The 57,509-nt window shown below is 71.6% G+C and carries 47 protein-coding genes and 1 pseudogene (1 of these 48 running past the window's edge); 18 read left to right on the top strand and 30 right to left on the bottom strand.

The genetic code is table 11. The features are described from left to right. Window positions 1–2,200: the beginning of a polymorphic toxin-type HINT domain-containing protein gene (locus QK442_RS29805; protein ID WP_282697210.1), read on the bottom strand. Its footprint begins 4,886 nt before the window's first position; 2,200 of the gene's 7,086 nt are visible here — the first part of the coding sequence; the start codon lies at window positions 2,198–2,200; its stop codon lies beyond the left edge, outside the window. Between the two features lie 718 nt (window positions 2,201–2,918). Here QK442_RS29805 and QK442_RS29800 point away from each other — a divergent pair. Together QK442_RS29800 and QK442_RS29795 are read left to right on the top strand one after the other, a co-directional pair. Continuing rightward, complete coding sequence (locus QK442_RS29800) at window positions 2,919–6,371, top strand: VCBS repeat-containing protein (RefSeq protein WP_282697209.1); 3,453 nt, start codon at window positions 2,919–2,921, stop codon at window positions 6,369–6,371. A gap of 100 nt (window positions 6,372–6,471) precedes the next feature. After that, a complete protein-coding gene (locus QK442_RS29795; RefSeq protein ID WP_282697200.1) occupies window positions 6,472–6,741 on the top strand; it encodes a hypothetical protein in 270 nt (89 codons plus the stop codon). A 10-nt stretch (window positions 6,742–6,751) separates the two neighbouring features. Here the strand turns inward: QK442_RS29795 and QK442_RS29790 are convergent, their stop codons facing one another. Continuing rightward, the gene (locus tag QK442_RS29790; RefSeq protein WP_282697199.1) at window positions 6,752–7,387 is read right to left on the bottom strand and encodes an HAD hydrolase-like protein; all 636 of its coding nucleotides are present in this window, start codon (window positions 7,385–7,387) and stop codon (window positions 6,752–6,754) included. Between the two features lie 114 nt (window positions 7,388–7,501). Between QK442_RS29790 and QK442_RS29785 the strand changes: the two genes are divergently transcribed. From QK442_RS29785 to QK442_RS29775, 3 genes are read left to right on the top strand one after another with little or no spacing between them, the layout of a single operon-like run. Next, window positions 7,502–8,515 (top strand): iron ABC transporter permease, encoded by a 1,014-nt coding sequence (locus QK442_RS29785; protein WP_282697198.1) that lies wholly within the window; start codon window positions 7,502–7,504, stop codon window positions 8,513–8,515. Next, window positions 8,512–9,594, top strand: a complete 1,083-nt coding sequence (locus tag QK442_RS29780) for an iron chelate uptake ABC transporter family permease subunit (protein WP_282697197.1) — start codon at window positions 8,512–8,514, stop codon at window positions 9,592–9,594. Before QK442_RS29785 ends, QK442_RS29780 begins: the two co-directional genes overlap by 4 nt. Next, entirely contained in the window at window positions 9,591–10,445 is an 855-nt protein-coding gene (locus QK442_RS29775) for an ABC transporter ATP-binding protein (RefSeq protein ID WP_282697196.1), read from the top strand. The genes QK442_RS29780 and QK442_RS29775 overlap by 4 nt, the downstream gene beginning before the upstream one ends. An 8-nt stretch (window positions 10,446–10,453) precedes the next feature. Here the strand turns inward: QK442_RS29775 and QK442_RS29770 are convergent, their stop codons facing one another. After that, on the bottom strand, window positions 10,454–11,392 hold the full coding sequence (locus QK442_RS29770; protein ID WP_282697195.1) for a hypothetical protein: 939 nt from the start codon (window positions 11,390–11,392) through the stop codon (window positions 10,454–10,456). Window positions 11,393–11,467: 75 nt separating this feature from the next. On the opposite strand from QK442_RS29770, the gene QK442_RS29765 reads away from it, so the two are divergent. Further along, window positions 11,468–14,044, top strand: a complete 2,577-nt coding sequence (locus tag QK442_RS29765) for a helicase C-terminal domain-containing protein (RefSeq protein WP_282697194.1) — start codon at window positions 11,468–11,470, stop codon at window positions 14,042–14,044. 9 nt (window positions 14,045–14,053) lie between these two features. Here the strand turns inward: QK442_RS29765 and QK442_RS29760 are convergent, their stop codons facing one another. Then, a complete protein-coding gene (locus QK442_RS29760) occupies window positions 14,054–14,632 on the bottom strand; it encodes a Uma2 family endonuclease (RefSeq protein WP_282697193.1) in 579 nt (192 codons plus the stop codon). A gap of 135 nt (window positions 14,633–14,767) precedes the next feature. Here QK442_RS29760 and QK442_RS29755 point away from each other — a divergent pair, with 135 nt between their 5' ends. Beyond that, window positions 14,768–16,408 (top strand): DNA repair helicase XPB, encoded by a 1,641-nt coding sequence (locus tag QK442_RS29755; protein ID WP_282697192.1) that lies wholly within the window; start codon window positions 14,768–14,770, stop codon window positions 16,406–16,408. A gap of 5 nt (window positions 16,409–16,413) precedes the next feature. On the opposite strand, the gene QK442_RS29750 is transcribed toward QK442_RS29755, so the two are convergent. Both QK442_RS29750 and QK442_RS29745 read right to left on the bottom strand, forming a co-directional pair. Continuing rightward, a complete protein-coding gene (locus QK442_RS29750) occupies window positions 16,414–16,737 on the bottom strand; it encodes a hypothetical protein (RefSeq protein ID WP_282697191.1) in 324 nt (107 codons plus the stop codon). A 48-nt stretch (window positions 16,738–16,785) separates the two neighbouring features. Then, the gene (locus QK442_RS29745) at window positions 16,786–16,995 is read right to left on the bottom strand and encodes a hypothetical protein (protein ID WP_282697190.1); all 210 of its coding nucleotides are present in this window, start codon (window positions 16,993–16,995) and stop codon (window positions 16,786–16,788) included. Between the two features lie 272 nt (window positions 16,996–17,267). Between QK442_RS29745 and QK442_RS29740 the strand changes: the two genes are divergently transcribed. Further along, a complete protein-coding gene (locus QK442_RS29740; RefSeq protein ID WP_282697208.1) occupies window positions 17,268–19,316 on the top strand; it encodes a UvrD-helicase domain-containing protein in 2,049 nt (682 codons plus the stop codon). A gap of 4 nt (window positions 19,317–19,320) precedes the next feature. Here QK442_RS29740 and QK442_RS29735 read toward each other — a convergent pair whose 3' ends face one another. The 7 genes from QK442_RS29735 to QK442_RS29705 form a co-directional block, all read right to left on the bottom strand. Then, the gene (locus QK442_RS29735) at window positions 19,321–20,223 is read right to left on the bottom strand and encodes an aminoglycoside phosphotransferase family protein (protein ID WP_282697189.1); all 903 of its coding nucleotides are present in this window, start codon (window positions 20,221–20,223) and stop codon (window positions 19,321–19,323) included. 83 nt (window positions 20,224–20,306) lie between these two features. Further along, window positions 20,307–21,428, bottom strand: a complete 1,122-nt coding sequence (gene tgmC, locus QK442_RS29730) for an ATP-grasp peptide maturase system methyltransferase (RefSeq protein ID WP_282697188.1) — start codon at window positions 21,426–21,428, stop codon at window positions 20,307–20,309. After that, window positions 21,421–22,380: an ATP-grasp ribosomal peptide maturase gene (tgmB, locus tag QK442_RS29725; RefSeq protein WP_282697187.1), complete on the bottom strand. Its 960-nt coding sequence runs from the start codon at window positions 22,378–22,380 to the stop codon at window positions 21,421–21,423. Before tgmB ends, tgmC begins: the two co-directional genes overlap by 8 nt. 14 nt (window positions 22,381–22,394) lie before the next feature. After that, window positions 22,395–22,667 carry a putative ATP-grasp-modified RiPP gene (gene tgmA, locus QK442_RS29720; protein WP_282697186.1) on the bottom strand — a complete coding sequence of 91 codons (273 nt, stop codon included), beginning with the start codon at window positions 22,665–22,667 and terminating at the stop codon, window positions 22,395–22,397. Between the two features lie 187 nt (window positions 22,668–22,854). After that, complete coding sequence (locus QK442_RS29715) at window positions 22,855–23,223, bottom strand: hypothetical protein (protein WP_282697185.1); 369 nt, start codon at window positions 23,221–23,223, stop codon at window positions 22,855–22,857. After that, window positions 23,223–23,516, bottom strand: coding sequence for a hypothetical protein (locus QK442_RS29710; RefSeq protein WP_282697184.1), 294 nt, complete (start codon window positions 23,514–23,516; stop codon window positions 23,223–23,225). The genes QK442_RS29715 and QK442_RS29710 overlap by 1 nt, the downstream gene beginning before the upstream one ends. Further along, window positions 23,513–23,737, bottom strand: a complete 225-nt coding sequence (locus QK442_RS29705; RefSeq protein ID WP_282697183.1) for a hypothetical protein — start codon at window positions 23,735–23,737, stop codon at window positions 23,513–23,515. The genes QK442_RS29710 and QK442_RS29705 overlap by 4 nt, the downstream gene beginning before the upstream one ends. Before the next feature lie 141 nt (window positions 23,738–23,878). Here QK442_RS29705 and QK442_RS29700 point away from each other — a divergent pair, with 141 nt between their 5' ends. Together QK442_RS29700 and QK442_RS29695 are read left to right on the top strand one after the other, a co-directional pair. Then, window positions 23,879–24,727: a helix-turn-helix transcriptional regulator gene (locus QK442_RS29700; RefSeq protein WP_282697182.1), complete on the top strand. Its 849-nt coding sequence runs from the start codon at window positions 23,879–23,881 to the stop codon at window positions 24,725–24,727. After that, entirely contained in the window at window positions 24,702–24,914 is a 213-nt protein-coding gene (locus tag QK442_RS29695; protein WP_282697181.1) for a DUF397 domain-containing protein, read from the top strand. The genes QK442_RS29700 and QK442_RS29695 overlap by 26 nt, the downstream gene beginning before the upstream one ends. Before the next feature lie 182 nt (window positions 24,915–25,096). On the opposite strand, the gene QK442_RS29690 is transcribed toward QK442_RS29695, so the two are convergent. Continuing rightward, complete coding sequence (locus tag QK442_RS29690) at window positions 25,097–25,963, bottom strand: glycosyltransferase (protein WP_282697180.1); 867 nt, start codon at window positions 25,961–25,963, stop codon at window positions 25,097–25,099. Next, window positions 25,899–26,294, bottom strand: a complete 396-nt coding sequence (locus tag QK442_RS29685) for a hypothetical protein (protein ID WP_282697179.1) — start codon at window positions 26,292–26,294, stop codon at window positions 25,899–25,901. Before QK442_RS29685 ends, QK442_RS29690 begins: the two co-directional genes overlap by 65 nt. A 375-nt stretch (window positions 26,295–26,669) precedes the next feature. On the opposite strand from QK442_RS29685, the gene QK442_RS29680 reads away from it, so the two are divergent. Further along, window positions 26,670–27,458: a hypothetical protein gene (locus QK442_RS29680; protein ID WP_282697178.1), complete on the top strand. Its 789-nt coding sequence runs from the start codon at window positions 26,670–26,672 to the stop codon at window positions 27,456–27,458. A gap of 12 nt (window positions 27,459–27,470) precedes the next feature. Here the strand turns inward: QK442_RS29680 and QK442_RS29675 are convergent, their stop codons facing one another. From QK442_RS29675 to QK442_RS29640, 8 genes are all read right to left on the bottom strand, one after another. After that, window positions 27,471–28,004, bottom strand: a complete 534-nt coding sequence (locus tag QK442_RS29675; protein WP_282697177.1) for a metalloprotease family protein — start codon at window positions 28,002–28,004, stop codon at window positions 27,471–27,473. Beyond that, window positions 27,973–28,206 carry a hypothetical protein gene (locus QK442_RS29670; RefSeq protein WP_282697176.1) on the bottom strand — a complete coding sequence of 78 codons (234 nt, stop codon included), beginning with the start codon at window positions 28,204–28,206 and terminating at the stop codon, window positions 27,973–27,975. The genes QK442_RS29675 and QK442_RS29670 overlap by 32 nt, the downstream gene beginning before the upstream one ends. Next, a complete protein-coding gene (locus tag QK442_RS29665) occupies window positions 28,187–29,719 on the bottom strand; it encodes a hypothetical protein (RefSeq protein ID WP_282697175.1) in 1,533 nt (510 codons plus the stop codon). Before QK442_RS29665 ends, QK442_RS29670 begins: the two co-directional genes overlap by 20 nt. Next, window positions 29,716–30,432 (bottom strand): ABC transporter ATP-binding protein, encoded by a 717-nt coding sequence (locus tag QK442_RS29660; protein WP_282697174.1) that lies wholly within the window; start codon window positions 30,430–30,432, stop codon window positions 29,716–29,718. The genes QK442_RS29665 and QK442_RS29660 overlap by 4 nt, the downstream gene beginning before the upstream one ends. A 112-nt stretch (window positions 30,433–30,544) precedes the next feature. Then, complete coding sequence (locus tag QK442_RS29655; RefSeq protein ID WP_282697173.1) at window positions 30,545–31,294, bottom strand: helix-turn-helix transcriptional regulator; 750 nt, start codon at window positions 31,292–31,294, stop codon at window positions 30,545–30,547. A 238-nt stretch (window positions 31,295–31,532) separates the two neighbouring features. Continuing rightward, a complete protein-coding gene (locus tag QK442_RS29650; protein WP_282697172.1) occupies window positions 31,533–32,699 on the bottom strand; it encodes a CapA family protein in 1,167 nt (388 codons plus the stop codon). A 58-nt stretch (window positions 32,700–32,757) separates the two neighbouring features. Then, the gene (locus tag QK442_RS29645) at window positions 32,758–33,447 is read right to left on the bottom strand and encodes a copper homeostasis protein CutC (protein WP_282697171.1); all 690 of its coding nucleotides are present in this window, start codon (window positions 33,445–33,447) and stop codon (window positions 32,758–32,760) included. Window positions 33,448–33,509: 62 nt separating this feature from the next. Continuing rightward, window positions 33,510–34,481 (bottom strand): hypothetical protein, encoded by a 972-nt coding sequence (locus QK442_RS29640; RefSeq protein ID WP_282697170.1) that lies wholly within the window; start codon window positions 34,479–34,481, stop codon window positions 33,510–33,512. A 195-nt stretch (window positions 34,482–34,676) separates the two neighbouring features. On the opposite strand from QK442_RS29640, the gene QK442_RS29635 reads away from it, so the two are divergent. The 3 genes from QK442_RS29635 to QK442_RS29625 all read left to right on the top strand — a co-directional run bounded on the left by QK442_RS29635 (window position 34,677) and on the right by QK442_RS29625 (window position 38,110). Beyond that, window positions 34,677–34,958, top strand: a complete 282-nt coding sequence (locus QK442_RS29635) for a cation transporter (RefSeq protein WP_282697169.1) — start codon at window positions 34,677–34,679, stop codon at window positions 34,956–34,958. Between the two features lie 92 nt (window positions 34,959–35,050). After that, window positions 35,051–37,318, top strand: a complete 2,268-nt coding sequence (locus QK442_RS29630; RefSeq protein ID WP_282697168.1) for a heavy metal translocating P-type ATPase — start codon at window positions 35,051–35,053, stop codon at window positions 37,316–37,318. 495 nt (window positions 37,319–37,813) lie between these two features. Continuing rightward, window positions 37,814–38,110: a hypothetical protein gene (locus tag QK442_RS29625; RefSeq protein WP_282697167.1), complete on the top strand. Its 297-nt coding sequence runs from the start codon at window positions 37,814–37,816 to the stop codon at window positions 38,108–38,110. Here the strand turns inward: QK442_RS29625 and QK442_RS29620 are convergent. Next, window positions 38,107–38,739: a LysE family transporter gene (locus QK442_RS29620; RefSeq protein WP_282697166.1), complete on the bottom strand. Its 633-nt coding sequence runs from the start codon at window positions 38,737–38,739 to the stop codon at window positions 38,107–38,109. The two genes, QK442_RS29625 and QK442_RS29620, sit on opposite strands and share 4 nt — an antisense overlap. Continuing rightward, the gene (locus QK442_RS29615) at window positions 38,736–39,047 is read right to left on the bottom strand and encodes a DUF2087 domain-containing protein (RefSeq protein ID WP_282697165.1); all 312 of its coding nucleotides are present in this window, start codon (window positions 39,045–39,047) and stop codon (window positions 38,736–38,738) included. The genes QK442_RS29620 and QK442_RS29615 overlap by 4 nt, the downstream gene beginning before the upstream one ends. A 166-nt stretch (window positions 39,048–39,213) precedes the next feature. Here QK442_RS29615 and QK442_RS29610 point away from each other — a divergent pair, with 166 nt between their 5' ends. After that, complete coding sequence (locus QK442_RS29610; RefSeq protein ID WP_282697164.1) at window positions 39,214–39,867, top strand: hypothetical protein; 654 nt, start codon at window positions 39,214–39,216, stop codon at window positions 39,865–39,867. Between the two features lie 135 nt (window positions 39,868–40,002). Next, window positions 40,003–41,223 carry a Cmx/CmrA family chloramphenicol efflux MFS transporter gene (locus QK442_RS29605; RefSeq protein WP_282697163.1) on the top strand — a complete coding sequence of 407 codons (1,221 nt, stop codon included), beginning with the start codon at window positions 40,003–40,005 and terminating at the stop codon, window positions 41,221–41,223. Between the two features lie 134 nt (window positions 41,224–41,357). Here QK442_RS29605 and QK442_RS29600 read toward each other — a convergent pair whose 3' ends face one another. From QK442_RS29600 to QK442_RS29580, 5 genes and pseudogenes are all read right to left on the bottom strand, one after another. Then, complete coding sequence (locus QK442_RS29600) at window positions 41,358–41,651, bottom strand: hypothetical protein (RefSeq protein ID WP_282697162.1); 294 nt, start codon at window positions 41,649–41,651, stop codon at window positions 41,358–41,360. A 172-nt stretch (window positions 41,652–41,823) separates the two neighbouring features. Further along, entirely contained in the window at window positions 41,824–43,452 is a 1,629-nt protein-coding gene (locus QK442_RS29595; RefSeq protein WP_282697161.1) for a hypothetical protein, read from the bottom strand. Between the two features lie 503 nt (window positions 43,453–43,955). After that, window positions 43,956–44,489, bottom strand: a pseudogene (locus QK442_RS29590) (transposase); the annotation flags it as partial. A 402-nt stretch (window positions 44,490–44,891) separates the two neighbouring features. Beyond that, complete coding sequence (locus QK442_RS29585) at window positions 44,892–46,643, bottom strand: VCBS repeat-containing protein (protein ID WP_282697160.1); 1,752 nt, start codon at window positions 46,641–46,643, stop codon at window positions 44,892–44,894. A gap of 146 nt (window positions 46,644–46,789) precedes the next feature. Further along, window positions 46,790–50,227, bottom strand: a complete 3,438-nt coding sequence (locus QK442_RS29580) for a hypothetical protein (protein WP_282697159.1) — start codon at window positions 50,225–50,227, stop codon at window positions 46,790–46,792. Window positions 50,228–50,752: 525 nt separating this feature from the next. Between QK442_RS29580 and QK442_RS29575 the strand changes: the two genes are divergently transcribed. Together QK442_RS29575 and QK442_RS29570 are read left to right on the top strand one after the other, a co-directional pair. Further along, entirely contained in the window at window positions 50,753–57,136 is a 6,384-nt protein-coding gene (locus tag QK442_RS29575; protein ID WP_282697158.1) for an RHS repeat-associated core domain-containing protein, read from the top strand. A gap of 4 nt (window positions 57,137–57,140) precedes the next feature. Then, window positions 57,141–57,398 (top strand): hypothetical protein, encoded by a 258-nt coding sequence (locus QK442_RS29570; RefSeq protein WP_282697157.1) that lies wholly within the window; start codon window positions 57,141–57,143, stop codon window positions 57,396–57,398. The last annotated feature ends 111 nt before the right edge of the window (window positions 57,399–57,509 follow it).

Below are 57,509 nucleotides of genomic sequence, written 5' to 3'. Positions count from 1 at the left end.
CGCCGGCCTCGGTGACGACGGTGCCGATACGAGGCCGGGTGAAACCGGGGCGCTTGTCGCCGGGGCCGCTGGAGACGAGGTTGGGAAGCTGCTTGTCGAGGAGGTACTTCCGCAGGGCTTTGTCCGACCGCGGCTTCACGGTGTAGTGGCCGAAGCTGACGCCATCCTTGGACTGGAGGGTGCCGGTGGTGTCGCCGGGGCCGTACCCGGTGCGGGTGATGGAGTTCAGCCAGAGGCCGGGGGCGGTGTCGTACCAGTCCTCGGGGAAGGAGTGCTTCAGGGTGTAGCTGTCGACCTTGCCCAGGCCGGTCTGGCCGGCGCGAGCGGCGTTGGTGGTGACGGTCTTGAGACGGACCTGGGTCCAGAAGGACGGGAAGCCGGGGCAGAGATCGGAGCCGGAAGCGCAGTTGAGGGAGCCGGGGGTGTCCCACCAGGGCCGGTAGGCGGTGGGGTCACCGGGCTTGAAGTTGGCCGGGTTGCAGAGGGTGGTGGACTTGAGGCAGCGCTGGTCGACGCCGAAGACGACGGTCGCGGACGGCTTGGTCAGGTCGGTGGCGCGCAGGCCGTACTCGATGGTGGTGGGGTAGGCGGCGCGCTCGTAGGCCTCGGGGGTGGCTCGCTTGCCGCGGACGGCGTAGTGGTTCGTCTCCTGCTTCCAGCTGACGATCATGACGTTGCCGTGGACGTCCTCGACCTTGTCCAGGCCCCAGCGCCACGCCTGCTGCTTTCCGGTGCCGCAGCGGGAGGCGGCGAAGGTGGTGGCGTGGCAGGGCTCGCCGGGGTGGTTGCCGAAGACGGGGACGGTGGAGACGGAGTTGGTGTCGGCGTGGGTGCCGCCCACCTTGTTGAGGCCGAAGTGGTACTTCGTGCCGTCGGTGGTGGTCACCGTCCAGTACTCGCCGTTGTCGTCCCCGTTGGTGCCGCCGACGTGCCGCTGGACGCGGGTGCCGTCGTCGCGCTGGGGGCGGTAGGTCTCCGTACCGGTCTCCGGGGTGGAGGTGGGGACGCGGACGAGTTCGGTGGTGCTGCCGCCCAGGGACATGACCGCGTTGTAGGAGACCCAGCACAGGTCGCCGGTCTTGTCGGCCTTGGCGGTGTTGTTGGGGGTTCCGGCGGTGAGCGCGTGGGTGTCGTCCTTGCAGGAGCGGTAGCGGCGCTCGATGAAGCCGGGGCTGTAGTCCCAGCCTTCGCCGACCCAGGACGCCTGGGGCGAGGAGACGGCGGTCTTCCCGTCGACGGCCTGCGAGTTGTACGACAGGGTGACGTTCGGGGCGGGACCGGCCGGGGCGGGCGGCATGGCCATCGGGTAGGAGTAGGTGAAGCCGCCGGACGAGCCGCCCGCGGTCCACTTGCCGCTGGCTGCCAGCGGCGTGGCCTTGAAGGAACCGCCGGGTCCCGCGCCGGAGTCGACGGCACCGATGACGGCCTTGTCGCCTCCCGTCGCCACGGGGGTGGCGGTGGTCGCGGTGGTGTAGGCGGCCTGCACGATCCCGGAGCCGGACGTCGGGGCGGGGGCCGCGAGGAAGGCGGGGGTGGCCGTGCCGTCGGCGGCGGTGTCGACCGTGGCCGTCACGGTGTCGGTGACGGGGTCGTTGACGGTTTCGAGCTCCTCGTACTCCTGGCACGCCGGCTCAAGGGGGGTGGTGAGGTAGCACTCGGGGAACTGGACCAGGCGCAGGCGGGAGGCCCAGTCGGCGCCGTGGAGGTTCTTGAAACCGGAGTAGTCGATGCCCACGGAGAGCGGGACGGAGCCGGTGGAGGGGGCCTGGACGGCGACGAGTGCACCGACCTTGAGGACTTCTTCGATGCCCTGGACGATCTCGCTGCCGCGGTCGACGACGCTGAACTGCCATGTGCCGGTGGGGGCGGGGTGGCCGTCCGCCTGGCCGGCGAGGACCGGAAGGTTGGGGATCTGGGTGAGGCCGCCCTCCGCGGTGGCCGTCGCCGTCGTGGCGGCGGTGAACGAGGCGGGGCTGACGGCGGAGCCGAAGGTGAACGACTCGGTGTCGGCGGCCGGGACCGTCGTCGTACCGGCGGGTGCCTGCTGCTGGTCGGTGGGGATGTCGGCCTTGAGCGTGTCGAGGTCCTTCTTGAATGTCTCACCCCCGACGGGCTCGTCGAGCTCGATCTTCTCGAGTTCGAGGGGCTCGGCCTCAAGGATCTCCCGTCCGAGTTCGGCGTTCCCGGGGTCCGGTGGCATGGCCAGGGACTGGGCGGGCAGCAGTCCCACCAGCAGGGCTGCGCCGAGCGCGGGTACGACCGCGCGACGGACCCGGCGACGGGTATGACGATGACGAGCGAACAAGACGAGGTCCCCCCGGACCACTTGGAGCGGCAGCCGGAGACGGACCGCAGGCGATTGCACTTCAGATCGCGCAGATTCTGCGGGTACTTCGTAAAGAAACGCCAGCCGTGGTGAACGCAGCGTGATTATTGTCATGGAACGTAACGGTCCGGCTGCATATGGAATGCCTACAAGTGAACTCAACCGACATAGGAGCAGGTCAGCGCAGCAAGCGCACCAGACGCCCATGATCCGCGTATTCGGTGAGGAAAGACCCCATCCGAGCAGTCTTTTACGGCTTTTCCTTTGTTTTGCCGCCCTGTCGGCACCTGCGTTCCTCACCGGGGCGGTTCCCCGACCGAGGAGTCCTTCTTTCTCCGGCCGGAGCAGGCGGGCATGAGCGGATTCCGTCGTCGGATGACGCCAGGAGCTTGATGGGTCATCATCGGCTCGCCCAGCCATGCCTGCGCGGAAAGGTGTTCCGGCCCGGACCGCCCTCGTTCATGACGCCATGGCGGGCTTCGTGGTTTCAGCCGGTGCCGTCAGAGCCCGGATGCTGGGAAATGCTGGGAAGAGGGGTCCTCACCCGATGAGACAGTCATGGCAGCGGCCGACGGCCCGGCGCGTGAGCGCCATGGTGGTCGCGGCCGCGCTCGCCGCGGGCGGCATCACCTACGCCGGTTTCCACGCCGGCTCCGCCGACGAAGCGGCCCCCCTCCCGGCGGACGGGCGGAACGCCTCCGGCAAGGACAAGGACGAGCCGCGGACCGTCAGTCAGGCCTCCGCCGTCTCGCTCGCCCGCAAGAGCGGAAAGCCGGTCGAGGCCACGGAGCTGCGGACCGCCCGGTCGACCACCTGGGCCCGTCCCGACGGGCTGATGACGAAGAAGCTGTACGCGTCCCCGATCTGGGCCAAGGTCGGCGACGAATGGAAGAAGATCGACACCACGCTGAAGCGGACCGGCAAGGGCTGGACGCCCGCGGCCACGAACAATCCCGTGGTGTTCTCCGCCGGCAGCACCGGCAGCGGAGACCGGGCCTCGCGCGGAGGCGTACGACGGATCTCGCTCGTCAAGGGGCTGAAGGCCGAGACGGAGCCCGGCAGTCCGCTGGTCACGCTCACCGTCGGCGGTACGACGGAGATCCCCGAGACCCACGAGATCCAGCTCACCTGGCCCGGCCCCGTCCCCGCACCGGTCATCGACGGGTCGCGGGCCCTGTACCCGGAGATCTTCCCGGGCGCCGACCTGGTGCTGACGGCCGAGGACGACGGCTTCGCCCAGCTCCTCGTCCTGAAAAACCGTCAGGCAGCCTCCGATCCGCGGGTCGCGCAGCTGTCGTACGGGCTGTCCTCCCCCACGCTCACCTTCAGCCTGGACTCGGCCACCGGCATCGTGTCGGCCGAGGACCCCGACGGGCAGGAGGTCGCGCTCTCGCCCACCCCGCTGATGTGGGACAGCAGCGGCGCCCCGGCCGTCACCGACGGCGAACTCGGCGCCTCCTCGCAGCCGACCGCCCCGGAGTCCCTCGAAACGCCGACGGCCACGATCAGCGAGGAGCCGAGCCCCAGCGCGAGCACCGAGGCACTGGCCGACGACAACGTCGACCCCGAGGGCGAGGCCCTGCCCGACGCCACGGACGAGGCCGCCCCCGCTCTCACCGACCCGCCGCTTCCTCCCGTACCGGCCGAGCCGACGCCGGCGCCCTCGCAGACCGGGGACGCGGCCACGCTGAGCCTGCCGCTGCTCAACGGCCCCTCCCCCGAGTCCCGCGGCGACATCGTGGACGCCGACCTCGGCGACGGGACCTGGCTGCTCACCCCGAGCAGGGACTTCCTCGACGACCCGGCCACCGTCTATCCGGTCTTCATCGACCCCACGGTCAAGAAGCACACCCAGGACTGGACCACCGCCTACAGCCGCCACCCCAAGGCCACGTTCTTCAACGGCAAGGACTTCAACAAGGGCGGCACCCACGAGGCCCGGGTCGGCTTCGAGTCCGACACCTGGGGCACCTCCCGGTCGTACTTCAACATCGCGTACGACAAGAAGCTCCAGGGCGCCAAGATTCGGCAGGCCACCCTGCGGCTCCTGGAGACCTACTCCTGGTCCTGCAGCCCCCGCGGCATGTCCGTCCACGTCACCGGACCGATCAACGCGCGGACCAACTGGAAGAACGCACCCGCCCTGACCGACGCGAATCTGGCCGCGAAACCGGCGAGCTTCGCCCACGGCTACAAGACCGGCTGCAAGGACGACTACGAGACCTTCGACGTGCTGGCAGCCGCACAGAAGGCCGCCGACCAGGGCAGGAGCACGATCACCTTCGGTCTGCGGGCCCGTGACGAGAAGTCGCAGTACGCGTGGAAGAAGTTCCAGGCCGACGGCGACAACGCCCCCGTCCTGGAGATCACCTACAACCGGCCCCCCACCCCGCCGACCCACCACGACCTCGGGCCGGACTTCAAGTGCACCACCACCCCTCCGTACGTCCGGGTCGGCTCCTCCAGTCTCACCTTCACCGCCCGGTCCACCGACAGCGACGACAACCTCGCCTACCTCGACTTCGCCCTGTGGCCGACCAACAAGTGGTCCGTCACCGGTGACATGCTCAAGTCCACCGGCACCGTCTCCGTCGGTGCCGACACCGACGCCGCGACCCGCACCACGCCCGGTTTCTCCACCAGCGGCCTGGTGAACAACACCGTCTACTCCTGGTCGGTCCGGGCCGTCGACGCCGCGGGCAGCTCCTCCGCCTACACGCCCAAGGTGCCGTGCCGGTTCATCTGGGACAGCGCCGCCCCCAAGCCGCCCCGGGTCCGCTCCACCGACTTCCCCAACGCCGACGGCAACGAGAACACCTTCGGCAACGAGCCCGAGGACTCCAACTGGTCGAAGCTCAAGTTCGGCACCGCCGGCACCTTCACCTTCCAGGCCCTCGACAGCGACGTCATCCGCTTCGAGTACGGCTTCAACGCCAACAACTACCCCATCACCGTCTCCCGCACCGCCGGCGCCTCCACCTCCACCATCACCACCGTCTCCGGGGTCAAGCCCCCCGCGGCCGGACCCAACGTGCTGTACGCGCGCACCGTCGACGGAGCGGGGCACGTCTCCCAGCCCACCAAGTACTTCTTCTACGTCACCCCCCGCGACCAGGCCGACCCTCCCGGCGACGTCACCGGCGACACGCTGCCCGACCTGTTCGCCATCACCGGCAGCAAGAACCTGCGGCTGTACCCCTCCCAGGCCCTCCGCAGCGATCCGTCCAAGGGCACCGGCACCTTCGACTACTCCATGTCCGGCGCCTACCAGCTCAACCCCGCCAAGGACCCCAACGGCGGCGACGGCCTGCCCGTCTTCATCGCCCCGCCGGCCGGGCACTTCTCCGGCGCCCTGATCACCCACAACGGCGACTTCTACGGCGGCGACGGCTTCGAGGACCTCATCGTCCGCGTCGGCGGCAAACTGTGGATGTACCCGGGCGACGGGTACGGCGCCGTCAACGTCACCAAGCGCCGTGAGATCCTCCTCCCCGGCAACGCCCCCGCCCCCTCCTCCCTCAGCCAGATCAAGGCCACCGGCGACATCACCGGGGACAAGCTCCCCGACCTGCTCGCCACCACCGGCGACCAGCTGTGGGCCTTCATCGGCTACACCGGCGCCTCCTTCCAGGAGGCCCGTCTGATCAGCGGCGGCACCTGGGCCGACCGCGACATCGTCACCGTCGGGGACATCAGCGGGGACAACGTCCCCGACCTGCTCTTCCGCGGCCCCGTCGCCGACAAGGGACTCGTCCTGCGCAAGGGCAAGCCCTCCGGCGGAGGCGTCGACCTCGCCTCGTTCGCCTTCGCCTCCAGCTCCCTGACCGGCGAGGACACCATCTACGGCACCGGCGGATGGTCCGCGGCCCAGATGCCCTTCGTCATCGGGACCCCCGACGTCGACCGCGACTCCGGCACCACCCCGGACATCTGGGCCATGGCGGCCGACGGCACCCTCTACTTCTACAAGGGAGGGACCACCGCGCACGGCAGCCGTGTCGCCGCCAGCTGGGTCAACTGGACGGGCACGCTCGCCTTCGGCTGACCCCGTCGATCACCCCTGCAGTGGAGGGCGACCGCATCCGGCGGTCGCCCTCCGCCGTACCCGCCCTCGCCTGTGCGGGCCGGGGAACTACCCTGGCGGGATGCGCAGTGAAACCCGTACAGGACCGGTGGGCGATTCCGTGGACGATTCCGTGCCGGGGGACGGTCTCGTCAAGGCCGGTGTGGTCGTCTTCGCGGTCGGGGCGGTCGCGACGCTGGTCACGGTGGCTCCGCTGCTGCTCGGCACCGAGCCCTTTCCGACCGTCGCCTATCTGGTGTCGATGCTGATGGGCGTCGGGTTCGCGCTGGCCGGGGCCGGGGTGCTGCGGTCGGTCGCGGCCCAGCGGCGGCAGGCCCGGCGTACCGCTTAGGGCGCATCGCCTAGGAGAGGTACGTCTTCCACCAGGCGCGGAAGTCCGTCAGGTCCTTCAGGACCACGTCGGCGCCGGCTTCGCGGAGTTCCTCGGGGGAGCACGGGCCGGTGGCGACGGCGACCGAGACGGCGTCGGCGGCCTTCGCGCCGCGTACGTCGCCGGTGTGGTCGCCGACGTAGACCGAGGCGCCGTGGGCGCGCAGGGCCTCCGCCTTGGCCTCGGCGAAGAGGCGGCCGACGATGGCGTCCGGCTCGATGTCCAGGTGGGCGAAGTGGCGGTGGGCGTCCGGGCCGTTCTTGGCGGTGACGACGACGGTCCGGCCGCCCGCCTCGCGGACGGCGGCGAGGGCGTCGCGGGCGCCCGGCATGGGGACGGTCGGCGCGATGGCGTGCTCGGGGTAGAGGGCGCGGTAGCGGGCGGTCATCTCGGTGACGTGCTCCGCCGGGACCCAGTGGGCCATCTCCTGCTCCAGCGGCGGGCCGAGGCGGGTGACGACGAGGTCGGCGTCGATCGCGACGCCGTACCGCTCCGAGAACGCCTCGAAGGCGGCCTTGATGCCGGGGCGGGTGTCGAGGAGGGTCAGGTCGAGGTCGAAACCGACCGTGAGCGGGCCTGCGGAAACGTTCGTCGTCATGGGGGACATTGTGCCCAGGCGTTCGAAAGGGGTGGCCGCTTGGACGGCGCTCCGGTGCGACTGGTTAGCTGAGCCTTACCAAAGTTCCTCCTCGTCCGTTCTCCTCCTCGCCCGATGGTGCCCATGACAGCCGCTCTCCGTTCCCTACGGGCCAGACGGACCCTCGCGACCTCGGCGGCCGTCGTCGCCCTGCTCCTCGCGGTCCTCCTCAGCCTCGCCGTCGGCGCCCGGGCCATCGCCCCCGGCACCGTCCTCGACGCGCTCCTGCACGGGGCCACCGGGGACGACGCCGAGGTGGTACGACAGCTCCGCCTCCCCCGTACCGTCATCGGGCTCATCGTCGGCGCCTCCCTCGCGCTCGCCGGCACCGCCCTCCAGGGCATCACCCGCAACCCGATCGCCGACCCCGGCATCCTCGGCATCAGCCAGGGCTCCGCGGTCGCCGTCGTCCTCGCCATCGCCTTCCTCGGCGTGCACAGCCTCTCCGGCTACGTGTGGTTCGCCTTCCTCGGCGCCGCCCTCGCCTCCGTCGCCGTGTACGCGATCGCCTCCCGCGGCCGCGGCGGCGCCACGCCCGTGAAGCTGGCGCTCGGCGGCGCGGCGGTCAACGCGCTCCTGTTGTCGGTGACGACCGGCGTGCTCACCACGAAGGCGGCGGCGCTCGACGAGTTCCGGTTCTGGCAGATCGGCTCGCTCGACGGGCGCGACGCGGCCACGATCGGGCAGATCTGGCCGTTCGTGCTGGTCGGCCTCGCCCTCGTGCTGTCGGTGGCGCGCGGCCTCGACGCGCTCGCGCTCGGCGAGGACGTCGCCAGGGGGCTCGGGCAGAAGGTGGCGACCGTCCGGATCGTCGGCGGGCTCGGCGCGACCGTCCTCACCGGCGCGGCCGTCGCCGCCGCCGGCCCCATCGCCTTCGTCGGCCTCGCCGTCCCGCACCTCGCCCGCGCCGTCGTCGGCTCCGACCACCGGTGGGTGCTGCCGATGGCCGCGCTCCTCGGGCCCGTGATGGTGCTGGTCGCGGACGTCGCCGGGCGGATCGTCCTCCCGCCCGGCGAGGTGCCGGCCGGGGTCATGACGGCGCTCATCGGGGTGCCGTTCCTGGTGACCCTCGTGCGGCGGAAGGCGGTGCCGGCATGAGCCTCCTCCGGAGCCGGACCCCCGCCCCGGCCCGTACCGCCGTCCGGCCCGCCGGGTACGGGCTCGTCCGCACCGGGCCCGTCTCCTTCCTGGTGCACCGGCGGTCGGTGCTCGCCGCCGGGGTGCTGCTCCTGCTGCTCGCCGCGGTCTCGGTCGCGTACCTCTGCGTCGGCGAGCGGTTCGTCGCCCCCGGCGAGGTGCTGACGGTCCTGGGCGGCGGCGACTCCCCCGCCGCGTTCGTCGTCGAGGAGCTGCGCGCGCCGCGGCTCGTCACCGCGCTCGCCGTCGGCGCCGCCTTCGGGATCGCGGGCGCGCTCGTCCAGACCGTCGCCCGCAACCCGCTCGCCTCGCCCGACATCATCGGCATCAGCCAGGGCGCCGGGGCGCTCACCGTCGGCGCCATGACCTTCGGCCTCGCCTCGTACACGGTGCTGCCGTACCTGTCGATCGCGGGCGGGGTGCTGGCCGCCGCCCTCGTGTACGCCTTCGCCTGGCGCGGCGGGCTGCACGCCACCCGCTTCGTGCTCATCGGCATCGGCATCGCCATCGCGCTGCGGTCCCTCATCACCCTCTTCATGACCAAGGGCGACTACCTCGTCGCCCAGCAGGCGCAGATCTGGATGACCGGTTCGCTCAACGGGCGCGGCTGGGACGAGTCCGCGCCGGTCCGGTGGACGCTGCTGCTCGCGCTGCCCGCCGTGCTGTGGGCGGCCCGCGCCCAGCGGACCGTCTCCCTCGACGACGCCACGGCGACGGCGCTCGGCGTCCGGCTCGGGCGGGTGCGGCTCGGGCTCGTCGCGGTCGGCGTGGTCCTCGCCTCGGTGGCGACCGGGGTCGCCGGTCCTGTCGACTTCGTGGCGCTGCTCGCCCCGCAGATCGCCCGCCGGGTGACGCGTACGGCGCAGATCCCGCTGCTCTGCTCGGCGCTGCTCGGCGCGCTCGTCGTCACCGCCGCCGACCTGGCCGGGCGGCGGCTGTTCTCGCCGGTGGAACTGCCGGTGGGTGTCCTCACGGCGGCGGTCGGCGCCCCGTATCTGATCTGGCTCATCGTCCAGAGCCGCACGGGAGAGAAGGCATGAGCAGCAGACCGACACCGAGCGGAGCGATGACGAACGGACCGAGGACGAGCAGGCTGTCCGCGCGCGGGCTGACCCTCGCGTACGAGAACCGGGTCGTCGTCGAGGACCTGGACCTGGCGGTCCCGGACGGGCGCGTCACCGTCATCGTCGGCCCCAACGCCTGCGGCAAGTCGACCACCCTGCGGGCGCTCGGCCGGCTCCTCAGGCCGGTGCGGGGCGCCGTCCTGCTCGACGGGGAGGAGCTGGCGAAGCTCCCCACGAAGCGGATCGCCCGCTCGGTCGGCCTGCTGCCGCAGACGCCCGTCGCCCCCGAGGCGATCACGGTCGCGGACCTGGTGGCGCGGGGCCGGCAGCCGCACCAGGCGTGGTGGAAGCAGTGGTCGGAGGAGGACGAGCGGGCGGTGACGGAGGCCATGGCCCACACGGACGTCGCCGCCCTCGCCGACCGCTCCGTCGACGAGCTCTCCGGCGGGCAGCGGCAGCGCGTCTGGATCGCGATGGCCCTCGCGCAGGAGACGGACCTGCTGCTCCTCGACGAGCCCACCACCTATCTGGACATCGCGCACCAGGTGGAGGTCCTGGACCTGGTCCGCCGCCTCAACCGCTCCCGCGGCCGGACGGTGGTCCTCGTCCTGCACGACCTCAACCAGGCGGCCCGGTACGCCGACCACCTCGTCGCCATGAAGGCCGGCCGGGTCGTCGCCGAGGGCCCGCCGTCGGAGGTCGTCACGGAGGAGCTCGTCCGCGAGGTCTTCGGGCTTCCGTCGGTCGTCGTCCCGGATCCGGTGACCGGGTCTCCTCTGGTGATCCCGGGGGCGCCGTGGGAGGCGGAGGACGAGCCGGTGGCGTAGGCCGGGTCTCAGGGGCGGCGGGCGCGCCGGAGGAGGAAGAGGGCGGAGGCCACGGCGGCGGCCTTGAGGGTCCAGGGCCAGGCCTCGGTGACGGCCGCGCCCAGGGCGTCGCCGCCGGCGGGGAGCGGCGGGCCCCAGCGGCCCTCCGTACGGCCCCACAGCCAGACGGCGGCGGTCGCGGCGGCGAGGCCGGGCAGGACGAAGACGGTCGTCTTGATCTCGCCGGGGGTGAGGCGGCGGGAGCCGTACGCGAGGAGCCAGCCGGCGGCGAGCGCGAGGAGCCAGCCGAAGACGGCGCCGGCGAGGAGGAGGGCGGCGGCGAGCAGGAGGAAGGGGTGGGCGAGGAGCCGGGTCGGTGTTCCCTCCTCTTCCGGTGCCGCTTCCGCCGGGGACTTCTCGGTGGTACGGCGGAGGCGGCGGAGCAGGCGGAGGCCGCGGCGCGCGGGGGGCTCGGGCGGGCCCGGCTCCTCCGGTTCCTCGGGGTCGGGGGCCGGGGGGCGGAACAGCTCCGGGGCCTCGACGCCGCCGACGAAGCCGGGTGCGCCGAGGTCGTCGTCGTCCTTCCACCAGTCGTCCGTCTGGGACGGGGACGGCTCGGTGGCGCGGGGGCGGGGGACGGGTGCGGTGGCGGGCTCGGCCGGAGCGTCGGACCACCATGTGGTGCGGCGCCCGGGGGGATCGGCAGGGGGGTCGACGGGGGCCGGAGCGTCCGGCTTGGCGGAGGCCGCCGCGCGGCCGACCACCTCGTCCGGGGTGCCCAGGTCGCCGAGGATGCCGCGGACGGCGGAGGGGGACTCCTTGCCGTGGGTGGCGCGACGGCGGTCGATCTCGTCGCGGAGGCCCGCGACGAGGGCTCTGCGCTCGCCCGGCGGAAGGTGCTGCTGCTGGGCCAGGTCGCCGACCCGGCTCAGGTAGTCGAAGACCATCCGGTCGCTCTCGATGCCCACGCCGCCCCTCCACGTCCGGCCGAACGCCGTCCCGGTCCTGACGGTAGCGCCTGCGCAGCGGATAACGTGGGGCGGATGGGGATCGGCGAGCTGGACCGGGAGGCGCACGTGCCCGAGGGACGTCCGAGTGGGACCGCGGGGAGCCCGCGCACGCTGGCCGAGGCGCTGCGGGCGCGCGGGGACGACGGGCTCGCCGCGCTGCTGCGGGCCCGCCCCGATCTGCTGGGGCCGGTGCCGAACGACCTGACGCAGCTGGCCACCCGCGCCGGGACCCGGGCGTCGGTGGTACGGGCCCTGGAGCGGCTCGACCGGTTCGCGCTCCAGGTGGCGGAGGTGCTGGCGGTGGCGCCGGACCCGACGCCGTACCCGGCCCTGCTCGGCCTGTTCAGGGGCGACCACGAGGCACCGGACGCCGAGGCACCGGACGCCGAGGCGACGGAGATCGAGGAGGCGCTGCCCCGCGCGGTGGCGCTGCTGCGCGAGCAGGCGCTGGTGTGGGGCGACGACGACCGGCTGCGGCTGGTGCGGACGGCCCGCGAACTGCTCTCCCCGTCGCCGCAGCACCCCTCCCCCACCGGCCTCGGCCCGACCGTCGCGGAGGCGACGGCCGGGATGTCGCCGGGGCGGCTGCAGGAGATCGTGGCGGCGGCCGGGCTGCCGTCCACGCACGACCCGGTGTCGGCGGTCGCCGCGCTCACCGCGCTCTTCACCGACCGGAAGCGGATGGGGGCGCTGCTCGACACGGCGCCGCCGGAGGCCCTCGCGGTCCTCGACCGCCTGGTGTGGGGGCCGCCGTACGGCGAGGTGACGGCGAAGCCGACGCCGCCGGTGGGCTGGCTGCGCGACCGGGGGCTGCTGCTTCCGGTGTCGCCGCGGACGGTGGTGCTGCCCCGCGAGGCGGCGCTGCACCTGCGCGGCGGGCGGGCGCACCGGGCGCCGGAGCCGCGCGCGCCCGAGGTGGGGGTGGCCCGCGAGTACCGTCCCCAGGTTGTGGACGGCGCCGCCGCCGGGCAGGCGTACGCGGCGCTCGCCACCATCGAGGAACTGCTGAAGTCCTGGGACCACGGCGGCCCACCCGTGCTGCGGGCCGGCGGGCTCTCGGTGCGGGACCTGAGGCGGACGGCGACGGTCCTGGACGTGCCCGAGCCGGTGGCGGCCTTCTGGCTGGAGCTGGCGTACGGGGCGGGGCTGCTGGCCTCGGACGGCGAGGCGGACGAGCGGTACGCGCCGACGCCCGCGTACGACGACTGGCTCGACCAGCCGCCGGCCGAGCGCTGGGTACGCCTGGCCGCCGCCTGGCTCGCGGCGACCCGCACGCCGGGCCTGGTCGGCGGGCAGGACGCGAAGGGGCGGACGCTGTCGGCGCTCGGCCCCGACCTGGACCGCGCGGCGGCGCCGGAGGTACGCCGCCGGGTCCTCGGCCTGCTGGCGGCCCTCCCGCCGGGCGCGGCGGCCGACCCGGAGACCCTCCTGGCCCGGCTCCGCTGGGAGCGTCCGACGCGCGGCGGTGCGACGGGTCCGGCCACGGAAGCCCCCCGACCCGCCGCCGACCTGCGGGAACGCCTGGCCCGCTGGACGCTGGCCGACGCCGAACTCCTGGGGATCACCGGCCGGGGGGCGCTGTCCACGGCCGCGCGGGCCCTGCTCAACCTGCCGCTGACCGAGGCCGCCTCGCCGACGGCGGAAGGCGGCGGGGTGGAGCCGGAGGTGGCGGCGGAACACGCGGCGGAGCTCCTGGAGCCGCTGCTGCCCGAGCCCGTCGACCACGTGCTCCTCCAGGCCGACCTGACGGCCGTCGCACCGGGCCCGCTGCTGCGGCCGCTGGCCGACGCGCTCGCGGTCCTGGCGGACGTGGAGTCGAAGGGTGGCGCGACGGTCTACCGGTTCACGCCCGGCTCGGTGCGGCGCGCGCTCGACACCGGGCAGACCGCCGCCGACCTGCACGCCTTCCTCGCCGCGCACTCCCGTACACCGGTGCCGCAGCCGCTCGCGTACCTCGTCGACGACGTGGCGAGGAAGCACGGCCACCTGCGGGTCGGGGCGGCGTCGGCGTACGTCCGCTGCGACGACGACGCCCTGCTCGGCGAGATCCTCGCGGACCGCCGCTCGGCGCCCCTGGGCCTGCGCCGCCTCGCCCCGACGGTCCTTGCCGCGCGGACGGACCCGGCCGCGCTCCTCGAAGGACTCCGGTCGATGGGCTACGCCCCGGCCGCCGAGTCGGCGGAGGGCGACGTCCTGATCACCCGCCCCGACGCGCACCGCACCCCGCCCCGCACGCCCCCCGCCCCCGTCCCCGACGGCCCGCCGACCCCCGACACCACCCTCCTCGCGGCGGCGGTCCGGGCGATCCGCGCCGGCGACCGCGCGGCCACGGCCGTACGCAAGGAACCCGCCGCCCCCGTCACGGCGGGCGGCCTCCCCCGCACCTCCGCCGCCGAGACCCTGGCCACCGTCCAGGCCGCGGCCCTCACCGGCTCCGCCGTCTGGATCGGCTACGTCAACGCGGAGGGCACGGCGAGCCAGCGGGTCATCGCCCCGGTGCGGGTCGAGGGCGGTTTCGTGACCGGCTACGACCACACGGCCGACGAGGTCCGGACGTACCCGCTGCACCGGATCACGGGGGTGGCGGAACTGGCGGAGGACGAGGTCTGACGGACGCGCTCAGCGGCGGGAGGCCACCAGGGCACCGGGGTCGACCTTCAGCGGGAACGGCGCGTCGACCGCCGTCTCCCGCCCGGCCTCGGCGACGAACCGCTCCACGTAATGGCCGTCCCGCAGCTCGGAGACGACCAGCGCCGGCACGGGCTCCAGTTCGAGGCGCCACAGGTGCTCGATGCCGGCCTCCGCGTAGTACGGCGGCTTGAGCAACCGGTCGGTGCGGCGGCCGGAGGACGACGGGGAGACGATCTCGACGACGAGCAGGGCGGCTTCGGCGTCGTAGGTGATCGGATCCTCGGCTGCCGCAGCGGCCTCCACGACGACGATGTCCGGGATGAACAGCCCGTCGGGCAGCACGAGGTTGACCGCCTCAAGGACCTCTGCGGGCGCTCCCGCCGCCTGGACGGCGGTGTCAAGCAGATGCCACAGCCGGGACGACGCCCGCTGGTGCTTGGTTCCCGGAGCTGGTGACATCAAGAGCGCTTCCCCCATCAATTCACGACGTTCGCCACGGTCCTCCCCCAGTGCCAGAACCTCTTCTACCGTCCAGGGCCCGTAGTGGGGATCGTGTGCAACGCTCATCACGCCACCTCCTTCTCGGAAACCGGTCGCCTTCAGTGTGGCAGCCCGCTCCGACAACGGCCCGTATACGGCCCGTATCAGGCAGACTGGAGGTTTGGCCGTCGCGGGAACGGCCCGGGAAGGACCTGATCGCACGTGAATGGGCCGCTCATCGTCCAGAGCGACAAGACGCTTCTCCTGGAGGTCGACCACGAGCTCGCCGATGCCTGCCGGCGGGCGATCGCGCCGTTCGCGGAGCTGGAGCGGGCGCCCGAGCACATCCACACGTACCGGGTGACGCCGCTCGGCCTGTGGAACGCGCGGGCCGCCGGTCACGACGCAGAGCAGGTCGTGGACGCGCTCGTGGAGTACTCCCGCTACCCGGTGCCGCACGCGCTGCTCGTCGACATCGCCGAGACGATGGACCGCTACGGGCGGCTCACGCTCACCAAGCACCCGGCGCACGGGCTCGTCCTGACCACGACCGACCGGCCCGTCCTGGAGGAGATCCTGCGGTCGAAGCGGGTGCAGCCGCTGGTCGGGGTGCGGATCGACGCGGACACGGTCGCGGTGCACCCGTCCGAGCGCGGCCAGATCAAGCAGACGCTGTTGAAGCTGGGCTGGCCCGCCGAGGACCTCGCCGGGTACGTGGACGGCGAGGCGCACCCGATCGAGCTCGCCGAGGACGGCTGGAGCCTGCGGCCGTACCAGCAGCACGCCGTCGAGGGCTTCTGGCACGGCGGCTCCGGCGTCGTCGTGCTGCCCTGCGGCGCGGGGAAGACGCTGGTCGGCGCCGGGGCGATGGCGAAGGCGAAGGCGACGACGCTGATCCTCGTCACCAACACCGTCTCCGCCCGGCAGTGGAAGAACGAGCTGGTGCGGCGCACCTCGCTGACCGAGGACGAGATCGGCGAGTACAGCGGGACGAAGAAGGAGATCCGGCCCGTCACCATCGCCACGTACCAGGTGCTGACCACGAAGCGGAAGGGCGTCTACCCGCACCTGGAACTCTTCGACTCCCGGGACTGGGGCCTGATCGTCTACGACGAGGTGCACCTGCTGCCCGCGCCGGTCTTCAAGTTCACCGCCGACCTCCAGGCGCGGCGCCGCCTCGGCCTCACGGCGACGCTCGTGCGCGAGGACGGCAAGGAGGCGGACGTCTTCTCGCTCATCGGGCCGAAGCGGTTCGACGCGCCGTGGAAGGAGATCGAGGCCCAGGGGTACATCGCACCCGCCGACTGCGTCGAGGTCCGGGTGAACCTCACGGACTCGGAGCGGCTCGCGTACGCGACGGCCGAGGCGGAGGAGAAGTACCGCTTCTGCGCGACGACGGCGACGAAGCGGAGGGTCACGGAAGCCCTGGTGAGGAAGTTCGCCGGGCAGCAGATCCTCGTCATCGGCCAGTACATCGACCAGCTCGACGAGCTCGGCGCCCACCTCGACGCCCCGGTCATCAAGGGCGAGACGTCCAACAAGGAGCGGGAGCGGCTCTTCGACGCGTTCCGCAACGGCGAGATCAACGTCCTCGTCGTGTCGAAGGTCGCGAACTTCTCCATCGACCTGCCCGAGGCCACGGTCGCCATCCAGGTCTCCGGCACCTTCGGCTCCCGCCAGGAGGAGGCCCAGCGCCTCGGCCGCGTCCTGCGCCCGAAGGCGGACGGCCACCAGGCGCACTTCTACTCGGTCGTCGCCCGCGACACCATCGACCAGGACTTCGCCGCACACCGGCAGCGGTTCCTGGCGGAGCAGGGGTACGCGTACCGGATCGTGGACGCGGACGAGCTGCTGGCGCCGTAGGAAGCTCAGTCCATCAGCGCCAGGACCGGGCCCGCGAGGGCCAGGGCGTACTGGGCGGCGACGAGGGCGCGGCGGGGCACGGCGAGGGCCACCACGCCCGCCACGGCGGCGAGGCCCACGGCCCAGAAGCCGGCCGTGACGAAGCCCCCGCCGACGCCGTCGTCGGAGATCGCGTCGGTGAGGGTGACCACCATGGTCGCCACCCAGCAGGCCGCGACGAGCAGCAGGCCGATGCCCGCGATGACGCGGAGCGCGGTGGCGCTCGGGGCGTAGGGGTCGGTGGCGGGAGCGGTGCTCCGGTCGGCTGTGGAGTGCTGCGGCGTCGTCATGGCCCCACCCCATCACCGTGCCGGGGCCGCCGGCAGGCGTGCGCGTACTCAGTCGGGGCCGGGCGCGTACTCAGGCCGGGGGTTCCTGACGCCCGCCCCGCAGGGGCCGGGGTCGCCGAGGAGGGCCACGCTCACGGCGGCGCCGCCGAAGGCGCGTACCGCACGGAGGGCGGACACGGCCAGCCGGCGGGGGTGGGGGTGGGGGTGGGGGCGGGGGCGGGAGACGGTGGTCGCGGAGGTGAAGGTCGTCGCGGTCATGACTCCATCCTCCAATCCGGACATGCCGGACACATCGGCCTGGGGGTGGAACCGGGGTCCCCCTCACGGCGGACCCCTCCCCCTACGGAAAACGGATTCGCACCGGACCCCGGCCGGGGTTAGACTCACCGGCTTCCCCGCCTCCCGCCGGTGTACTCCGCGCGCGGAGAGCGCCGCCGTCCGGTCGGAAACCGGCGGCCACATCGACGTGTCCGCGTAACCACCTGCCCGGAGGCCTCACCGTGTCCGCAGCCGTGCCCGACGTACCCGGCATGCCCGCCGACGACCCCCTCGTACGCGAGCGCGCCCACCTCTCCGCCTCCCGTGCCGCCCTGCGCGCGATGCGCGAGGAGGTGGAGGCGCTGGACATCAAGGACGTCACCGCGAACTGGGTGAACTCGATCGTCCTGGAGCGGCAGATCGAGGACCGCATCAAGGCGCTCGCCGACCTCGCCCACACCCCGCTCTTCTTCGGCCGCCTCGACTACCTGCCGCCCACCCAGCACGGGCAGCCCGTCGCCGGAGGCGACTCAATCGGCACTGTCTACATCGGCCGGCGGCACGTCCACGACGCCCACGGCGACCCGATGGTCATCGACTGGCGCGCGCCGGTCTCGCAGCCGTACTACCAGGCGTCGAAGAAGGACCCGCAGGACGTGGGGCTTCGCCGCCGCTTCGGCTACACGGGCGGCGAGCTCACCGCGTACGAGGACGAACGCCTCTCCGACCCGGCGGAGCTGGAGCGCGCCAGCCGGCTGCTCCAGGCGGAGATCGAGCGGCCGCGCGTCGGCCCCATGCGGGACATCGTGGCGACGATCCAGCCGGAGCAGGACGAGATCGTCCGCTCCGACCTGTCGGGCACGCTGTGCGTGCAGGGAGGCCCGGGCACCGGGAAGACGGCCGTCGGCCTCCACCGTGTCGCCTACCTCCTCTACGCCCACCGGGAACGCCTGGCCCGCACCGGCACCCTCGTCATCGGCCCGAACCGCTCCTTCCTCCAGTACATCGAGCAGGTGCTGCCCGCCCTCGGCGAGCTGGAGGTGAAGCAGGCGACCGTCGACGACCTGGTGGCGCACGTGGAGGTGCGCGGTACGGACGAGGCGGCGACGGCGGTCGTGAAGGGCGACGCCCGGATGGCGGAGGTGCTGCGGCGCGCGGTGTGGTCGCACGTGAAGCCGCCGACGGAGCCGCTGATGGTGGTGCGCGGTTCGCGCCGCTGGCGGGTCCCGTCGTACGAACTGGAGGAGATGGTACGGGAGCTGACGGAGCGTGACATCCGTTACGGCGCCGCCCGCGAGGCCCTGCCGCAGCGCATCGCGCACGCGGTCCTGGTCAGGATGGAGCAGGCGGGCGAGGCGCCCGACGACCGGGTGCAGAACGCGGTGGCCCGCAACGCGGCCGTGAAGGCCGTGGTGAAGGAGTGCTGGCCGCCGGTCGACCCGGCGAAGCTGGTGCTGCGGCTCCTGAGCGACGCGGAGTTCCTGGCCGAGCACGCGGAGGGCATGCTGAGCGAGGAGGAGCAGAAGCTGCTCCTCTGGGCGAAGCCGGGCCGGAGCGTGAAGACGGCGAAGTGGTCGGCGGCGGACACGGTCCTGATCGACGAGGCGACGGACCTCGTCGAGCGGACCCCGTCGCTCGGCCACGTGGTCCTCGACGAGGCGCAGGACCTCTCCCCCATGCAGTACCGGGCGGTCGGCCGCCGCTGCACGACCGGCTCGGCGACGGTCCTCGGCGACCTGGCACAGGGCACCACCCCGTGGGCCACGGCGAGTTGGGAGCAGGCGCTGAAGCACCTCGGCAAGCCGGACTCCCGGATCGAGGAACTGACGGCCGGCTTCCGCGTGCCGACCGAGGTCATCGCGTACGCCTCCCGGCTGCTGCCGCACATGGCGCCGGGGCTCGCGCCGGTGGAGTCGGTACGGGAGAACCCGGGCGCGTTCGAGATCCGGGCGGCGATCGCGGACGCCTCCGCCGAGGCCGTGGTGTCGGCCTGCGTGGACGCGCTCGCGCACGAGGGCTCGATCGGCCTGATCGCCGCCGACGCGCGCATCGCCCCGCTGGCGGCGGCACTGGACGCGGCGGGGATGCCGTACCTCTCCCCCGGCGAGGAGACGACCGCCGAGTCCCGCCTCACGCTCGTCCCTGCGTCGCTGGCGAAGGGCCTGGAGTACGACTACGTGGTCCTCGACGAACCGGCCGCCGTCGTCGACGGCGAACCCGACGAACGCACCGGCCTGCGCCGCCTGTACGTGGCCCTCACCCGAGCCGTCTCCGGCCTGACGGTCGTCCACGCGGCGCCCCTGCCGGAGCAGCTGGCCTGAGGCCTCAGGCGTACTCGGACAGCGCCTGCGTCCAGGCCCGCCGGGCGACGGCGGCGAGGACGGGGTTCGGGGTGGGCGCGGTGCCGGGCCCGCCGAGGTCGCCGTAGTAGTGGTCGGTGACGATCCCCCAGCACAGCGCCCAGCCCCGCCCGCGCGCCCAGGTGGCGTCGTCGACGGCGGAGGCGGCGCGGAAGAGGGGGCGGGTGGCGGGGGTGAGGAGGGTCCAGGCGGGGAGGAGGTCGGCGGCGGGGTCGCCGACGCCGAGCCCGCCGAAGTCGATGACGGCGCTGAGCCGCCCGCCGCAGGTGAGGAGGTTGCCGGGCAGCAGGTCGCCGTGGAGCCAGACCGGCTCCCGGTCCCATGCGGGCAGCGCCAGGACCTCCTCCCAGACGTCGAGCGCGGCGCGCCCGTCGAGCAGTCCGGCGGCGGCGAGCGCGGCGACGGCGGGCGGGAAGGCGCCCCCCTCCCACTCGGTGACGGCCCCACCCCGGAAGGACCGGGGCCCGCTGGTGGCGTCGGCGGCCCGCAAGGCCACTCCGAACCGCCCCAACTCCTCGGCGGCGTGGGCCAGATCGGTGACGGGCGAGGCCCAGGCGTCGGCGCCGTCCAGCCACGCGTACACGCCCCACGCCCGCCCGTACCCCTCCCCGGGGACACCCGCCCCGACGGGCACCGGCACGGGCAGCGGCAGCGCGGGCGCGAGCCGGGGCAGCCAGCGCTGCTCCTTCTCCGCCTGCCCGGCCGCCCACTCCGCCTTCGGCAGCCGTACGACGAGCTCGTCACCGAGCCGGAACATCGCGTTGTCCGTCCCGGCCGAGGCCACCCGCCGCACCTCCAGGCCCGCCCACTGCGGGAACTGGGCCCGCACGAGCCGCCTCACGAGTTCTTCGTCCATTCCGTCCGCCATGCGGGGAGGCTAACGACCGAGGTCGGGGGCTCGCACCGGGTTTGACGCCCGGTCGGTGGCGTCCGTGGGCTGTCAGTCCACGGTCACGACCAGGTGAGGCGTTGTCCGTCGGGGCCGACGTGCAGCCGCATACGGTCGGCAGGCGGGCGTCCGGCCTTCTGCCACCGCGTGACACGCTCGGTGATCTCGTCCCACAGACATGCCGTGCCGCCCTGCCGGACCATCCACCGGCCGCTGTCCCGGAAGACGACCGCCCACCGCTCGGCGTCCATGTCGATCACGACGTGTTCCGTCCGTCCCTCCCGTTCCAGCGTGAGCCGCTGTGCGCGCGGCGCGGCGAACTGCGCGACGAACCGGGCGGTCCAGTCGTCGAGCGCATCCGCGCCCAGCTCGGCGGGCACCGCGTCGCCCTTGCCAAGGTTCGGCAGGATGCCCAGCGGGGGCGGGAGGTGGGGGCGGGCCAGCATGAACGAGACCTGTCCGCCGAGCACCGGGCCGGCGGCCGTGCCGTCGTCGGCGACCGTGAGCCGTACGAGTTCGGATGCGTGCATCCATCCGTCCACCGTGACCAGCACCTCACCACCGGGCCGGGTCTGCGCGAGCCAGTCGGCCGGCACGGTGTGCACACCGCACGTGGCGATCACACGGTCGTACGGCCCGCCCTCCTGGTAGCCCGCCAGTCCGTCACCAACCACGCGGGCGGGCCAGTAGCCGGCGCCCGCGAGCGCGATTCCGGCACGGGCGGACACCTCGGCGTCGACCTCGACCGTGGTCACATGGTCCTCGCCGACGACATGGCAGAGCAGCGCGGTCGAGTAGCCCGTACCCGTGCCGATCTCCAGAACGCGCGTCCCCCGGGTCGCCCGCAGGTCTTCGAGCATGCGCACGACCAGACTCGGCAGGGTGGACGACGACGAGGGGGCCGCCGCGATGCGCCCCTCGACCTGGTCGGGGAAGACGCCCCCGGCCACCTGCGTCACAAGGGTGTCGTCTTCGTAGATCCGCGCGAGCCGGGCCTCGGAATCCCCGGATGACGGTCGGTACCAGCCGCCCTCTTCGTACTCGAACCAGCCGCGCGCGAGGAATGCCTCGCGGGGCACGGACAACACGGCCGCTTCCCATTCCGGGCTACGCAGAGCACCGGCCTTGGACAGGCGTCGCGCGAGGTCGGCCCGTAGGTGTTCCGACGACAGGGGGTCACTCATGCTGACTCGCTCCGTTCTCCAACAGGTCTGCGATGGCGGTGGCGATCGGCAGTCCGGCCGCGTCTTCGAGCCACGCCCACTGGCCGTTCGGGTTGCACTCCAGAAACCACCATGCGCCGTCCTCGGTCACGGCGAAGTCGAAGGCGCCGAAGTTCAGCCCGAAGGCAGCGAGGAAGCGCGCCAACGCCCCGCGGATCTCCTCCGGGCAGGCGACTGGCTCATAGGTGAGGCTCTGGTATTCGGCTCGCCAGTCCACGACCCCGGGTGGCGCGGTGATCCGAGCGCTGAACACCTGCTCGCCGACGACGACCGCGCGCACGTCCGCCACCTTGGGCACCTGCGCCTGGAACAGGTGCGCACTGCGGCTCACCGCGCCGTCGACCTCGCCCGGCTCGACCGGGGCGGCCCAGATCCCGGCAGGCTCGCCCTCGACCTCGTACGCCCCCGCGTGCAACGGCTTGTAGATGGTCGGCTGTGCGGCGCAGAACGCCTTGGCCTCCACCGGATCGTTCGTGATCAGCGTGGCCGGGACCGCGAGCCCGACCCGGGTCGCCGCGTCGAGCTGCGCGGGCTTGTACTCCGTCCGCGCGATGGCCTGTGGATGGCTCAGGTACAGGCACCCCGGCAGCGCGCCCAGCACGCCGCCCAGGCCGCGCCGGTTCTCCCGCGCGGCGAACCGGGCCGCCTGTTCGCCGCTCCCCGTCGGGTAGGGACTCGGCCGACGGTGGTACAGGGCGCGTACGGCGGACAGGTCGGCCGTACGGTCCCCGACCGTCAGCCGCCCGCCCCATCCCCCAGCCCCGACGCGCGCGACGAGCGCCACGGGCGACGGGAAGTCGTGCCCCGGGTCGAACCGGAGGACGGGCACCCGGCGCCGGTTCAGTTCGGCGATGACCAGATCAGCGGTTGCGTCCTCGAACTCCGTGCAGACCAGCACCGGGCGTCCGTCCATGGCGCTGCCCCCCCCTAGTCCTGTGTCGCGTCGTGGCCGGAGTCGCTGTCCATCTTGCCGTCCTTACCGACCTGTGTCGGCGGGTAGGTATTCACGCTCGTGCCGTGCTTGCCGAGTTCGGCCGGCGTCATCGCTCCGTCCTCCCCGATCCATCGGCCGGTCTGCGTGGCCGGGTCGATGCCCGCGTACCGCCACGGCGAGGGAGAACCGTTGCGCAGCGGAGTCATCCGGCGCAGCCCCCACGGGGCCGGTGCGGTGGTCTCCGTATCTGCGAGGCTCGTCTGCAAGTCTCCTCCTTGGTCGCTTCATACGGTGGTGTCGTGCAGGGCCCGTCCCGGTCGGCGCTCGACCCGTCTGCTCTCGACAGGACTTCGGGCGGATGATCCGACCGGCACGGGGTGGTGCCCGCGCCCCTGACGGGGGTCGGTGCGGGAGAACCCGTCACCAGGTCAGCCTCGGCAGGGGGCGGAGTCTTCAGAGGTAGAGCTGTCGTCTGCAGTCCCGGCAGTGGGTCTTGCCGTCGCGCTTCTCGGTCTGCCGGTGCTCACATGTCCTGGGCCCGGTCGCCGCGCCTCCCCTGTCGGCAGGGGCGGGATCGCCGCGCCCGTCCCGGTCGTGCGCCTGGAGGCGCACCATGTGGTCGAGCTCCGCGATGCACGGCCCGCAGGCGTACACGTCTCCCGTCGCCCCGGGCGTGGTCACCGAGCCGACCCACAGCACGGCCACGCCCTCGCGGCGGCAGAACAGCCAACACGCCCCTGTCACCCACGCGTTGCCGTCGCCCGCCTGCGCGGCCAGGGGCCACGCTTCGCGCCACGGGCGCTCGACAGACGGGGAGAACATCACGCCGCGCCCCCGCTCGCCCACGCGAGTCCGGCCAGTTCCGCCAGTTCCGCCAGTTCCGCCGGGGGGCGCATCACCGCGTAGTCGCCGAAGTTACGGCGGTAGCGCCGGTGGCCCGTCTCCTGCGTGTGCCTGCGCTGCCACTCCTCGACCGGCCCCGGGCCGCTGTACGTACCGGACTCCGCGCCGCACTCGGCATCGTCGCCGGACACGCAGCGCGCCTCGTACTCAGGCTCTGCCGTCGCGTCCTGCTCGATCGCGAAGGAGACGTAGCGGAACACGCGCCTCGTCACCGCACCGCTCCCCTCTCGATGACCGCCGCCAGCTCTAGGACCACGGGGGCGGAGCAGTCGCCGAGGGCCACCAGGGCGTACCTGGCGCCGTCGACGCGCGACGGAGTACACACATCCATCGCGGGGAGCTGGATGCCTGCCTGCCGCAGGGCCGCGCAGAGGGCGTCGCGCGCGTCCTCGGCTTCCCTGATCTTCCCTGCCGTCCGCCGCTCCGTCGCCATGTCGTCCACTCCGTCACTCCGTACGGGTCGCTTGTCCGTGTGCTCTGTGTGACCACCTCCTCACACCATGGCTGCGAAGTGCGTACGCTCGACAGGTCTGGAGCCATTCCAACGAATGCGGAATACCGGGGAGTTGAACAGGTGAGCGAAGGAGCTGACCAGGGACGGGAGCCCGCGAACGGTGCCGTGTACTTCGGTGAGGAGGTGAAGGCGCTACGAGAGGCGCTGGGGCTGTCGCAGACGGAGTTCGCCGACAAGCTGCACTACCAGCAGGCGCAAGTGAGCAAGGTCGAGAACGGGACCGTACTCGCGTCCGAGGCCTTCGCGGAGGCGATGGACCGCGTGGCCGGCACGCCGGGCACGTACGCCCGCCTTCGCGCCAAGCTGAGCAAGCGAGGGCACCCTGAGTGGTTCATCCCCTACGTGGAGCTTGAGAAGACCGCGGCGAAGGTCGAGGACTACTCGAACGCGTTCATCATGGGCGTGCTCCAGACGGAGGAGTACGCCGAAGCCGTCTTCCGAGCCGCACACCCGCGCGAGACGGACGCGCAGATCAAGCACAGGGTCGAACTCCGGCTGCGCCGTCGCGAGATCCTGGAGCGTGAGGCTCCGCCTCTTCTGTGGGTGATCCTTCACGAATCGGTCCTGCGATCGGTCGTCGGCAGCTCCGCCGTCATGGTGGGACAGCTTGAGCACTTGCTCAGGATGGCAGCCAGCCCCCATGTCTCCCTGCAAGTCCTGCGGTTCACAGCGGGTGCCCCCGCGTCGGGACTCCCGTTTATCCTGCTCACGCAAGCCGACGGGACAACGGTCCTGTACTCGGAGACGACGGGGCAGGGGCACGTGAACGACTCCACAGCGGCCGTACGTGAGTGGACGGCCACGTACGAGCGGCTACGCGCTTCGGCCGAGTCAGAGGCCCGGTCACTGCGCCTTATCCACTCGATCATGGAGGAGCACGCGAATGAGCAGCACACCGGACCCGCGTGACATGCGCTGGGTCAGCAGCACGTACAGCGACGGTCAGGGCGGCAACTGCATCCAATGGGCGCCCGACCACGCACGAGCCACCGACGAGTTCCTGGTCCGTGACAGCAAGGACCCGAACGGCCCGCGCCTGACCCTGAGCCGTGAGGGGTTCGCCGGTCTCGTGGAGCTCGCCAAGCACCACGGATGACCCGCGCCCCCGTCGGCCCCGAGTGACCGGCCCTCGTCGGCCACACCTCGCCGACCGCCCCTCGTACGACGACGGTGCCCCGTACAGCGAGCCGTGCCCGTACGAGGAGAATGCCGCCCAGTAATCCAGGCGCATGAAGCCCCCGCCCCGGAGCGATCCGGACCAGCGGGGGTTTCGTCGCCTCAGATCACCGGCGGCCGGCCCAGCCGGGTCATCCGCCACACGGTCCGCCACCGCATCGGGCGTCGCGGCGGGCACGGCACGCGTACCCCTTCGAAGAATCCGGCCCACCACTCCCTGAGCCCGGCCAGCGGGGGCCGCTGCACCACCGTGTAAGCCGCCCACGTGGTGAGGTACAAGGGCACGAGGACGGCGGGCAGGTGGCGCTTGGCCAGCCAGACGCGGTTGCGGCCGGTATTGCGGTAGTAGACGGCGTGGCGGGACGCTGCGGTACGCGGGTGTTGCAGGACGATCTCGGCCCGGTAGTCGATCTCCCATCCGGCGTCGAGCGCGCGCCAGGCGAAGTCGGTTTCCTCATGCGCGTAGAAGAACTGCGCCGGAAAGTCACCGACCTGGTCGATCACGCTCATGCGGATGGCGTGGGCTCCGCCCGGGAACGTGGTGACCGGGCCGGACAGGTGCGGGTCGGCACCGCCGAGGCGCGGGACGTGCCTGCGCTGGCTGACGCCTTCCTCGTCCACGATCCGGAAGCTCACGATGCCCAGGCGCGGGTTCTCGGCGAACGCTTCGCGGACCAGGCGGAGGGTGTCGGTGCGGGGCAGCATCCCGTCGTCGTCCAGGACCACGACGACGTCCACGCCACCGTGTTCGCGCAGCGCCTGCACGCCCTCGTTCCGGCCGCCGGGAATGCCGAGGTTCTCAGGCAGTTCGACGCCCAGGACGCCTTCCGGGAGCCGCGGGAGCTTCACGCCCTGGCCCAGTACGACAACCGTCGCGGGATCGCCTTCCTGCTTCGCCACCGAGTCAAGGAGCGCCAGGAGTTCCTGGGGCCGGTCGCCCATCGTCAGCACCACCACGCCCACGTTCATGGCGTCCACTTCCTGTTCGTTCGTGCTCGGGCCGCAGTAGCTCGGCCGCCTTCTGCTCCGGGCTTCTCGCGCCGGTCACGCCGCGCTTGCGGTACCCGGCCGCCGTTGAACACATCGTCTTGATCTCCCGCCGGTTACGGTGGGAGACCACACCGTCCATGAAGTCCAGGGAACGGCTCCGCAGGCCCGCGGCCTCCTCGTGGCGGTGCTGGGCGGCCACCGTTTCCCCCAGGTTGGCCATGGTCAGGCCGTGCACGCGCTGGTAGGTGTCCGGCGTGCGGTTCGCCGACGCGGCGCGGTAGTGCCGATCGGCCACCGAGTAGTCCTTCATCGCGGTCGGCTCCACGCAGGCTCAGGGCGGACTTTCCTGGGCTGAGCCCCGGCCGGGGCGCGGCTCGCCACGCCCCGGCGGTGCGCGACGCCCGGTAAAGAACGGTGGGAAAGGAACTACCCAACCCGCCCCCTCCGTCCCCCAACTGCCCTGCTCACACGATCGGGTGACGGAATGTCCGGAACTCGGACGGGTGCGGTACGGTCGGCTTCGACAGGCGCATACACAATTCAGCCCCCGGCAGGACGGCAATCCTGACGAGGGCCTACCGATCAGGAAGTCGAGACCTTCCCAATGGATGCTTCGCAGTCTAACGCGGCCATGCCCGCTTCCCCCGCTCCCTTCGAGATCCCTGCCGACGCTCCACGCTCAGGGGTGATCCATGTGCGGCACCGGCACCGTGACCGGTTCACCGTCGTGGGCAACCACCTGGCCCAGCATCCGACGCTCTCGGGGCTTGCCATCGGGGTCGGGGTGCGCATCCAGTCGCTGCCGGACGGGGCCGACGTGTCCGTGAAGAGGCTCGCGCTGCTCCTTCCCGAGGGCGAGATCTCCATCCGGCGGGCGCTCAACGAGCTGGTGGCCGCCGGGTACTTGGAGCGGCGGCGGGTGGCGCTCGGGAGTGGGCGGTACGCCACGCGGCTGGTCTGGTACGACAAGCCCGGGGCCGCGGCGCCTGAGGCCGCGCCCGCCGCCGTATCCGTACCCGAGGACGCGGCCGCATCCGCCGCCGAGCAGACCGAGGCGCCACCGTCTCCGCCGTCTCCGCCGCCCGCGCCGCCCTCCAAGCCCGCCGCCGCGATTCTCGCGCGGCTGCGGGCGGTCGATCCCCGGCTGCTGCTGTCCTGCCGTGACGTGGAGAGGCTGGCGCCCGCCGTGGACGGGTGGCTGGCGCTCGGGATCGAGGGGGCGCAGGTCACGCGGACGCTCACGGCGGCGCTGCCGCCCGCTCATGTGCCCATTCACCATCCGGCGCGCTTTCTCGCGTACCGGCTTGCCACACAGCAGCCGCCGCCGCTGCCCGCCGGGGCACCGTCGCCGCCCCCGCTCGCGCCCCTCGTGAGCTGTGACGAGTGCGAGCGGGCCGTCAGGTCCCACGAATCGGATCCCTTGTGCGCGGAGTGCCGTTCGGTGCGCGGCGCGGAGGGCTCGTCCGCGGCCTGAGCGGTGGGGCGCTCACGGTGTCGCGGGGGTCCGCCGGTTCCGCGCTTCCCTCGCCGCCCGCCACAGGGCCCGGCCGTCGCCGAAGCACGGCAGGAGGAACACGAGGTGGGCGAGGTACCACCAGGCCAGGGCACGGTCCAGGGCGGAGAGCCACAGCAGGGCGCCCAGGGCGGCGCAGGCGGTGGGGCCGGCCAGGGCCACCAGGGCCGTGGCGCGGGGGGTCAGGGTGCCGTGCGGGATCACGGAGGTGCGCCAGGCGGTGCGTTCGACCGTGATGTGGGTGACGGTGCTGGTCCGGCGGAGGACGAGGACGTGTGCCGACTCGTGCAGGGCGAACGAGGCCACCAGGCCGAGGACGCCCGGCTTGGTCAGCAGCGTCCACGCCATCGCCGCCGGGACGCGGTCGCCCGAGCGCGCCATCCAGAGGAGGGCCGCGGCCTGGAACACGGCCGCGAGCGCGAGCAGCGGCCACACCTGGGCGGCCACCGCCCGGGCGACGGCGTGCGGTCGCAGGTCAGCTGCCGGATGCGTTGAGGAGCTGCTCACGGCGCTCCTTCAGTCCCCGGTAGATGGCCTGGATCATGGTCAGGACGCCGATGAGCACGACGAACAGGACGACGAGCGGCAGGGGGTTGTCCACGCCCGCGGTGATGCCGAGCGCCCCGTTGTCCGTCTTCACCGTCTCGAAGACCATCGCGCCGAAGAACGCGTGCCGTTCGACGATCTCGTCAGTTCCCGTCGAGAACATGAGGGCGAGCAGGATCGCCGCCGCGGTGACCAGTGTCAGCAGCGCGGCTCCGACGACGGACGTCACTACCGACTTTGCCTTGAGCATTCCTACTCCTTGACTCACTGAGGTGGATTCCCTGGATCGCGTACCAGACGAACGCCGCGGCGGCCCCGGCGAGGCAGCCGATCACCGCCCAGGTCGGGAGGCTGAGCAGGCCGAGTCCGATCACGGACACGGCCATGACGACGAGGACGATGGAGAGCCCCAGGAACACGGAGAGCGGGTTGTCCTTCTCCGCCGGGAACACGACGCTGACGCACGTGGTGATGACCGCTCCGCCCAGGCAGGACGCCAGCACCACCACGCTGGAGAGGAACCGGCCCGGGTCGAGCGCCATCGTGATCGCGAAGGCGGGCACGGCGAAGACGGCGAGCAGGACGGTCTGTGCCCTGATGAGCCGCAGGTAGACCCGCCAGGCCGGTTCCCGCATGCCGGGCAGCAGCCGCAGCTGCCGGGTGGCGGTGAACTGGTAGAGGCCGCCGAAGGACAGGGTGACCAGGGCCCACATCGGGTTCAGCGTGGGCTTGGCCAGCAGCAGGTAGACGAAGACGGCCAGGGCCATCGCCGCCGCGGCGACGGTCTGCGCGCTGCGCAGCAGGCACCAGTCGTACGGGCCGAGCACGTGGCGCAGGCGCACGCTTCCGGCGAGCTTCAGGTAGCGGGACTGGCGGACGTGCTGGTTGGGGGCGAGCGCGAAGGTCAGGGCCGTGAGGGCCGCCAGAGCCGCCGCCGCGCCGGCCAGGGCCGTCCAGGGGCCGTGCTCGTTCCAGGCCCAGGACACCGCCGTGACCCAGGTGTACGTGGTCCGCTTGGCCAGGTAGGCGCCGGAGATGTCCTGGATCATCGGCGTCATCCGCGTGGAGTAGTACGCCAGCAGGGCGAACAGGGCCAGCACGTTGAGGACGCCGGCCATCCGGCTGAGTCCGATCAGCATCCACAGCCGCGTGAGCAGCTGGTGGAGGACCGACAGCGTCAGGTAGGTGAGGGCGGTCGGGAGGACGATCGACGCGGTGATGTGGCCGGCCGCGGACGGGCCGAGGAGGACCAGGGCGCTGACGGCGAGGGAGACGAGTCCGGCGGCGGCCACGGTGGCCGTCATCGCCGCCTCGTACATGAGGAAAGCCGCCGCGCGTTCCCGGTTGGTGACGGGGAGCTGGTAGGTGAGCTGGAGCATCCCCTGTGCGTTGAGGAACAACACCTTCACCAGCAGGAACGCGATCTGCACCCACAGCAGGAGCGACACCGTCGCGGTGTCGAACAACAGCCGCCACACCGCGGCCTCTTCGGCCAGGGGCTGGAGGAAGAAGTAGGAGGCGGTGCACATGGCGGCCAGGAGCAGGAGGGCCGCCACCGAGAAGAACACCCTGACCGGGGCGGACTTCAGGACGCCGACCCGCAGGACCCGGCGGCGGAAGAAGACGAGCAGCATCCGGGCCAGGGTCGCGGACTGCCGGAGTCGTACCGCCCTCATCGCTGGAACGATTCGAGGTGGTCGAAGACCATGGCGGCCACCGAGCCGTGTGCGGCGATGAGGTCCGCCGTCGGCTCGTCGCACACCAGTTGGCCCAGGTCGAGGAAGACGATCCGGTCCGCGAGGCGTTCCAGTACGGCGAAGTCGTGGGTGCACAGCAGGATCGCGCGGCCCTCGTCGCGGATCCGCCGGAACTCCTTCTCGGCGAAGTGCAGCGCTTCGAGGTCGATGCCGTTGAGGGTCTCGTCGATGACCGTCAGCGGGCGGCGCATGACGAGCGCGGACACCAGCTGCGTCTTCTTGCGCATGCCGTGCGAGAAGTCCTCGACGAGATGGTCGTAGCGGCCCTCCATGGAGAACTTCCGGAACAGGCCGACGGCCTCGTCGTGGTCGACCTCGACGCCGAACAGGCGGCCCATCATGGACATGTACTCACGGGCGGTGAGGAATTCGGGAAGATAGTCGTTGCTGGACAGGTACATGGCGAGCTGTTTCGCCTCGGCGCGGTCGTGCGCGTGGCCGCCGACGCGAATGGTCCCCGACTGGAGGTGCACGAGGTCGAAGATGTTTCTGATCAGCGTGGACTTGCCTGATCCGTTGGGTCCGACGAGACCGACGACCGTGCCTTCCTCGACGCTGAAGGAAACGTCCATGAGCACGTTGACGATGCCGTCGTAGGAGTAGCTGACATCGCGGACATTCAGGAGGGACACGGGCGCTTCGATCCTTTGTCGGGTCCGTCGGACGGGGCGGCGCCCAGGAAGCCCGCCGGCGTACTGCCGGGGAGCCTCCTGGGCACCTGGTGGACACGCGGCCGTCAGACGGCTACACGCATTCGGCGCTGACCTTCAGGCCGTAGTTCTTGAAGGACCAGTTGCCGGTGAAGCGCTTGCCCTGCTTCACCACGCACCAGACGACGAGACCGGCGAAGATGGTGGCGCCGAGGCCCAGGACGACGGCCACGAAGATCAGGAACCAGGCGTCGTAACGGACGAGACCCCGGTCCACCTTGGCCCGGACGGCCTCGATGGCACGCGCGGGCGCCGTGGTCGCGGCCACGTACGCGCCGATCGACGCGTTGGTGTACGCGCTGACGGCCTTGGCCGCGATCGGCTCGGCAACGTCGGTGCTGGGCATCAGAGTTGACGCAGACACAGTTTTTCTCCCCTGTGGGTGAGGCTGACTCTGCGAAGATTCCACGCTTCCGGAAGCCGCCCCAGTGTCCTTGAGGACACCCCGCGGAAGAGTGTCCTCAAGGACACCCCCGGGCATCGGCGCGTGGTTCCTGAAGATGGCGATGATGGCCGCTTCGGTCCGCGACGTGATGTTCAACTTGCGGAAGATGCTGGCGACGTGTTTCTTCACCGTGCGCTCGGTGATGAAGAACCGGTCGGCCATCACCGTGTTCGACTGGCATTCGCCCAGTGCGGCGAGGATCTCGGCCTCGCGGTCCGTCAGAACGGACAGTTCCGCGTCACGCACCCAGGGCGGCGGGCTGCATCCCCCGCCGCAGAGGTGCGTCTCCTCACGCACATCACGCACGTCGCTTTTGTCTGACGACAGCCCCAATTCCATTCCCCCATGGCATCGGTCATCCTGACTGCTCGTTTCAGCACACGCGACGGAGGGCGGCTTGGTCAGAACCGCCCTCGCAAGGGGTCGCGCCTGGCTGATAGTGACCCACCTCACCATCGGGCCAGCCGGGCCGCTGTGACGGAAGCCATAATTCCGCCTCAGGTTTTCCTCAACCGGCGAGACGGAGCCGCGGACCGCGAACGATCCGCAGGAGGCGGGCCCGTCCGGCCCGCCCTCCCTACGCGTCCGCCGGGACCGGGGACGTCCGGCCCCCGGGGGCGGGGCGGGCCGCCAGGGTCGGGCCGTCGGCCTCCGCCGTGGCGGTGATCCGCATGCCGTACGGGCGGCTGATCCGGTCGAGTACGTCGTGGAGCCATTCCACGTCCTGTTCGCCGGCCCGTTCGAGGCGCAGGCTGCGGCTGCGCAGGGGTACGAGGCGTACCTCCTCCAGGGTGCCGTCCTCGGCGTGGACGCCGACCAGGTACAGGAGCCGCAGGTCGTCGCGGTAGCGCTCCTGGCCGGTGATGCCTTCGTAGTCGTTGACCAGGTCGCCGCAGCCGTGCAGGACGAGCTTGCCCCGGTACGCCTCCAGGGGGCGGGGGTGGTGGGAGGAGTGGCCGTGCACGATGTCGGCGCCCGCGTCGATCAGGGCGTGGCCGAAGGCGACCTCGGCGCTCGCGGGGGTATAGCCCCAGTTCGGACCCCAGTGGACGGAGACCAGGACGAGGTCGCCGGGGCGGCGGGCCTCGCGCAGGCGGGCGGCGAGCCGGGTGGCGGCCGGGCCGTGGGGGCCCGCCGCGAAGTGGACCCCGCCGCGCCGGGCGGTGGCGGCCCAGTCGCGGGGGACTCCGCTGGAGGCCAGGCCGATCGCGTACACGAGCAGTCGGCGTCCACCGGGCAGGGGGACGGCCGCGGGGCGCCGGGCCTCCTCGGCGTCGCGGCCCGCGCCCGCGGTGCGCAGTCCGGCGGCGGCCAGGGCGGCGAGGGTGTCGTCGAGGCCGCGGCGGCCGTAGTCGAGGACGTGGTTGTTGGCGAGGACGACCACGTCGGGGCGTACGACGGCCAGGGCGGGCAGGTTGGCCGGATCCATGCGGTAGTGGACGGCCTTGTCGGGGGCGGGGGCGTCGTCGCGGGTGACCGCCGTCTCCAGGTTGACCACGCGCGCGTCCGGCCTCGCGGCGTCGATCAGGCCGAGGGCCTCGCCCCACGGGTAGCCGGGACCGGTGGGGCGGGGGACGGGGCCGGAGACGGACTCGGCGAGGGTGACGTAGTCGCGGGCGTCGTGGACGTACCGCTCGGGGAGGGCGGGGTCGAGGGGGTGGGGAAGGATCTGGTCGATTCCCCGGCCCAGCATCACGTCGCCGCAGAGGAACAGTTCGGTCAGACCGCCACCGCCGCCGCCCATGTACCCAGGGTATTCCCGCCGGGCGTACGCCTCCGGGCCGCTCCTGCCGGAGGCCGCCTTACGCGTCGACCGCCGCGCGCCACTCCCGTACCGCTTCCGTCGAGACCGGGGACGTCCAGCCCTGGGGGCGGGCGGCGCCGCCGATGTGGAAGGCGGTGAGGCCGGCGGCCCGGAGTTCGGGGAGGTGGTCGAGGCGGAGGCCGCCGCCCACCAGGATCTGGGGCTCGTAGCCGGGTTCGCCGGTGCGGGCGGCCTCGGCCTTGAGGGTGGCCAGGCCGTCGTCCACGCCGGTGGCGGCGCCCGCCGTGAGGTAGGTGTCGAGGCCGGGGAGGTCGGCGAGGCGCTTGCGGAGGCCGTCGCGGTCGGCGGCGCGGTCGATGGCGCGGTGGAAGGTCCAGCGGGCGCCGTCGAGGACGGCGACGAGCCGTTCGACGGCGACCAGGTCGGGGGCGCCGTCAGGGGTGAGGAAGCCGAGGACGAACTCCTCGGCCCCGGCGGCGCGGAGCTCCTCCGCCCGGCCCGCCAGCGCCTCGATGTCGCCGGCCGCGAAGCCGTCCGCCAGGCGGAGCATCACGCGGAGCGGGATGTCGACCGCGCGGCGGATGGCGGTGAAGACGGCCGTCGGCGGGGTGAGACCGTCCGCCGCGATGTCGGTGACGAGTTCGAGGCGGTCGGCCCCGCCGGTCTGGGCGGCGACCGCGTCCCGCTCGTCGAGGGCGATCACCTCCAGGACAGCACGGTTGCTCATCGAGCTCATTCCTCCACAGATCGCACGGCTACAGGCGCTACAGGTCTAGTCCAATGACCAGATTAGCCGTGCGTGTGGCCCGCCGCATCGTGATCGGCGGTCTCCGAGGCGTCGGCGGAGGGCGCCGGCGTCGCCCCGGTGGCGCCCGCCTTCACCGTGAACGCCGCCGTACGGACCTTGCCCTCGTGCTGGAAGTCGAGGAAGAGACGGTACGTGCCGGGGCTCGGCGCGGTCGCCGTGAAGGAGACGTCCGGGCCCGGGCCGCCCTCGTTGGGGTGGACGTGGAGGTAGGCGAGGTCGCCCTGGCGGAGCGCGACCAGGTGGCCGTACGCACCCAGGTAGGGCTCCAGGTCCGTCACCGGCTTTCCGCCCTTGGTGACGGTGAGGCGCAGCTCACCGGCCTTGCCGGGGTCGAGGGTGCCGCCGAGGCGGACCTGGTAGCCGTCGACCGTGGCGGTGGGGGCGACGGCGGGCAGCGGCTTCGGGGCGGAGGCGCCGGGGACGGCGAGGTCGACGCCGAGGGTCAGGGGCTTCGCGCCCTTCGCGGCGGGCCTGAAGTCGGCGAAGGCCTTGTAGCCGCCGGCCTCCGGCAGGTCCGCCTCGACCGTCCAGGTGCCGTCGGGCGCCTTCTCGGGGTGGAGGTGGCGGAAGACCGTCAGGTCGCGGGAGGCGACGATGAAGTGGAGCTCCTTGCCGTGCTCGGTGGTGAAGGCGGTGACCTTCTTCCCGGCGGCGTCCTGGACGGAGAACTTCAGGGTGCTGCGGCCGACGGGCGGGGTCGGGGTCTCCAGGTCGAGGGTGTAGCCGCCCTCGGAGACCTGGAGGCCGCCGGGAAGCTCCGCGGCGGAGGCCTTCCCGTGGTCCCCGTGGCCGTCGCCGGCCGACTGCTCCTTCGGCGCCGCCTCCGCGTGCTCGCCGTGCTCCGCCCTCTTCGGCTCCTCCAGGGGGCCGACGCCCTTCCCGACCCCGTACGCGGTGCCGAAGGTCGCGGCGAGGGCGGCGGCGAAGGCGGTGATCTTCACTCCGGTGTTCATGGCTGCTCTCCCGTACGTGGTTTCCCTGCATGTCTTCTCTGCGCGCCTTCTCTGCACCTCACCATACCCCTGGGGGGTATCAAGTCAAGTCGGGTCCACACTTGCGTCGAATACCACCCAGGGGTATACATGGACCCACACCGCAGATACCCCCCGAGGGTATCCGGTCCACTGGACAGACCACTGGAGGACGACATGGGTTCCTGCTGCACCCCGGACAACAGCTGCTCGACCGGCACCACCACGGCGGTCGCCGTCGCCGACGCCACCAGCACCGTGTACACGGTCTCCGGCATGACCTGCGGCCACTGCAAGACCGCCATCACCACCTCCGTCAGCGCGCTGGAGGGCGTCCTCTCCGTGGACGTCGACGTCGCCGGCGGCCTGGTGACCGTCACCACCGACGGCGCGGCGGACGACGCCGCCATCGCCGCGGCGGTCGACGAGGCGGGCTACGAACTGACCGGCCGCGCCTGACCGCCGGCGCCTGACCGATCCGGCCGCCGGGGCCCGTCCCGTACCCCCGCCCGGGCCCCGGCCCCCGATCCCGTACTTCCGAGGAGCAGGAAATGACCACGACGACCCCCGGCACCGCCCAGGTCGAGCTCGCCATCGGCGGCATGACCTGCGCCTCGTGCGCGGCCCGGATCGAGAAGAAGCTCAACCGCATGGACGGGGTCGAGGCCACCGTCAACTACGCCACCGAGAAGGCCAAGGTCACCTTCGACGCCGACATCTCCGTCGCCGACCTGATCGCCACCGTCGAGGCCACCGGCTACACCGCCGAGGAGCCCGCGCCGCCGCAGACCGACGGGAACGAGGGCGAGGGCGGTCCCACCGACGAGGAGAAGGCCGACGCCGAACTGCGGCCGCTCAAGCAGCGGCTGGTCACCGCCGTCGCCCTCGCCGTCCCCGTCATCGCGATGGCGATGGTCCCGGCGCTCCAGATCGAGTACTGGCAGTGGCTGAGCCTCACGCTCGCCGCGCCGGTCGTCACCTACGCCGCCTGGCCCTTCCACCGCGCCGCCTGGACCAACGCCCGGCACGGCGCGGCCACCATGGACACGCTGATCTCGGTGGGCACGACCGCCGCGTTCCTGTGGTCCCTGTGGGCGCTCTTCTTCGGCACCGCAGGTACGCCGGGGATGACGCACCCCTTCGAGTTCACCATCGCCCGTACCGACGGCGCCGGGAACATCTACCTGGAGGCCGCCGCGGGCGTCACCGCCTTCATCCTGGCGGGCCGCTACTTCGAGGCCCGCTCGAAGCGGAAGGCGGGCGCCGCGCTCAAGGCTCTGATGCAGCTCGGCGCCAAGGAGGTCACCGTCCTCAGGAACGGGCGCGAGGTCACCGTACCGACCGCCGAACTCCAGGTCGGGGACCGCTTCCTGGTCCGGCCCGGCGAGAAGATCGCCACCGACGGCACCGTCGTCGAGGGCTCCTCCGCCGTGGACGCCTCCATGCTCACCGGCGAGTCCGTGCCCGTCGAGGTCTCCGTCGGCGACGCCGTCACCGGTGCCACCCTGAACGCCGGCGGCCGGCTCGTCGTCGAGGCGACCCGCGTCGGCGCCGACACCCAGCTCGCCCGGATGGCGAAGCTCGTCGAGGACGCGCAGAACGGCAAGGCCGCCGCCCAGCGCCTCGCCGACCGGATCTCGGCCGTCTTCGTCCCGATCGTCATCGCGCTCGCGCTCGGCACCCTCGGCTTCTGGCTCGGCACCGGACAGGGCCTGACCGCCGCGTTCACCGCCGCCGTCGCCGTCCTGATCATCGCCTGCCCGTGCGCCCTGGGCCTGGCCACCCCGACCGCCCTCATGGTCGGCACAGGGCGCGGCGCTCAGCTCGGCATCCTGATCAAGGGGCCCGAGGTCCTGGAGACCACCCGCAAGGTCGACACCATCGTCCTGGACAAGACCGGCACCGTCACCACCGGCCGGATGACCCTCCTGAAGGTCCACACCGCCGCAGGTACGGAGGAGACCGACGTGCTGCGCCTGGCCGGCGCCCTGGAGCACTCCTCCGAGCACCCGATCGCCCAGGCCGTCGCCACCGGCGCCGCCGCGAAGGCCGGCACCCTGCCCGTCCCCGAGGACTTCGCCAACATCCCCGGTCTCGGCGTCCAGGGCGTCGTCGAAGGACACGCCGTGCTCGTCGGCCGCGAGAAGCTCCTCGAAGAGTGGGCGATGTCCCTTCCCGCGAGCCTCAAGGCGGCGAAGGACGCGGCCGAGAAGGCCGGGAGGACGGCCATCGCGGTCGCCTGGGACGGGGAGGCCCGCGCGGTCCTGGAGGTCGCCGACGCGATCAAGGAGACCAGCGCGGAGGCCGTCCGCCGGCTCAAGGGCCTCGGGCTCACCCCGATCCTGCTGACCGGTGACAACACGGCGGTCGCGGAGGCCGTCGCCGCCGAGGTCGGCATCGGCGAGGTCATCGCCGAGGTCATGCCCCAGGACAAGGTCGACGTCGTCAAGCGCCTCCAGGCCGAGGGCCGTTCGGTCGCCATGGTCGGCGACGGCGTCAACGACGCCGCCGCCCTCGCCCAGGCCGATCTGGGTCTGGCGATGGGCACCGGCACGGACGCGGCGATCGAGGCCGGCGACCTCACCCTCGTACGCGGCGACCTGCGGGCCGCGGCGGACGCCATCCGGCTCTCCCGCAGGACCCTCGGCACCATCCGCTCGAACCTCTTCTGGGCCTTCGCCTACAACGTGGCCGCCCTGCCGCTCGCCGCGGCCGGACTGCTCAACCCGATGATCGCCGGCGCCGCGATGGCCTTCTCCTCGGTCTTCGTGGTCGGCAACAGCCTCCGGCTGCGCGGCTTCCAGGCCGCGGACAAGTGACCCGGAACCCCTGGCCTGGAACCCCTGGCCTGTTGACCTGACGGGGCTCGCCGCCCACGGCGAGCCGGGTGCGCGCGTGCGGCTCGGCAGGCTCGACCGTCCTTCTTCCCCGGGAAAGCCCCGTGATCGTGGCAGGACGATCACGGGGCTTCGCGGATTTCCGTCCCGAGGGGGTCGGTTCACCGACGTGGGGGCGGGGGGTGGCGGTGCGGTGCGGCCGGGGACGTAACGGAGCACCGTCAGCGCCGCGTTGGTGTGGCTGGTCCCTCCCCCGGCGCCTCGCCTCCGTCGGCCCGCTCTCGTCGGCCGGGGCCCCGCCGTGCCGGGGCGGACAGAGGCAGCCGGGTCGGACAGAGGCAGCGGGGACGCTGCTGGTCGTGGCGGATCCTTTCCGTTCGGCGTTCCGCGCGTCGATGCCGGTGGCCTCTGCGGTGGCGACGGTCCCCGGTCCGGTCGCACACGCGCGTGGCGGGCATTCGCGCCTACGATCGGGGTATGAGCGCTGACGGTTCTCGCTGGTCCCTCTGTTCCCGGAACTCGTTCCTGTCGATCGGCTCGGTCGGGTCGACGCTGTCGATCGGCTCGGTGGGGTCGTTCCTGTCGGTCGGCTCGGTCGGCTCGGCCGCGTCCGTCCTCTCCGTGGGCTCCTGGGCGAGCCTCGGCTCCCTGCTGTCGGCGGAGTCGCAGTGGTCGGCGCTGTCGTGGCGGTCCCGGGGCGGGATGATGGCCGCGGGGGCCGTCCTCACGGCCGCCGCGGCGCTGGCCCTGACGCACCGATCCGGGACCCGCTAGGTCCCTGACCGGACCACGAGCCCCACCGCCAGGCCCGCGACCAGGGCACTCGACGCCAGACCGGTGAGGAGGCGGGCGCGGGGGCCCGTCAGGGCGTGGCCCAGGAGGGTGCCGGTGGAGGCCAGGAGGAGCTGCCAGCTCGCGGAGGCGGCGAAGGCCGCGGCCACGAAGACGGCCGCCTCGGCCGGGCCCGTCGTGGCGTGGCCGCCCAGGACGAGGGCCGTGAAGTACAGGACCGTCATCGGGTTCAGGATCGTGATGCCGAGGAAGGTCCAGAAGGCGCGGTGCGGGGCCGTCACCGGCCGATCCGCCGCCGGGGTCCCGGCGCGATGGGCGCGGTGGGCACGCAGGGCCGTACGGGCCGAGGCCGCCGCGAGGACCAGGAGGACGACGGCGGACGCCCAGCGCAGGGGCGTCACCACCGGCGCGAGGAGCGGCACGAGCGCCGCCCCGCCGGCGACCGCGACCAGGGCGTACGCCCCGTCCGCCGCCGCGATGCCGAGCGCCGCGCCCGCTCCCGTACGCCACGGGGCGCGGGCCGCGACCGCCACCAGGTGCGCGCCGACGGCGCCCACCGGGATCGCGATGCCGTAGCCGGCCAGCAGGCCGGCCACCGCCGCGCCGGTCACGCGACGACGGGGGCCGCGCCTCCGGGGAAGGGGGCCGTCTGCTGTCGGTGGTAGGCCGCGCCGTCCTTCGTACGGGCCAGGAAGCCGCCGACGACGAGGTAGCGGCGAAGAGCCGGGTAGTCCGCGTGGACGGTCCGCAGCGCCTCGTTGACCTCGGTCTCGCGGTAGACGCGGCCGGATTCGAAAAGGGTCTCGGCGAGGTGCGCGAGCAGCGCCGCACGGCGGGCCGGACGGCGCGGGATCGCGAGGAGCCGCCCGTCGGCGGCGAACAGGTCCGCGACGGGGCGGGGGGAAGGATGGCTGGACATGGGGGAAGCGTGACGGGACGCCGTACCGAGTCGCAAAGGGTTTTCATGCCTGCCGCCCGCTCCCACCGGCACAGGGACCGGCACGGGCCAGGGGAAGTTCCCGCCGGAACCGGGTGGCTGACGTCCGGACCGGAGGTGGGCCCGGCGCAACGGGCACAATGCCCCCATGACCGCACCCGAGGACCTTCTCCAGCGCTGGAACTCCACGCTCCTCGCCGCCCGCGCCGGCCGCGAGGGCCCGGACCCGGCCCCGTACGGCCGCGACCTGCTGGCCCGCTGGGCCGAACCGCAGCGGCGCTACCACACCACCACCCACCTGCGGGCGGTCCTGGACCGCGTCGACGAGCTGACCGACCAGGGCGGCGAGGGCGGGGAGCTGGAACTCGTACGCCTGGCGGCCTGGTTCCACGACGCGGTCTACCGCCCCGACCGCTCCGAGAACGAGGAACGCTCGGCGGCCCTGGCCGAACGCGCCCTGACGGAAGCCGGGTTGACCCCCCACGAGGTGGCGGAGGTGGCCCGCCTGGTCCGCCTGACGGTCACCCACGACCCGGCGCCCGGCGACCTCAACGGCGAAACCCTCTGCGACGCGGACCTGGCGATCCTGGCGAGCGACCCCGATACCTACCAGGGGTATGCGAAAGCGGTCCGCGAGGAGTACGCCTTCGTCCCCGAGACCGCCTTCCGCGAAGGCCGCGCAGCCGTCCTCCGCCAGCTCCTCGGCCTCCCCCGCCTCTTCCACACGCCGTACGGGGCGGCGGTGTGGGAGGAGAAGGCGAGGGAGAACCTGGAGGCGGAACTGGCGACCCTGACGGCATAGGAATCCCCGCCGCCGGAGTGTCCGCCGCCGGGGTGTCCACATGCCAAGACAACACCCGAAAACGGAATGACAGGCACAAACGGCAGGTTGACGCATGTCATGCCGTCTTCCTCACCCGCCACCGCCACTCCCCGCATGCCTCTGGCCGTCTACATCCTGGGCCTCTCCGTGTTCGCGCTGGGCACGAGCGAGTTCATGCTCTCCGGCCTGCTGCCGCCCATAGCCGAGGACATGGGCGTCTCCATCCCGCAGGCGGGCCTCCTGATCTCCGCCTTCGCCATAGGCATGGTCGTCGGTGCCCCGCTGCTCGCGGTGGCGACCCTGCGCCTCCCCCGCAAGACGACCCTGATCACCCTGATCACCGTCTTCGGCCTGGGCCAGGTGGCGGGCGCCCTGGCACCGACGTACGAGATCCTCTTCGCGTCGCGCGTGATCAGCGCGCTCGCCTGCGCGGGCTTCTGGGCGGTGGGCGCGGCGGTCGCCATCGCGATGGTGCCGCAGGGCTCCCGGGCCCGGGCCATGGCCGTGATGATCGGCGGCCTCTCGATCGCGAACGTCCTCGGCGTCCCCGCCGGCGCCTTCCTGGGCGAGCACCTGGGCTGGCGCTCCGCCTTCTGGGCCGTGGGCGCCGCCTCCGCGATCGCCCTGGCGGGCGTGATCACCCGCATCCCCCACATCCCGCTCCCGGAGACGAGGCCCCGCCTCAGGAACGAGCTCACGATCTACCGGGACCGCCAGGTCCTCCTCTCGATCGTGATCACCGCGCTGGCCGCGGGCGGCGTCTTCTGCGCCTTCTCCTACCTGGCCCCGCTGCTCACAGACGTCTCCGGCCTCGACGAGAGCTGGGTCTCCGCGGTCCTGGCCCTCTTCGGCATCGGCGCCCTGATCGGCACGACGATCGGCGGCCGCGTGGCCGACGCCCACCTCTTCGGCGTCCTCCTCACCGGCATCACGGCCTCGACGCTCTTCCTGATCGCCCTGGCCCTCTTCGCGTCCGGCCCGGTGGCGACGATCGTCCTGGCCTTTCTCCTCGGCGTCTCCGCCTTCTACACGGCCCCCGCCCTCAACGCCCGCATGTTCAACGTCGCCGGCGCCGCCCCCACCCTCGCCGGCGCCACCACCACCGCCGCCTTCAACCTCGGCAACACCGGCGGCCCCTGGCTCGGCGGCACCGTCATCGACGCCGGCCTCGGCTACGCCTCCCCCGCCTGGGCAGGCGCCGCGATGACCCTCCTGGCCCTGCTCACCGCCACCGTCTCCCTCCGCCTCACCCGCGCGGGAAAGTCCCGCGTGGTCCTCGGCGTACGCGACCGCACACCCGCCCCGCAGCCGAGCACCCCCACCCCCCGCCCCTGACCGACCGGCCTCGGTCCCACTGCCGGTCGGCGAGCGAGGCGACCGGCTGCGGCCTGCCGATGACGGCCAGGGCGATGAAGAACCCGATCTGCCCGATGGCGACGGTGGACGAGCCGGTGGCCGCGCTCCTGGTCTCAGACCAGGATGAGCGGCCTCTCCAGCGCGTCCACGTCCTTGAGGACATCGACGGCCTGGGCATCGGTGACGACCTGTTGTGCGGAGTTCTGAGTGTTCTCCGAGTGGCTGACAGCCCCTGCGGTGTTCCCGTTGTTCACGGCGCTGTTCTGACCGGCAAGACCAAGCACCCCGAGTTCACTCCCCATGAGGCCGCCAGGGGCGGGGTCGGCCAGGGCAGGGCCGGCTGCTGCGAGCGAGGCGATTGCGGCCACCGCGGCGGCACTGAGCGCGCGGCTGAAGATCTTGGGCATACCGGGGCAACGAGGCACGTGCTCCCGTGGTCACGAGAACGGCTCACGACTCTGCCTCACCCCGGCCGGGCGGGACGAGCACCAGTCGGATCGCCATCCCCGCCAGGGCGGGTTCGTGGCCGCTGAAGGCGGCGGGGCCTTCGCGCGGACTCGTGCATGGCGGCCCGGCACGCTAGAGCAGGCCGCTCAGCGGCAGGGCGCGTTCGCTCAGCCGGCCGCGCAGCCGTCCCCCGGTGGTGTCGGCCTCGGTGAGCCAGTCGGCGGCGACGAGCCGTTCGGTGTGCTCGGTGATCTCCTCGGGGGCCAGGGCGCAGAACGCGGCGACCTGGTCGAGGCGGAGCCCGTCGTCCTCGGGGAGTCCGAGGCGTCCGTCGGGGCCGGCGTGGGCGGCGGTGTACAGGGCCAGGAGCCGGGTGGCCGCGGTGGCCTTCTTCTTGCGGAGCTTCCGGTCGCCCACGATCTTCTGGGCCCAACCGGAGATCCTTGAGCGGGTGGTCTTGCCGAAGGTGAGCGGGCGGGGCTGCCCGGGCAGCAGGGTGGGGACGGTGACGGTGGTGGGATTCTCGGGCCGGGAGGCCATCGCGTCGGCGACGGTGCCGGGCAGGCGCAGCCAGTCGGCCGCGGCCAGTCGCTCGAGCACCTGCTCGGCGTCGCCCGGGAGCCAGCCGGTGAGGTCCTGGCCGGTGACGTTCCCGGTGCCGGCCTTCGCGGCCCGCAGGGTGAGCATGAACACCGCGAGGCGTACCTCGGCCTCGGGGTACGGGGAGTGGGCGGTGAGGTGGTCGAGCGCGGCACGGGCGTGCACGGCCTGGGTCCGGGTCAGCAGCCGTTCCACTACCGGCCCGTCGCCCGCAGCGCCGCCGACCGGCCGGCCGGTGCGGTTGGCGTCCATCTCGCGGGTGGTCTGCGCGGCCTTCTCGGCGCGCTCGGCCTCGTGGCGCAGGGAGTTGTCGCCGCTCACGTCGGCCCACAGGCGGAAGGCGCGGGCCTTGCGTTCGTGGAGCTCGGCCAGCAGGGCGAGGTCGGGCTCGGGGCGCTGCTGGTAGGCACGGAACGCGTCCCCGAGCTCGATGAGCTCCAGGCGCAGGACATCGGGCTCGAGGTCGTGCGGCACGGTCCGCTGCGCGATCTTCCCCCACCGCTTCGCCCGCCGGGAGGCTCCCGGAGGTGTGCCGGGACGGGCCCGCGGGAGCGAAACCGGGCCGGTGGCCGAAGGAGCGCCGACGGCGGCGGGAGAGGGGGCGTGGTCGGAGAAGACCGCCGTCGTGCTCCCGGCCGCGCCGCCCGCGTGCTGCCGTCCCCGCACCGGCTCTTCTGCCGCCCGCCGGCTTTCGGCCGGTGCGGTGCGGTGCGGTGCCGCCGCGGTGTCCAGGACCCGGCAGCCGGGGATGGCGGCCGCGCAGCGCGCGCACGTCTCCGCGATCCGCCACAGCCTTCCGGCCCGGTCCGCGTACACCGTCAGGACCACCGGCCCCCCGCACCGCACCGCTCCCGCCGGCGGCCGCGCCCCGTCACGCCGCCCGGCGTCGGGGGTGTGCCACGTGCAGTCGGCGGCGCGGCAGGCGCACCACGCCTCGCCGTGCGGACCTCCGCCGGCGCGGATGCGCGCCAGGTGCGCGTTGACGTGTCCGATCGCGGCCTTGCGCCCCGCGGTGGCGTCGGGAAAGCGCTCGTCGGCGCAGGCCGGGCGGGAGCAGGAGAGCCTCACCGATCCGGCAGAAGGGAGGCCGTGAGGGGCCAGGCGCACCGTCCAGACCCGCCCCGCGACGCGTTCCCGCTGCGTTCCGACCTCCACCATCATGTGCACTCCCTTGATCCGTTGCCCCGGACAGCCGCCGTCATCGGGGACGCCGGCCGACGAACCCCGGACACCAGCCGCTCCAGCCGATACTTTCTGCCTGCTTGCGAACACTCAGTGTGACCCACTCGTGTGCCTCGGCACGGCCGTTTCACAGCTAAGGAAACAGTCCTGCCGCGCGGCCTGGCCCCCTCTCTGCCGCGCGACGACCCACGGGAGTCGACCGGCCCGCGCCTGCGGGGCGGGAGAACACCGGCGGCCCGGGGGGCAGCGGCGGCGGCCGAACGGCCATCAGCCTCGGCGCGTTCTGCGGCGGGACGGGGCGGCCGATGGCGGTGGTGGAGGTGGAGGTGGCATGGAGGCCGCGGCGACAGGTGAGACAGGGGCGCGGACGTAGAGGGACCCGCGTCTGGTGCGCCGGGGCTGGGCGAGTACGTCGGCATCAGTGGAACGGGGGAGCCCGTGGCCGGTGGCGTCCCCGCCTCCTCGTCCGTCACCTTGATGGCGGCGGGAAACACCTCGGCCAGGACCTTCAACAGGCCCATCGCGCCGTCGCCGACGGCGAGTTCGGGGTCGCGCATGCCCCGGCGGCAGTCGCGCAGCAGGCCGGCCCACGATTCGGTGGATTCCCGCAGCCCTTCCGCGAGCGCGATCAGTTCCTTGGTGCCGTCGAGGCGGACTGCGAGCAGCACCAGCACACAGGAGTGCGCCTGGCCGAGCCGGACCTTGGGGTGCACGCCGTCCGCCCCCACGTAGACGAAGTCGCGGTCCGACAGGTCACGCTCCTGGAAGGCGGCGTGGTCGTCCTGCCGCTGCCGGGTCAGCCGGCTCTCGGTGGCTGGCGACAGCCCGGCCGTCGAGCCGAGGAACTGCTCCAGCGCCGGGACGAAGTCGCCCGAGGACAGTTCGTGCAGATAGAGCAGCGGCAGGACCCCGGAGATCCTCGGGGACTTGCGGCACCACGGGGTCAGGATCCTGGAGGAGAACCGCTTGCGCTCGCCCGTGGCGTCGTCCACGCGGCGGTCGTTCACCCGGGGCGCGTCGCCCCCACCCTCGCCGGCGCCACCACCACCGCCGCCTTCAACCTCGGCAACACCGGCGGCCCCTGGCTCGGCGGCACCGTCATCGACGCCGGCCTCGGCTACGCCTCCCCCGCCTGGGCAGGCGCCGCGATGACCCTCCTGGCCCTGCTCACCGCCACCGTCTCCCTCCGCCTCACCCGCGCGGGAAAGTCCCGCGTGGAGTCCCGCGTGGTCCTCGGCGTACACGACCGCACGCCCACCCCGCAGCCGCAACCGCAGCCGCCCACCCGCACCTCCCGCCCGTGACCGACCGGCCTCAGTCCCACTGCCGATCGGCGGCACGGGCCGACGGGCCGGGCATCCCGCCCCTGACCGGGGACGAGACGCCCGGCCCGTCGTGGCGCCGCTCGCACGAGGGCGTCAGAAGAGGTGGTTGTACGTGTTCCAGCCGCCGCCGATCCGGACGCGGGTGGCGAACGGCGCGGCCGCCTTGCCCGTGCCCCGGTACAGCCACAGGACACCCGACCGGTCACGCGCGACCACGTCCGCCCGGCCGTCGTCGGTGAGGTCACCGGTGACGACGAGCTGGTCGTACCCCTGCCAGCCACCACCGACCCGCACCCGGGCGGCGTACGGCGCCGTGGCCCTGCCCGTACCCCGGTACAGCCACAGCACACCGGCCTTGTCGCGAGCCAGAAGATCGGCACGGCCGTCACCGGTGAGGTCGTCACCACCGACCAGCCGGTCGTAGACCTGCCAGCCGCCGCCTATCCTCACCCGCGCCTTGAACCGGGCTCCGCTGGTCTGGATGCCAGTGCCCTTGTAGAACCACAGGACACCGGCCTTGTCGCGGGCGACCAGGTCCACGAGCTTGTCGCCGTCGAGGTCGCCAGCACCGGTGATCCGCTCGTAGATGTTCCAGCCGGCGCCGACGCGGACGCGGGGCATGTAGGTGCCACCGCTGTAGCCGATCTGCCGGTCGTAGTACCAGAGCACACCGGCCCTGTCCCGGGCTACGAGATCGCCCAGGCCGCGCGTGGCGGCGGACGGCTTCACGACACCCTGCGTGTAGGGCCCCTGGGTGTAGGGGGAGAGGGAGGTGACGGTGTCGTAGGTCTGCCAGCCGGGGCCGACCGCATGCCGGCTGCGGAAGGGAGCAGCGGCGCTGCGGGTTCCGGTGTACTCCCACAGCCTGCCGGTGGTGTCGCGGGCGTGGAGACCGTGCCAGGGCTTGACGGGGGTGCCCTGGACGGCGAACGGGGCGCTGGTCTGGCGGACGTCGGCCTCGGGAGGAGTGACCGTGGTGTAGAGGTCGTAATCGGTGTAGGCCACGTACTTCTGGGCGTACTGGCCCGGCCCGCTGGTGAGGTCGTAACTGATGACGTGATCACCGGGTTCGAGCTTGCAGAGCAAATTGGCCCCGGCCCCGGCCCCCCAGCCGATTTCGGAGACGGGCACCCAGCACTCGGCACCCGTATCAGAGGTCGGGCTGCCGAGGTGGATGGCCGACGTGCCCCTGAGCAGCTGTCCCTCGGCCATGGTGAAGCGGAGGGCGATCCTTCCAGCGTCCGCGGCGTGGACACGGAGCCGCTGGCGGACCGTGCCACCGTTCGGGACGGGCGGCGTGTCGAAGCCGACGGTGTTGAGGGCGGCGGAAGCGGCGGACTTCACCGTGACCTTGGCGGTGCCGCGGCTCCCGGACGCCGGGAGGCTGCCCGCGCTACGGGCCTCCTTCACGGCCGTGGCGAGGTCGCCGTTGGACGCCATGTACGCGAAGCCCCAGTACAGGGTGGTGTCGGCGGCGTCGGCGGGGACAACGGCTTCGGGCTGCTGGTACGTCGACCCCTCGCAGACGAAGACACCCGTGTACCCGGCGGCCTGGGTGCAGTGGTTGGCGTGGGAGACGTAGCCCTTCGGAAGCCCCGCCCCCGCGCCCGCCGGATCAGTCATCGGCTTCGTGCCGACCGTGACGACAACCTTCCCCCAGAAGGTCGTGCCCGACTCGACGATCGGGTAGAACCGCGGCACCGAGCCCGGCCCCGCCACCACGTCGTACCCCGACAGCTTCAGCTCGTCGGCGGCGACGGCGGTGGGCGGGCTGAGCAAGGCGGCCGTGGAGAGGATGCCGCCAGCCGCGAAGAGCGTGGCCGCGCGGCGGGTGAGACGTCTCATGTGTGTCCTTTGCGGGAGTGCGGAGCGACTGTGGCCCGAGGTGCGCTCCGGCCGGGTCGCGCTGATGGTGGAGGGGCCCATGGGCGGCAGGCGTGCCATGCCTCGGGAGGGCATGGCACGCCTGGTTCGTCAGGGCCGGTGGTCGGCTAGAAGATGCCGCGGATGGTAGTGGCCCAGCCGGCGGTTCCCGCGAGGCGGGGTGCGCTGTGGGCGGTCTTGGCACCGGGGTAGATGAGGAGGCATCCGGTGGGGCACAGGATGCTCTTCGCGTTGCCCGCGGCGTCGACGTAGTTGACAGGGGTGTTCGGGTCCGCCGGGGTGGTGGCCCAGATGTCACCGGCTTCCTGGCCTGCGGTCGGGATGAACCGCTTGAAGTTGTAGGTCTTGGCCTCGTTGTCAGGGCCGGGCGGAAGCTCCGGCGAGGGCTCCGTGGTGATCGTGTAGTCCTTCAGGGTGCCCTGCGTGTTGCCCGGAGACGTCAGATAGGGGCGCTGGTTCCAGCCGCCGGTGCCGTAGACGGTGCGGGGGAGGAACTTGTAGGGACTGCCGGGGCAGGAGACGGCGTCGTTGACGCAGCCGGGATAGAGGTAGAGCTTGCCGTCGCTGGGGTCGCGGGCGACGAGGTCGGCGTAGGAGTCGCCGTCGACGTCGCTGACGGCGAGGTTGGTGAGGTCGCGCCAGCCGCCGGTGCCCAGGACGACGGGGTTGCCCCAGTCGAAGGGCTTGGTGTGGTCCTGGCCGCCGCCGCCGATCCCATTGCCGCTGTACAGGATGAGACGGGCGTTGACGCACTTCCGCTGCTCCGGCGGAAGCTTTACATCGTCCCAGATGCATTCGACGGTGATGAGGTCGTTGCCAGGCTTTCCGTCGATGTTGCCGGGAAGGAGCATCTGACGCAGACCGCTCCAGTCCGAACCCATGGCGGGGTGGGGGGCGAGTTCCTTGCGGGTGTAGGCCCACGGGGTGCCCATGCCGTTGCCGGGGTAGACGTAGAGCTTGTTGTCGGGCAGGCGGACGAGGAAGTCCTCGTAGCCGTCGGGGGCCGAGTCGCGGTACTTCATGCCCTTCAGGTCGCCGCGGTGGGCGATGAGGGCTCCGGTCCAGCCGCCGGTGCCGACGAGCTGCCGGGCTGCCGGGGCGCTGAGGTTGCCGTTGCCGCCGTAGAGCCAGAGCTTGCCGTCGGGATCGGTCGCGACGAAGTCGGAGAAGCCGTCGCCGTTGAGGTCACCCGGCCGGTCGGGTCCGTTTTCGTTGTCTACGGGGTTGGTATCGGTCTCGTACACGAACACCGGCTTCGTGGTGAGGTTGATCTGGTCGCCGCCGCCGGCGAGCTCAGACCGGTTGCCGAACTTGTCGTAGGCGACGACGTTGATCGTGCTGACGGGGTTCGCGACCGGTGTGAGGGTCACCGTGGCGGTGTGCAGAGCGTCTGTGCCGGCGTCGACCCAGGTGCCGTTGGGGCAACGGGGTGTCGAAGCCGCGGACAAGGGACGGTCCACCGCCCAGCAGTAGCCGGCAACGTCGCTCACCGTGTTGGTGAACTTGAACTTCTGGGGGACACGGGCCGTGTACGTGTCGCCGGGTACCTCGGGCTTTCCGTTCATGGCGGGTACACCAGGCTCTCCGGCCAGGGTGCCGTCCATGTCGTAGACAACCACCGGCTTGTCGGGACCGACGCGGTCGACGGAGAAGGAGCACGGGGCCGTCACGGCGCTGCTGGTGTTCTCGGTGTCGGTGGCGTACACGGTCCAGGTGTACGTGCCGTTGGGCAGCTTGCCCACAGGCATGGTCACGGTGGCTTCGCCGGCCCCGTCAACAGTTTCGTAGTTGTAGTTGGGCGCGAAGCTGAGGGAGGTGCCGCTGGAGTTCCTGATCCGGAAGTTGGCGGTGACCTTGCCGCCGTCGGGGTCCTTCACCTTGGCCGTCAGGCTGATGCCGCTGTTGCCGATGCGTCCGCCGCAGGCGACCGGGACGTTGCCGTCGCCGGACGCGACGTAGTAGCCCTCATAGGCGGCCTTGCTGATGACGACGGGCTTGTAGTTGTAGTTGACCTCGAGCACCGGGTTGTTCTTGAACCGCTTGTAGGCCCTGGTGTTGCCCAGGTAGCTGTCCGGCGTGCGCAGGCCGAAGGTCGTGGTGCCCCAGCGGTTGTCGGCGGCCTTCTGGACGAAGGCCTTCAGCGCGTCGCTGGTGAAGTCGTGCCCGACGTCCCCCGGGCAATAGGTGTCGTTGCCCCCGAAGAAGGAACCTGAGGCGAGCTTGCTGCCCCAGACCTGGGTGTTCCACGTCGGGGTGGTCCCGATGCCTCCGGCGGACCACAGCTCGGTCGGGCCGACGGACGAGTCGCACACCCAGGAGTGGGTCTGGATGACGGCGAACGTGGCGCTGTTGATGGTCGCGCCTTCGAGGCCGTTGGTGTTCATGGCGAAGAACGACCGGGTGTCGCCGGTGCCGTTGTAGCCGACCCGCGGTTCGTCCGCCGGGTTGGACGAGTTCCAGCCCGAGCCGTTGGGGTAGGCGGCGTTGGGCGTGGCCGAGTACACCACGGCCCACTTCTCGCGGACACCGCCGCTGAAGGGCGGGCCGATGACCAGCGGGAACTGGTCGGCGGAGGCCAGCAGGTCCGCGTCGGGAGTCAGGGTCAGCGCACCGTCGCCGATCTCCACGCCGACGGGCGCGTTGTCGGGCACACTTTCGGGTGCACTCTCGGGCGCGCTCTCAGACACGCTGTCGGACTGCGCCGGCCCGGCGGCGAAGGAACGCTTCTCCGTCCGCGAGGTGGTCCCGGCCGGCGCCTCGGCGGGCTCCTCGGCGGGCTCCTCGGCCGGTACCGCGGGCTGTTCCCACATCCTGGGGCTGGGCGCGCTGAAGACGGTCTCGCCGGCCTCGTCCTTGGCCAGCAGCTTGCCGTCGGCGGCCTCGGTGAGGGTGACGCCCTCGGTCACCAGGCCGAGCTCGATGCTCTTCAGAGCCGGGTCCGCGGCGGCCTCGGGCGTGTGGATGACCAGGTGCTGGGCGAAGCCGTCGACTTCGGCGATGAGCTGGAGGTCGACGCCGGGCAGGACCGAGGGGTACGTGGCGGTGTCGCCGTCCAGCACCGGCTCGGGGAGCGCGGTCGGCCAGGTCAGGGCGAGCTTCCTGCCCTGCTTGACCATCGTCGCCATCGGCTGGTCGCCGCCGCCGGAGAAGGTGATCGGGAAGCTGGGGGCCACGGGTTCGACCGAACCGTCGGACTTCCGCACGAGCTTGGCGTCGGTCCGCCGCCACATGCCGTCGTACCGCGTCCACTTCGGGATGCCGTAGGAGCGGCGGGTGGTCGAGCCGTCGGGGTTGGCGAAGAACTCGGTGCTCTCCTCCCGGCGGTCGAGGATCTCGATGACCTTGCCCGTGCGGGCCGCCTCGGTGAAGGCGACCTCCTCAAGCAGCGCGGACGGCGACGACGGCGCCTCCGCGCCCGTGGTCACGGCTGCCGGAGAGGCGTCGGACAGGGCGACGGCCACTGAGGCCGGAAGCGTCACGCTCACGGCTATCGCCAGAGCCAATGCTCTGCGCCCCCGTCTGAGCCTGAGCCTGGTGGTGCTCATGTACTGGTTCCTTTCCGGAGAGCATGGGGTTGCCCAACGGGCGGAAAAATTGTTACTGCTCCCCCTTGGCCGGGAACTCTAACCTGCCGGACCGACATTCAGATCAGCGGGTCTCGGCGACTCGCCAAACGCGCGCACCAGGTTCGCATAAACCATTTCAGGTGGATCTACACGCTCCAGGGAAGCTGTACATCGAGAGGTGACAGACCCCCTCCATGATGCGCCTTTTGCCCACAGCTGGCTCACATAATGCCTGGTTGGCGGCTTGGCCAAACTCCAGAAAGGGGCCTCACAACGAAGGGGTCACGACCTGACAAACTAATGCCTCAACCCTTGTTTTCAGTTGCCACCGACACTTGGCGCCATGTTGGATGCGCGTGATCATCGATCCTTGACGCACAACCGGGGTGGGGTTCTCTCATGGTGTTCCGAAGTCGCTTTGCCATGCCCTTTCACAGGCGCAGGAGAAGACAAAGAAGGGGCGTGCCGGGGCAGACAGGAATAGTCGGCGCCCTTACCGTGGCGATGAGCCTTTCCGTGCTCACCGCGCCGACGTGGGCCGTTCCCGGTGAACAGGCCGGTACACCGGCGATACCGAAGACCGAGTCCGTCGACGGCACCGACTTCATGCCCGCGGGCCTGAAGAAGAAGCCTCGGCCGTCCACTCCATGGCAGGCACCGGCTGTCACCTGGCCCACCGCCGCCACCGAGGAGATCACCCCGCAGCCCTCATCAGCCGGAGCGCGGAAGGTCGGCGGTCTGCCTGTCCGCCTGACCGCACCTGGCAGCAGGAGCGCGAAGAACGGCAAGGCCCCCGGTCGCACGGAAGTCTCGGTCAAGGACCGCTCCGCCGCTCGTGCGGCCGGCGTCGACGGCCTGCTCATGACGTTGCGCCCCGCGGACACGACGGCCGCGTCCGCGGGTCCGGTCGAGGTCGAGGTCGACTACAGCGCCATTCGCGGCGCCTACGCGGGTGGCTGGCCCTCGCGTCTACGGCTGGTCACCCTGCCCGCGTGCGCACTGACGACTCCGGACAAGCCCGAGTGCCGCAAGCAGACTCCTCTGGCCACCGAGAACAACGCCAACGACCACACCCTCACCGCCACCCTTGCCGCCTCCGCGTCCTCCAGGACCGTCAAGACCGGCATGGACGACTCGGCGAAGACCACGGCGGCGTCGGCGCCCACGGCCTTCACCGCCGGCGCGGCCGGCGTCACCGTCCTGGCCGCCACGGCCGACACCGGCGGCAGCGACGGCTCCTACGAGGCGACCTCGCTCGCCCCCTCCGGCTCGTGGTCGGCGGGCGGCAACTCCGGCGGCTTCGGCTGGAACGTGCCGATCGACGTCCCCAGCGCCCCCGGCGGCCTGGTACCGAACGTGGGTCTGTCCTACAACTCCTCCTCCGTCGACGGCCGGACCGCGTCGACCAACAACCAGTCCTCCTGGATCGGAGAGGGCTGGGAGTACTCCCCCGGCTTCATCGAGCGCCGCTACGCCTCCTGCGAGAACGACAAGCAGGGCGGCAACAACACCGCCAAGACCGGTGACCTGTGCTGGAAGTCGGAGAACGCCACCCTCTCCCTCAACGGCTCCTCGACCGAACTCGTCTGGGACGCGGGCAAGAAGGTCTGGAAGCTCGAGAGCGACAACGGCTCCCGCGTCGAGCGGATCTACGACACCGAACCGAACAACTCCGGTGACGAGGACTCCGAGTACTGGAAGGTCACCACTCTCGACGGCACCCAGTACTGGTTCGGCAAGAACCGCCTCCCCGGCTGGGAGACCGGCAAGACGGAGACCAACTCGGTCTTCTCCGTCCCCGTCTACGGCAACCACGCCGGCGAGCAGGGACACGCCACCGACTACGCCTCCTCCGCCGAGCGGCAGGGCTGGCGCTGGAACCTCGACTACGTCGTCGACCCCCACGGCAACGCCATGGCCCTCTACTACACCAAGGAGCAGGGCTACTACGCGCAGAACAACAAGACGGCCGCCCCGCAGCCCTACACCCGCGGCGGATACCTGAACCGCATCGACTACGGCCTGCGCGCAGGCGCCGTCTACACCACTGCCAACCCCGCCGGCCGCGTCACCTTCACCACCGCGCCCCGGTGCACCGCCACCGACTGCTCCTTCACCAAGGCCAACGCCGCGAACTGGCCGGACACCCCTGTCGACCTGAACTGCACCTCGGGCACCGAATGCCTTCAGGCGTCCCCGTCGTTCTGGTCGAAGCAGCGCCTGACCGGCATCAACACCTTCTCCCTGGTCGGCACCAGCATGATCGCCGTCGACAGCTGGGCCCTCGTCCAGTCCTTCCCGGCGACCGGTGACACCTCCACCCCGGCCATGTGGCTCAACTCCGTCCAGCGCACCGGCAAGGCCGGACCCACCGCGGACATCACGCTGAACAAGGTGTTCTTCACCGGCGAGCTCATGCCCAACCGGGTCGACTCCGCCGAGGGCCGGCCCCCGCTCAACCGCTACCGCATCACCAAGATCACCAACGAGACCGGCGGCCAGACCCTCGTCAGCTACTACGCCTCGAACTGCACGCCGACCAACCTGCCCGCGCCTGATGCGAACAACATGCGGTGCTACCCCGCGTGGTGGACCCCGGCCGGCGCGGTCGAGCCGGTCAAGGACTGGTTCAACAAGTACCTCGTCAGGCGCATCGACGAGAACGACACCACTGGTGGCAGCGGCTCGGAGACCAAGACCACCTCGTACACGTACCACAACGGCCCGCACTGGCGTCGTGACACGAGCGAGTTCACCCTCGACAAGCACCGCACCTGGAACGTCTTCCGCGGCTACCCCACCGTCCGCACCTACAGCGGCGGCGACACCAACCGGGTGAAGACCTCCAAGACCTACTTCCTCGGCATGGCCGGCGACACCCTCGCCGACGGCAGCCCCCGCACGGTCTCCACCATCAACGGCATCACCGACCGCGAGGACTTCGCCGGACGCGTCTCGGGCTCCTACGTGTACGACACCGAGGGCACCGGCGGCAAGGTCGTCGCCAGGACCCTCTACACCCCCTGGCAGTCCGCGGCGACGGCGACCCAGCAGGTCAAGGGCATCACCGATCCCGACAAGCCCGGCACCCCCGCGCCCACCCTGCCGGCGAAGACGGCCCGCCTGTCCGGCACCGTGACCGAGAAGGGCAGCACTCTCCTCGACGACGGCACCACCTGGCGCACCCTCACCACCACCCGCGCCTACGACACCACCTACGGTCTGCTCACCAAGGAGACCGACGACGGAGCCGGCACCGTCGAGGCCCGCTGCACAGTGACCGACTACGTCACGCCGGACACCACCAACTGGCTGATCGGCTACCCCAGCGAGGTCACCACCGCCGACAACACAGCCTGCTTGACCGGCCCCGGCGAGGTCACCAGCCGCACCCGCACCTACTACGACGGCAAGACCCTCGGCGCCGCTCCGGACGCGGGCAAGGCCAACACCACCAAGGCCGAGCAGCTCGCCCGCCACGAGAGCGACAACACTCCCGTGTGGGAGACCACCGCCCAGGCCACCTACGACCAGTACGGCCGTGTCCTCGTCGCCAAGGGCCAGGACGGCCAGCCCGTCACGACCACCTACACCCCCGCCACCGGCGCCCAGCCGACCACGGTGAAGGTCGCCAACGCCAAGGGCCACACGTCCTCGACCACCCTCGACGGCATGCGCGGTCTCGCCCTGAGCACGACGGACGCGAACGGCCGCACCTCCGCCAGCGACTACGACACCCTGGGCCGCCTGACCAAGGTCTGGAGCACCGGCCGGGCGAAGACCCTGCAGCCGAACGCCACGTTCACCTACAAGCTCTCCTCGACCGTCCCCTCCACCGTCATCACCAAGAAGCTCTACGAAGACGGTCTGTGGGGCACCAGCGTCACCTACTACGACTCGCTGCTGCGCGCCCGTCAGACCCAGTCGCCCTCCTTCGGAGTGAACGGCCGCGTCATCAGTGACACCTTCTACGACACCCACGGCCGCGCTCACCTCACCTACGCGCCGTACTACAACAGCAGCGCCGTGTCGACGACTGCCATGTTCGTCGTGGCGCCGAAGGACGTTCCCCAGGCGTTCCAGAACAAGTACGACGGGCGTGGCCGTGTCACGGAGAGCATCCAGCTCTCGCTGAACGCGGAGAAGTGGAAGACCACCCACACCTACGGCGACTTCTGGGCCGCCAGCGTTCCGCCCGCCGGCGGCACCGCCACCCTCGCCCTCACCGACGTCCGTGGCCGCACGATCGAGGAGCGCCAGTACAAGGACCGCAACCCGGTCCCGGACGCCGCGCCGACCCAGTACGAGAAGACCACCCGCACCTACGACTCCGCCGGCCGACTCGCGTCCCTCACGGACTCCTCAGGTCGCAACACCTGGCGCTACACCTACGACCTGCGCGGACGGCAGCTGACCGCGGCCGACCCCGACAAGGGCCAGACCACCAACCACTACGACGCCGCCGGACGCCTCGACACCGTCACCGACGCCCGCGGCACCCTGGCCACCACCTACGACGAGCTGGGCCGCAAGACCACCCTGCGCACCGGATCCGTCACCGGCACCAAGCTGGCCGAGTGGACCTACGACACCGCCACCGGCGGCAAGGGCCTGCCCCACAAGTCGATCCGCTACGACACCGCCAACGCGAGCGCCGCCTACACCACCGAGGTCACCGGTTACAGCTCGGCCGGCCGGCCCACGGGCACGAAGGTGACGGTCCCGAGCATCACGGGTGAGGAACTCCTCGCCGGCACCTACACCGTGGCCACCACCGCCACCCCGGTGAGCGGCCTGCCCAAGACGGCCACCTACAGCACCACCAACACCAACGCCACGACCGCCCTCCCCACCGAGACGGTCAACAACCACTACGGCTCGAACGACACGCTGGCCATCGTCGACAGCTCGCTCGACCACGCCTACCTGCGTGGCGCCGGCTACACCCCCTTCGGCGAACTCGCCCAGGCCCAGCTCGGCAACCTCGGCAAGCTGGTCACCCAGACCCTCACCTACGACAACTCCACCCGACGCCTGGTCAAGAACCAGATCAACCGCGAGGCCACCGGCCCCGCCACCCTGTCCTACATCACCTACGGCTACGACCCGGCCGGCAACATCACCTCCATCCGGGACGCCCAGAACGACGGCACGGTCATCGACGACCAGTGCTTCACCTACGACTGGGCACGCCGCCTCACCGACGCCTGGACCTCCGGTGACGCCTGCGCCACCAAGTCCGTCAACGGCACCGGCACCCCCAACCTGGGCACGACCGACCCGTACCGGACGTCCTGGACCTTCACCGACACCGGCCAGCGCAAGACCGAGACCCAGTACAAGGCCGGTCCGATCGCCGCGAACACCACCCGCACCTACACCTACCCCACCACCGCGGGCGCGGCCCAGGCCCACGCCGTCCGCTCGGTGACCGCCACCGGCGGCGCGACCGGAACCGACACCTACACCTACGACGCCACCGGCAACCTCATCAAGAAGGCCCCGGCCGGCGGCCCGGTGCAGGACCTGACCTGGACCGAGGAGGGCAAGCTCAAGACCTCCACCGTCTCGGGCCAGACCACGTCGTTCCTCTACGACGCCGAAGGCACCCGCATCATCAAGCGGGACCCGGCCAAGACCACCCTCTACCTCCCCGGCGGCCAGGAACTCGAACTCACCCGCAAGGCCGGCACCACCCCCGCCGCCCTCACCAACGGCACCCGCTACTACAGCGTCCCCGGCGGCTCGGCGATCCGCACCAGCAAGGACAACAACAGGGTCGGCCTCCTGGTCTCCGACCACCACAACACCAACACCCTGTCCATCTCCGCCAGCAGCCTCGCCACCAACCGCCGCAAGACCCTCCCGTACGGCGGCCAGCGCGGCGCCGCCCCCTACTTCTGGCCCAGCGCCAAGGGCTTCGTAGGCGGCGACATCGACACCACCACCGGCTTCACCCACATCGGCGCCCGCGAATACGACACCAACCTCGGCCAGTTCATCAGCGTCGACCCGATCCTCAGCCTCGACCTGCCGCAGTCGCTCAACGGCTACAGCTACGCGAGCAACAGCCCCATCACCTTGTCCGACCCCACGGGCCTGCGAGAGATAGCCAGCGCGTACGGCAACTCCAACACTCCGGCAGAAAGCTCGTACACCAACAACTACGTCTATTCACCCACACCTAATGAAGGAGGGAGCGGTGGCACCAATAACGAATCCACCTCAAGCGGCGATAGCTTCGATCGAACTTGCAATAGAGTCTGTCAGGATCAGATAGCTGCAGCGAATTCATCCTCCTCGAGGTCCGGGGAGTGTGGATCCACGATCGGAGGCAGCAACTGCCCGGGGTTCAAAACACCCCCTACACCTCACGGCCCCCTTACGAAAGTTAACTGGTGGGAGAAGTTCACCGCCGTACTCCGATCCGTCCTGGGGGATGGAGAACCTGAGCCTGATTACCCGTGCACACCAGGGATCGCATGCAAGCCTAAGCTCAATATTGTTCCCATTCTCCCCTTCGGAGCAGGCCCCGGAGGACCTCGCCCCGGCCCCGCCGGACTTGCGCGCCTCCCTGCCGCCGGTTCGATATCCCCCAAGGCAGTGAGATACTCTCAGGACAGCATCAAGGGCTCCTTCAAGGACGGGCAGAGCTTCACTCAGGCAATAGATGACCTGAAGGCAGGCCGGGCGACAGCTAACGACTTCCCGGCTATTCGAATATTCGAGCACGAAGGGAAGATCTACACCCTGGACAATCGAAGGCTCTATGTATTCAAAGAGGCAAATATCCCGATCAATTTCAGGCGAGCCACGCCCCAGGAAGTCTCCAGCGAGAGCTGGAAAATGACGACCCAAAACGAAGGAACCTCAATCAGGGTCAGGTGAAGGAATGGTCGATATTCAGCAAATGGTTGAGGGAATCGAGACCCGAGAGGAGCTCGCCGAATTCCTGAGACTTGCAACCGAAGACCTCAAATCCAACCCCCAGGCATGGGAAAACGATTCCCTGGAAAGTTTCCTGTCAGCGTGGTCCGCTTGGGTGACGGATTGCCCAGGATGGTTCTCTGCGCGCGGCGAGATGACTCCCGACATTCCAGACTGGAAACTGATTGGCCGGATGGTGTTGGCCGCTAGGGTTTACGAATGATGCGTCCCTCTAGAGATTCAAGTCCAGCCACTTAGGCGCCTTCTATGTAACTGCCCGTCACTCTTTGTGGCGGGCCGTTGCATACTCTGAACCACAGAAGTTCCCGCTGTA

Origin of the sequence: Streptomyces sp. CC208A, from assembly GCF_030010625.1 — a bacterium.
In the GTDB taxonomy this organism is placed as follows: Bacteria; Actinomycetota; Actinomycetes; order Streptomycetales; family Streptomycetaceae; genus Streptomyces.
Note: the sequence above shows the minus strand (reverse complement) of the source record. Positions and strands in the feature narration are given on the sequence as shown.

Bases quoted from the DNA above. Each gene is read 5' to 3' on its own strand.
- QK442_RS29800 (WP_282697209.1), top strand. From the start codon at position 2,919: ATGGTGGTCGCGGCCGCGCTCGCCGCGGGCGGCATCACCTACGCCGGT.
- QK442_RS29795 (WP_282697200.1), top strand. From the start codon at position 6,472: ATGCGCAGTGAAACCCGTACAGGACCGGTGGGCGATTCCGTGGACGAT.
- QK442_RS29790 (WP_282697199.1), bottom strand. From the start codon at position 7,387: ATGTCCCCCATGACGACGAACGTTTCCGCAGGCCCGCTCACGGTCGGT.
- QK442_RS29785 (WP_282697198.1), top strand. From the start codon at position 7,502: ATGACAGCCGCTCTCCGTTCCCTACGGGCCAGACGGACCCTCGCGACC.
- QK442_RS29780 (WP_282697197.1), top strand. From the start codon at position 8,512: ATGAGCCTCCTCCGGAGCCGGACCCCCGCCCCGGCCCGTACCGCCGTC.
- QK442_RS29775 (WP_282697196.1), top strand. From the start codon at position 9,591: ATGAGCAGCAGACCGACACCGAGCGGAGCGATGACGAACGGACCGAGG.
- QK442_RS29765 (WP_282697194.1), top strand. From the start codon at position 11,468: ATGGGGATCGGCGAGCTGGACCGGGAGGCGCACGTGCCCGAGGGACGT.
- QK442_RS29760 (WP_282697193.1), bottom strand. From the start codon at position 14,632: ATGAGCGTTGCACACGATCCCCACTACGGGCCCTGGACGGTAGAAGAG.
- QK442_RS29750 (WP_282697191.1), bottom strand. From the start codon at position 16,737: ATGACGACGCCGCAGCACTCCACAGCCGACCGGAGCACCGCTCCCGCC.
- QK442_RS29745 (WP_282697190.1), bottom strand. From the start codon at position 16,995: ATGACCGCGACGACCTTCACCTCCGCGACCACCGTCTCCCGCCCCCGC.
- QK442_RS29740 (WP_282697208.1), top strand. From the start codon at position 17,268: ATGCCCGCCGACGACCCCCTCGTACGCGAGCGCGCCCACCTCTCCGCC.
- QK442_RS29735 (WP_282697189.1), bottom strand. From the start codon at position 20,223: ATGGCGGACGGAATGGACGAAGAACTCGTGAGGCGGCTCGTGCGGGCC.
- tgmC (WP_282697188.1), bottom strand. From the start codon at position 21,428: ATGAGTGACCCCCTGTCGTCGGAACACCTACGGGCCGACCTCGCGCGA.
- tgmB (WP_282697187.1), bottom strand. From the start codon at position 22,380: ATGGACGGACGCCCGGTGCTGGTCTGCACGGAGTTCGAGGACGCAACC.
- QK442_RS29715 (WP_282697185.1), bottom strand. From the start codon at position 23,223: ATGTTCTCCCCGTCTGTCGAGCGCCCGTGGCGCGAAGCGTGGCCCCTG.
- QK442_RS29705 (WP_282697183.1), bottom strand. From the start codon at position 23,737: ATGGCGACGGAGCGGCGGACGGCAGGGAAGATCAGGGAAGCCGAGGAC.
- QK442_RS29695 (WP_282697181.1), top strand. From the start codon at position 24,702: ATGAGCAGCACACCGGACCCGCGTGACATGCGCTGGGTCAGCAGCACG.
- QK442_RS29690 (WP_282697180.1), bottom strand. From the start codon at position 25,963: ATGAACGTGGGCGTGGTGGTGCTGACGATGGGCGACCGGCCCCAGGAA.
- QK442_RS29685 (WP_282697179.1), bottom strand. From the start codon at position 26,294: ATGAAGGACTACTCGGTGGCCGATCGGCACTACCGCGCCGCGTCGGCG.
- QK442_RS29670 (WP_282697176.1), bottom strand. From the start codon at position 28,206: ATGTTCTCGACGGGAACTGACGAGATCGTCGAACGGCACGCGTTCTTC.
- QK442_RS29665 (WP_282697175.1), bottom strand. From the start codon at position 29,719: ATGAGGGCGGTACGACTCCGGCAGTCCGCGACCCTGGCCCGGATGCTG.
- QK442_RS29655 (WP_282697173.1), bottom strand. From the start codon at position 31,294: ATGGAATTGGGGCTGTCGTCAGACAAAAGCGACGTGCGTGATGTGCGT.
- QK442_RS29650 (WP_282697172.1), bottom strand. From the start codon at position 32,699: ATGGGCGGCGGCGGTGGCGGTCTGACCGAACTGTTCCTCTGCGGCGAC.
- QK442_RS29645 (WP_282697171.1), bottom strand. From the start codon at position 33,447: ATGAGCAACCGTGCTGTCCTGGAGGTGATCGCCCTCGACGAGCGGGAC.
- QK442_RS29640 (WP_282697170.1), bottom strand. From the start codon at position 34,481: ATGAACACCGGAGTGAAGATCACCGCCTTCGCCGCCGCCCTCGCCGCG.
- QK442_RS29635 (WP_282697169.1), top strand. From the start codon at position 34,677: ATGGGTTCCTGCTGCACCCCGGACAACAGCTGCTCGACCGGCACCACC.
- QK442_RS29630 (WP_282697168.1), top strand. From the start codon at position 35,051: ATGACCACGACGACCCCCGGCACCGCCCAGGTCGAGCTCGCCATCGGC.
- QK442_RS29625 (WP_282697167.1), top strand. From the start codon at position 37,814: ATGAGCGCTGACGGTTCTCGCTGGTCCCTCTGTTCCCGGAACTCGTTC.
- QK442_RS29615 (WP_282697165.1), bottom strand. From the start codon at position 39,047: ATGTCCAGCCATCCTTCCCCCCGCCCCGTCGCGGACCTGTTCGCCGCC.
- QK442_RS29610 (WP_282697164.1), top strand. From the start codon at position 39,214: ATGACCGCACCCGAGGACCTTCTCCAGCGCTGGAACTCCACGCTCCTC.
- QK442_RS29605 (WP_282697163.1), top strand. From the start codon at position 40,003: ATGCCTCTGGCCGTCTACATCCTGGGCCTCTCCGTGTTCGCGCTGGGC.
- QK442_RS29600 (WP_282697162.1), bottom strand. From the start codon at position 41,651: ATGCCCAAGATCTTCAGCCGCGCGCTCAGTGCCGCCGCGGTGGCCGCA.
- QK442_RS29595 (WP_282697161.1), bottom strand. From the start codon at position 43,452: ATGATGGTGGAGGTCGGAACGCAGCGGGAACGCGTCGCGGGGCGGGTC.
- QK442_RS29585 (WP_282697160.1), bottom strand. From the start codon at position 46,643: ATGAGACGTCTCACCCGCCGCGCGGCCACGCTCTTCGCGGCTGGCGGC.
- QK442_RS29580 (WP_282697159.1), bottom strand. From the start codon at position 50,227: ATGAGCACCACCAGGCTCAGGCTCAGACGGGGGCGCAGAGCATTGGCT.
- QK442_RS29575 (WP_282697158.1), top strand. From the start codon at position 50,753: ATGAGCCTTTCCGTGCTCACCGCGCCGACGTGGGCCGTTCCCGGTGAA.
- QK442_RS29570 (WP_282697157.1), top strand. From the start codon at position 57,141: ATGGTCGATATTCAGCAAATGGTTGAGGGAATCGAGACCCGAGAGGAG.